This window comes from Corynebacterium sp. 22-2729 (genome assembly GCF_053479475.1).
In genome coordinates this window covers 56737-114407 of the sequence record NZ_JBRBCA010000008.1, presented here as the reverse complement: position 1 = coordinate 114407, position 57671 = coordinate 56737, and the positions used below count along the sequence as shown (strand labels likewise).

General features: G+C 60.0%; 49 protein-coding genes (2 of these 49 only partly in view). 36 read left to right on the top strand and 13 right to left on the bottom strand.

What is annotated here, in order from left to right; all coding sequences use genetic code 11:
* The 3 genes from ACUY2T_RS07455 to ACUY2T_RS07445 form a co-directional block, all read right to left on the bottom strand.
* A protein-coding gene (locus tag ACUY2T_RS07455; RefSeq protein WP_448308120.1) for an alpha-(1->6)-mannopyranosyltransferase A crosses the window boundary here: on the bottom strand, positions 1–83 show its 5' end (the start). 1480 nt of this gene lie to the left of the window's left edge; the window shows 83 of its 1563 coding nt (coding positions 1–83); it begins with the start codon at positions 81–83; the stop codon falls past the left edge of the window.
* 71 nt (positions 84–154) lie between these two features.
* Positions 155–1909: a phytoene desaturase family protein gene (gene crtI / locus ACUY2T_RS07450; RefSeq protein ID WP_448308119.1), complete on the bottom strand. Its 1755-nt coding sequence runs from the start codon at positions 1907–1909 to the stop codon at positions 155–157.
* Positions 1910–3079, bottom strand: a complete 1170-nt coding sequence (locus ACUY2T_RS07445; protein ID WP_448308118.1) for a polyprenyl synthetase family protein — start codon at positions 3077–3079, stop codon at positions 1910–1912.
* 139 nt (positions 3080–3218) lie between these two features.
* On the opposite strand from ACUY2T_RS07445, the gene metF reads away from it, so the two are divergent.
* The gene (gene metF / locus ACUY2T_RS07440; RefSeq protein WP_448308117.1) at positions 3219–4187 is read left to right on the top strand and encodes a methylenetetrahydrofolate reductase [NAD(P)H]; all 969 of its coding nucleotides are present in this window, start codon (positions 3219–3221) and stop codon (positions 4185–4187) included.
* A 64-nt stretch (positions 4188–4251) separates the two neighbouring features.
* Here the strand turns inward: metF and ACUY2T_RS07435 are convergent, their stop codons facing one another.
* On the bottom strand, positions 4252–4884 hold the full coding sequence (locus tag ACUY2T_RS07435; protein ID WP_448308116.1) for a GNAT family N-acetyltransferase: 633 nt from the start codon (positions 4882–4884) through the stop codon (positions 4252–4254).
* Positions 4885–5045: 161 nt separating this feature from the next.
* On the opposite strand from ACUY2T_RS07435, the gene ACUY2T_RS07430 reads away from it, so the two are divergent.
* The 23 genes from ACUY2T_RS07430 to ACUY2T_RS07320 all read left to right on the top strand — a co-directional run bounded on the left by ACUY2T_RS07430 (position 5046) and on the right by ACUY2T_RS07320 (position 33538).
* Positions 5046–5471 (top strand): SAV_6107 family HEPN domain-containing protein, encoded by a 426-nt coding sequence (locus tag ACUY2T_RS07430; protein ID WP_448308115.1) that lies wholly within the window; start codon positions 5046–5048, stop codon positions 5469–5471.
* Positions 5472–5620: 149 nt separating this feature from the next.
* A complete protein-coding gene (locus ACUY2T_RS07425) occupies positions 5621–6022 on the top strand; it encodes a DUF3040 domain-containing protein (RefSeq protein WP_448308114.1) in 402 nt (133 codons plus the stop codon).
* A gap of 776 nt (positions 6023–6798) precedes the next feature.
* Positions 6799–7230 (top strand): division/cell wall cluster transcriptional repressor MraZ, encoded by a 432-nt coding sequence (gene mraZ, locus ACUY2T_RS07420; protein ID WP_293791342.1) that lies wholly within the window; start codon positions 6799–6801, stop codon positions 7228–7230.
* A 257-nt stretch (positions 7231–7487) separates the two neighbouring features.
* Positions 7488–8546 (top strand): 16S rRNA (cytosine(1402)-N(4))-methyltransferase RsmH, encoded by a 1059-nt coding sequence (gene rsmH, locus ACUY2T_RS07415; RefSeq protein ID WP_293791341.1) that lies wholly within the window; start codon positions 7488–7490, stop codon positions 8544–8546.
* Positions 8547–8614: 68 nt separating this feature from the next.
* The gene (locus ACUY2T_RS07410) at positions 8615–9517 is read left to right on the top strand and encodes a hypothetical protein (protein WP_293791340.1); all 903 of its coding nucleotides are present in this window, start codon (positions 8615–8617) and stop codon (positions 9515–9517) included.
* A 146-nt stretch (positions 9518–9663) separates the two neighbouring features.
* The gene (locus ACUY2T_RS07405; RefSeq protein ID WP_448308113.1) at positions 9664–11556 is read left to right on the top strand and encodes a peptidoglycan D,D-transpeptidase FtsI family protein; all 1893 of its coding nucleotides are present in this window, start codon (positions 9664–9666) and stop codon (positions 11554–11556) included.
* Complete coding sequence (locus ACUY2T_RS07400; RefSeq protein ID WP_448308112.1) at positions 11553–13187, top strand: UDP-N-acetylmuramoyl-L-alanyl-D-glutamate--2,6-diaminopimelate ligase; 1635 nt, start codon at positions 11553–11555, stop codon at positions 13185–13187. The genes ACUY2T_RS07405 and ACUY2T_RS07400 overlap by 4 nt, the downstream gene beginning before the upstream one ends.
* Positions 13184–14698: a UDP-N-acetylmuramoyl-tripeptide--D-alanyl-D-alanine ligase gene (locus tag ACUY2T_RS07395; RefSeq protein ID WP_293791337.1), complete on the top strand. Its 1515-nt coding sequence runs from the start codon at positions 13184–13186 to the stop codon at positions 14696–14698. The genes ACUY2T_RS07400 and ACUY2T_RS07395 overlap by 4 nt, the downstream gene beginning before the upstream one ends.
* A gap of 7 nt (positions 14699–14705) precedes the next feature.
* Entirely contained in the window at positions 14706–15806 is a 1101-nt protein-coding gene (gene mraY, locus ACUY2T_RS07390) for a phospho-N-acetylmuramoyl-pentapeptide-transferase (RefSeq protein WP_293791336.1), read from the top strand.
* Between the two features lie 75 nt (positions 15807–15881).
* Positions 15882–17426: a UDP-N-acetylmuramoyl-L-alanine--D-glutamate ligase gene (gene murD, locus ACUY2T_RS07385; RefSeq protein ID WP_448308111.1), complete on the top strand. Its 1545-nt coding sequence runs from the start codon at positions 15882–15884 to the stop codon at positions 17424–17426.
* Positions 17427–17436: 10 nt separating this feature from the next.
* Complete coding sequence (ftsW, locus tag ACUY2T_RS07380; protein ID WP_448308110.1) at positions 17437–19116, top strand: putative lipid II flippase FtsW; 1680 nt, start codon at positions 17437–17439, stop codon at positions 19114–19116.
* A 4-nt stretch (positions 19117–19120) separates the two neighbouring features.
* On the top strand, positions 19121–20236 hold the full coding sequence (gene murG, locus ACUY2T_RS07375) for an undecaprenyldiphospho-muramoylpentapeptide beta-N-acetylglucosaminyltransferase (protein WP_448308109.1): 1116 nt from the start codon (positions 19121–19123) through the stop codon (positions 20234–20236).
* 57 nt (positions 20237–20293) lie between these two features.
* Positions 20294–21775, top strand: coding sequence for a UDP-N-acetylmuramate--L-alanine ligase (gene murC / locus ACUY2T_RS07370; RefSeq protein WP_448308108.1), 1482 nt, complete (start codon positions 20294–20296; stop codon positions 21773–21775).
* Positions 21772–22500, top strand: coding sequence for a cell division protein FtsQ/DivIB (locus tag ACUY2T_RS07365; RefSeq protein ID WP_293791332.1), 729 nt, complete (start codon positions 21772–21774; stop codon positions 22498–22500). Before murC ends, ACUY2T_RS07365 begins: the two co-directional genes overlap by 4 nt.
* A 160-nt stretch (positions 22501–22660) precedes the next feature.
* Complete coding sequence (gene ftsZ / locus ACUY2T_RS07360) at positions 22661–23980, top strand: cell division protein FtsZ (protein WP_448308107.1); 1320 nt, start codon at positions 22661–22663, stop codon at positions 23978–23980.
* A gap of 42 nt (positions 23981–24022) precedes the next feature.
* Positions 24023–24784, top strand: coding sequence for a peptidoglycan editing factor PgeF (pgeF, locus tag ACUY2T_RS07355; protein WP_293791330.1), 762 nt, complete (start codon positions 24023–24025; stop codon positions 24782–24784).
* Positions 24781–25527 (top strand): YggS family pyridoxal phosphate-dependent enzyme, encoded by a 747-nt coding sequence (locus ACUY2T_RS07350; protein WP_448308106.1) that lies wholly within the window; start codon positions 24781–24783, stop codon positions 25525–25527. The genes pgeF and ACUY2T_RS07350 overlap by 4 nt, the downstream gene beginning before the upstream one ends.
* 61 nt (positions 25528–25588) lie before the next feature.
* Positions 25589–26209 carry a cell division protein SepF gene (locus ACUY2T_RS07345; protein ID WP_448308105.1) on the top strand — a complete coding sequence of 207 codons (621 nt, stop codon included), beginning with the start codon at positions 25589–25591 and terminating at the stop codon, positions 26207–26209.
* A gap of 95 nt (positions 26210–26304) precedes the next feature.
* Positions 26305–26595, top strand: coding sequence for a YggT family protein (locus ACUY2T_RS07340; RefSeq protein ID WP_293791327.1), 291 nt, complete (start codon positions 26305–26307; stop codon positions 26593–26595).
* Between the two features lie 624 nt (positions 26596–27219).
* Positions 27220–28386 (top strand): DivIVA domain-containing protein, encoded by a 1167-nt coding sequence (locus tag ACUY2T_RS07335; protein ID WP_448308104.1) that lies wholly within the window; start codon positions 27220–27222, stop codon positions 28384–28386.
* Positions 28387–28455: 69 nt separating this feature from the next.
* Positions 28456–28614 (top strand): hypothetical protein, encoded by a 159-nt coding sequence (locus tag ACUY2T_RS07330; protein WP_293791325.1) that lies wholly within the window; start codon positions 28456–28458, stop codon positions 28612–28614.
* Positions 28615–28971: 357 nt separating this feature from the next.
* Complete coding sequence (gene ileS, locus ACUY2T_RS07325; RefSeq protein ID WP_448308103.1) at positions 28972–32166, top strand: isoleucine--tRNA ligase; 3195 nt, start codon at positions 28972–28974, stop codon at positions 32164–32166.
* Between the two features lie 25 nt (positions 32167–32191).
* On the top strand, positions 32192–33538 hold the full coding sequence (locus ACUY2T_RS07320; protein WP_448308102.1) for a DNA polymerase IV: 1347 nt from the start codon (positions 32192–32194) through the stop codon (positions 33536–33538).
* Here ACUY2T_RS07320 and ACUY2T_RS07315 read toward each other — a convergent pair.
* The gene (locus tag ACUY2T_RS07315; RefSeq protein ID WP_448308101.1) at positions 33516–34508 is read right to left on the bottom strand and encodes an asparaginase; all 993 of its coding nucleotides are present in this window, start codon (positions 34506–34508) and stop codon (positions 33516–33518) included. The two genes, ACUY2T_RS07320 and ACUY2T_RS07315, sit on opposite strands and share 23 nt — an antisense overlap.
* A gap of 133 nt (positions 34509–34641) precedes the next feature.
* Between ACUY2T_RS07315 and ACUY2T_RS07310 the strand changes: the two genes are divergently transcribed.
* The 3 genes from ACUY2T_RS07310 to ACUY2T_RS07300 all read left to right on the top strand — a co-directional run bounded on the left by ACUY2T_RS07310 (position 34642) and on the right by ACUY2T_RS07300 (position 36970).
* Entirely contained in the window at positions 34642–34968 is a 327-nt protein-coding gene (locus ACUY2T_RS07310; RefSeq protein ID WP_293791321.1) for an ArsR/SmtB family transcription factor, read from the top strand.
* Entirely contained in the window at positions 34965–36101 is a 1137-nt protein-coding gene (locus ACUY2T_RS07305; protein WP_293791320.1) for an MFS transporter, read from the top strand. Before ACUY2T_RS07310 ends, ACUY2T_RS07305 begins: the two co-directional genes overlap by 4 nt.
* 311 nt (positions 36102–36412) lie before the next feature.
* Positions 36413–36970, top strand: coding sequence for a hypothetical protein (locus ACUY2T_RS07300; protein ID WP_293791319.1), 558 nt, complete (start codon positions 36413–36415; stop codon positions 36968–36970).
* A gap of 31 nt (positions 36971–37001) precedes the next feature.
* Here the strand turns inward: ACUY2T_RS07300 and ACUY2T_RS07295 are convergent, their stop codons facing one another.
* Positions 37002–37973, bottom strand: a complete 972-nt coding sequence (locus ACUY2T_RS07295) for a DUF6263 family protein (RefSeq protein WP_293791318.1) — start codon at positions 37971–37973, stop codon at positions 37002–37004.
* Positions 37974–38013: 40 nt separating this feature from the next.
* Between ACUY2T_RS07295 and lspA the strand changes: the two genes are divergently transcribed.
* The 4 genes from lspA to rarD are packed head-to-tail and all read left to right on the top strand — an operon-like array spanning position 38014 to position 41077.
* Positions 38014–38568, top strand: coding sequence for a signal peptidase II (gene lspA, locus ACUY2T_RS07290; RefSeq protein WP_448308100.1), 555 nt, complete (start codon positions 38014–38016; stop codon positions 38566–38568).
* Positions 38565–39536 (top strand): RluA family pseudouridine synthase, encoded by a 972-nt coding sequence (locus tag ACUY2T_RS07285; RefSeq protein WP_448308099.1) that lies wholly within the window; start codon positions 38565–38567, stop codon positions 39534–39536. The genes lspA and ACUY2T_RS07285 overlap by 4 nt, the downstream gene beginning before the upstream one ends.
* Complete coding sequence (locus tag ACUY2T_RS07280) at positions 39533–40177, top strand: hypothetical protein (protein WP_448308098.1); 645 nt, start codon at positions 39533–39535, stop codon at positions 40175–40177. Before ACUY2T_RS07285 ends, ACUY2T_RS07280 begins: the two co-directional genes overlap by 4 nt.
* A complete protein-coding gene (gene rarD, locus ACUY2T_RS07275; protein ID WP_448308097.1) occupies positions 40178–41077 on the top strand; it encodes an EamA family transporter RarD in 900 nt (299 codons plus the stop codon).
* Between the two features lie 10 nt (positions 41078–41087).
* Here the strand turns inward: rarD and ACUY2T_RS07270 are convergent, their stop codons facing one another.
* Entirely contained in the window at positions 41088–42437 is a 1350-nt protein-coding gene (locus ACUY2T_RS07270) for a D-arabinono-1,4-lactone oxidase (RefSeq protein ID WP_448308096.1), read from the bottom strand.
* Positions 42437–43615, bottom strand: coding sequence for an amino acid deaminase/aldolase (locus ACUY2T_RS07265; protein WP_293791309.1), 1179 nt, complete (start codon positions 43613–43615; stop codon positions 42437–42439). Before ACUY2T_RS07265 ends, ACUY2T_RS07270 begins: the two co-directional genes overlap by 1 nt.
* 77 nt (positions 43616–43692) lie before the next feature.
* Between ACUY2T_RS07265 and dnaE the strand changes: the two genes are divergently transcribed.
* Positions 43693–47262 carry a DNA polymerase III subunit alpha gene (dnaE, locus tag ACUY2T_RS07260; protein WP_448308095.1) on the top strand — a complete coding sequence of 1190 codons (3570 nt, stop codon included), beginning with the start codon at positions 43693–43695 and terminating at the stop codon, positions 47260–47262.
* A gap of 121 nt (positions 47263–47383) precedes the next feature.
* On the top strand, positions 47384–49222 hold the full coding sequence (locus ACUY2T_RS07255; RefSeq protein WP_448308094.1) for a pyruvate kinase: 1839 nt from the start codon (positions 47384–47386) through the stop codon (positions 49220–49222).
* On the opposite strand, the gene treZ is transcribed toward ACUY2T_RS07255, so the two are convergent.
* Entirely contained in the window at positions 49223–50938 is a 1716-nt protein-coding gene (gene treZ, locus ACUY2T_RS07250) for a malto-oligosyltrehalose trehalohydrolase (protein WP_448308093.1), read from the bottom strand.
* 30 nt (positions 50939–50968) lie between these two features.
* On the opposite strand from treZ, the gene ACUY2T_RS07245 reads away from it, so the two are divergent.
* The 3 genes from ACUY2T_RS07245 to ACUY2T_RS07235 are packed head-to-tail and all read left to right on the top strand — an operon-like array spanning position 50969 to position 52336.
* Positions 50969–51640 carry an IMPACT family protein gene (locus ACUY2T_RS07245; RefSeq protein ID WP_448308092.1) on the top strand — a complete coding sequence of 224 codons (672 nt, stop codon included), beginning with the start codon at positions 50969–50971 and terminating at the stop codon, positions 51638–51640.
* Between the two features lie 60 nt (positions 51641–51700).
* Complete coding sequence (locus ACUY2T_RS07240) at positions 51701–51952, top strand: hypothetical protein (protein ID WP_293791304.1); 252 nt, start codon at positions 51701–51703, stop codon at positions 51950–51952.
* Positions 51953–51961: 9 nt separating this feature from the next.
* A complete protein-coding gene (locus ACUY2T_RS07235; RefSeq protein ID WP_448308091.1) occupies positions 51962–52336 on the top strand; it encodes an RNA-binding S4 domain-containing protein in 375 nt (124 codons plus the stop codon).
* Positions 52337–52352: 16 nt separating this feature from the next.
* Here the strand turns inward: ACUY2T_RS07235 and ACUY2T_RS07230 are convergent, their stop codons facing one another.
* The 4 genes in view from ACUY2T_RS07230 to glgX are tightly spaced (at most 18 nt apart) and all read right to left on the bottom strand, a layout consistent with a single transcriptional unit that may run on beyond the window.
* On the bottom strand, positions 52353–53345 hold the full coding sequence (locus ACUY2T_RS07230; protein WP_448308090.1) for a GTP pyrophosphokinase: 993 nt from the start codon (positions 53343–53345) through the stop codon (positions 52353–52355).
* Positions 53345–55699 carry a malto-oligosyltrehalose synthase gene (treY, locus tag ACUY2T_RS07225; RefSeq protein ID WP_448308089.1) on the bottom strand — a complete coding sequence of 785 codons (2355 nt, stop codon included), beginning with the start codon at positions 55697–55699 and terminating at the stop codon, positions 53345–53347. Before treY ends, ACUY2T_RS07230 begins: the two co-directional genes overlap by 1 nt.
* Positions 55700–55717: 18 nt before the next feature.
* A complete protein-coding gene (locus ACUY2T_RS07220) occupies positions 55718–56464 on the bottom strand; it encodes a BRCT domain-containing protein (protein WP_448308088.1) in 747 nt (248 codons plus the stop codon).
* A 2-nt stretch (positions 56465–56466) separates the two neighbouring features.
* On the bottom strand, positions 56467–57671 hold the 3' portion of the coding sequence (gene glgX / locus ACUY2T_RS07215; protein ID WP_448308087.1) for a glycogen debranching protein GlgX. Its footprint extends 1000 nt past the window's final position; only the last 1205 of its 2205 coding nucleotides appear in the window; the start codon falls outside the window, past its right edge — the gene reads right to left on this strand; its stop codon occupies positions 56467–56469.

The window sequence follows — 57671 nt, the reverse complement described above, 5'->3', positions numbered from 1 at the left end:
ACCTGCATAATGCCGCCTCGGGCACGCACGGCGCCGACGCTGTGGGAGGTGATCGTCAAGACGATGCTGCCAATGAGTCCCATCCATATCGCGCGACTGTAGCTAGTCGATTGCAGTCGGGTGCGAGCCTTTTTTAGAAACGCCTCACCGGCCGTCACAACACACCACCGCCGGTAATACGACGGGCGGCCAACGCTCCAGAGAGGATTACGGTCGGCACGCCCACTCCCGGGGTAGTAGAGGATCCAGCAAGCACTAGGTTGTCCACTCCGAATGCACGGGCATTACGGGGACGGAAGGGCCCGGTCTGGGTAAAGGAGTGCGCCAATGCGAAGGGGCTGCCAGCGCCGAAGCCGTGATCCGCCTGCCATGTTGCCGGCGTTTCCACCCGTGCGACACTGAAGTTCTCGGTGATGCCGGAGTATCCACGGGACTCCAAGGACCTTAAGAGCTCCTGGACATAGGGGTCGGTGATGTTGTGCCAGTCGATATCCGCGGAGCGCAGGTTCGGTGCCGGAGCGAGAATGCTCAAGGGTTCGAAAGTGTCCGTGCCTGGAGACGTGGCGTCGCCACCAAAGGCGCGTTCGGGCACCGTGCGTGCCGGACGAGTGAGTAGCAGTGAAGGATCGCTCATCAGCGACCCCCGACCGTGAGTGGCCGTAATCTCGCGGAAGGTTTCGTCCCATGCCTCGCCAAAACTAATGGTGTGATGGCTTTGGGAATCCCACGCGCCGGACACGGCCGTGGGGATGGTTCCGTGGATCACGACGGCCGAAGGGGACCAGCGCAGTGGCGCTGCCTTGCGCCACAACCGGCGGACAAAGGAACGAGACACCAGCCCACTCGTGCGCCCCGATTGTGTCAGCAGATTGCCAATCACCGGAAGGTCGGGGGTTGCCACGACAGCATCGCAGGGGATGTGTTCGCCGGTGCGGGTGCGTACACCGGTAATCAGATCCTCGGAGAAGTCCACGTGCTCGACGGGGTCTGCGGTGATGATTCGGCCACCCGCAGCGCGCACAGCGGCGGCCATGACCTCAGGGACCTCGCTCATGGAGAAGCTGGGGTAGAACACTCCCATGGAGGTATCCATGTGCGAGATCACGGTGTAGACGGCGCGCGCGTTCTTCGGTGCCACACCCGCGTACAGGGCTTGGAAAGTAAAGAGCCGCTGTAGCTCGGTATCGGGGAGGTGCCGTGCCGCGGTCTTGCCGAGGCTGCCGAAGGCGCCGAGGGAGCCCAAGTGGCTGAGGTCCGACGCCGCAGCGGGCGTGGAAAACAAATCCAGCGCACCGTCGAAGTCCGCGGCCAAGAAGTTTTCGAAGCTGGCGCTGAAGACATCCTGGGACCACTGGCGGTGGTGAAGGTAACCGGCTGCAAGCTTGTCCGCCGCCGCTTTATCCAGACCTTTGGATGCTGCGAAACGGCGTATCTCTGCCACCATCGCGTCGCGTCCGGCAAAAACTTCGGCGTGACGTCCACTGGCGAATTGTGCATGATAGGCCGGTGCGAGTCGCCGTGGCGCCCATGGATGCTCCAAACCCAGCTGCTTGGCAGCAGAATCAGAGCGTAGGTCGATGTCGACGGAAGCTACCGCGGATTCGATCAGGCTGGGCATTGTCAAAACGGTAGCGCCCGTATCGGCGATGTAGTCTCCGTGTGCACTGGTGAGTTGCTCGCTGCGGCAGCGTCCACCGACGGTATTGGAAGCCTCAATGACTGTGACATCCCGTCCTGCGGAGAGCAGGCGCAGTGCGGCGGAGAGTCCCGCTAGACCTGCGCCAATTACAACGACGCGCTCGCCATTGCCTGGCAGTCGTCGGCGCAATGTGGGGCGCGTCATTGGCACCAAAGGGCTCGGTAGGCTCAGGTGTCGCCGCCCATCGGCGGAGCGAGTGGATAGCTTCATTTAAAACCTCCGGTGCGTTAGTTTGTCCGCCAAGGCAGTCAGTTCTGTGGTGATGTCTGTACCCAACCCGCCGGATTTTAGAGATTCGATGGCTCTTTGAGTACGTGCTTCGATGAGAGCCTCTACCTCGGATTGTGCGCCAGTGTCGTGGATGATGTCTCGCAGACGCTCGATGTCGGCCTCCGACGATTCCTCGCCTTGTCCCAGCCCCTCCCGAAGGGCGGCGATCTGGGTTGCGCTACCTCGGCGCAATGCCTCGTTGATGAGTGTCGTACGTTTGCCCGTGCGTAGGTCGTCGCCAGATGGTTTGCCTGTGATTTCCGGGTCGCCGAAGACCCCCAATTGGTCATCTCGTAATTGGAAGGCCTCGCCGATGTCCTGACCCACCCCGCGGAGCATGGTTTGAGTTTGTTCATTGGCTCCCGCCAGCGCAGCTCCGATGTGTAGCGGTCGGGCCACGGTGTAGGAGGCGGTCTTGTACTTAATGACGGCGAAGGAGTCTGCAACATCCTCGCTACCGTTTGCCTCGACAGCGATGTCCAAAATCTGGCCGGCAATAACTTCAGTGCGCATCGCGCGCCACGCGGGGCGGGCTCGACGCAATGCGGTATCGCTGAGACCCGAATCGTTGTACAGATCGTCTGCCCAGGCAAAAGCGAGATCGCCGAGGAGGATAGCTTGGCTTATCCCATAGTGCTCAGAAGAGCCCAACCAACCGCGTTCGCGGTGCTTGCCCTCGAAGGTGCGATGGGCAGTGGGGAAGCCGCGCCGGGTATCAGAGCGGTCGATAATGTCATCGTGAATCAGCGCACAGGCCTGGATGAATTCGAACGCGGACAGCGCATTGAGTACGGAGTGGGGGGTGAAGTTGGTGGTGAGGGACGAGGTGGCGTTATTTTCCTTTTCGCAAAGAGCCTCCAACGACCCGCCGCCGCCTTCGAGCGCCGCGCGGATACCTGCCCAGGCGAAAGTCGGACGCACGCGCTTACCACCGTTGACGATAAAGTCACGAAGTACCGTGATGGCACCACTGACGAGGGGATTGATATGAGAAAACTCCTCGTGCGAGTGGTTCAAATGCTCAACTAGCTGGGCATCGACGGCGGCTTTGACCGCGGACAGTGGGGAATCGAGGCGCCAGGGGTGTGCTGCCTGCTCATCGGTACTCATGGTTTTCCATTCTAAGCGGTTGGGCGTCAAGTGCGAAGAACGCTTGTATGGCGGGGCGTGGGGGTGAGCGAGTATCGAATTTCGGCGAATTATTGCCAATGTCTTGAAATGGACAGCTCTGTCTATATGATCTTTGGGTATGGCTAGTATCCGCAGGCAGGTTGCCGTATCCCAGTCACTTTCCCTCCATACGCCGGGGCGTGTACCGTTCTCTGTCGAGTTCATGCCGCCGCGCGATGACGCTGCCGAGGAGCGGCTCTGGAATGCAGCGGAAGCTTTCCACGATCTCGGTGTGAGCTTCGTATCCGTGACCTACGGCGCCGGCGGAAGCACCCGCGAGCGCACTCTGCGCGTTGCCGAGCGACTGGGCACCAAGCCGCTGACCACTCTGGTGCATATGACGCTGGTGCAGCACACACAGGAAGAGCTGCGGGAGATGCTGCGCACCTATGCATCGCTGGGGCTGACCAATCTGCTAGCTCTGCGCGGCGACCCGCCGGGCGACCCTAACGCTGAATGGGTGGCTACACCGGGTGGTCTAAATTACGCCAGCGAGTTGATCGACATGATTCGTGAGATGCCCGAATGTGCGGACTTTGACATCGGCATCGCCAGCTTCCCGGAAGGTCACTACCGCACCGGATCGCTAGAGCAAGATACCGAATACACCTTGGCGAAACTTCGCGCCGGGGCACAGTATTCCATTACACAGATGTTCTTTGATGTGGACCATTACCTGCGTCTGCGTGACCGGTTAGCCAAGGCGGACCCGGAACATGGGCAGAAGCCGATCATCCCAGGGCTTATGCCGATTACGTCGCTGCGTAGCGTGCGGCGCCAAATGGAGCTGGCGGGTGCTGCCCTGCCACCGGAATTGGAGAAGCGTCTACTCGATGCCGCTGCAGGAGATGAGGTGGCTAACCGTGATGCCATTCGCGAGGTGGGCATTGAGGTGACCACCGAGATGGCGGAGCGCCTGATTGCCGAAGGCGTGCCAGATCTGCACTTCATGACGATGAATAACGTGCGGGCTACTCAGGAGGTTCTGCACAATTTGGGAATGGCGCCAGCATGGGGGCAGGGGCTTGGGCACGACATGGTTCGCTAGGCACCTCGGTAGTGGAGTCGCTAGATGCCCAGCAGTGGCCCTGTATTGGTGAGCTATTGGTGAGTTAGTTGCACGTTCGCTGCAGGATGCCGAATGGTCGCGGATCTGCAGGGAACTTGAAGTTTCGCAGCACATCGGTGAACCCGGCTCGGCGATAAAGCTGCCAGGCGGCATTTGCTTCACCTTCTACCTCCGGAGTGGAGAGCATCACTGTACTCTGCGGCGTTCGCTGGAGGAGGTCGTTGAGGATTTTGGTGCCGACGCCCTCACCCTGCGCTGGGGGCAGGACATGTATCTCGGAGAGCTCTGCGTAGGTATGCAGTATGCGGGACACCTCTGTGCGGGAGTATCCGTTAAGAACCAGGCCGCGTGCGACCTGCCGATACCACCATGTTTGCGGGGAACCGCGAAAGGTGAAGCCGATTCCGATGCAACGCTGGCGTGAATTGTCTGGGTCTGGAGCTTCGTCAGCGTGGTGTAGGAGCGCCATGGTGCAGGTGAAGTCCGGCTGGGAGGCGTTGTAGAACCACAGGGATTTGCGCTGTGGATGGGTCTCTTTGGGGTAGTTCATTGCGGCGAGGTGAATGTCGATGAGCTCGTCGAGCCGCGCAATGAACTGGCGGTTGTTGACAGGGGTGATGGATACGCGCAGGGAGGAATCGTCGGAAGTTGGTTGGGCGTACGTGTCCTGGGGCATGGAAACAATAGTGCCACCTTCTGGCGGAATGAACTCAAAAATAGACAATAAGACATGTGTTCGATTATTGTCGGCTTGGGGCTGGGTGGTGTCCAGGGAACTTTCTAATGTGAGACCCAAAACTTGCATAGAACAGCGACTGAGCAAACTAGGGGATGAGAATGATGGCCGTACAGGAAAAGCAGATTGGAGCCCGGGCTAGGTACAGTCGCTCCCTGGGCGCGAGGGGGTTCCTGGACGAGGCAGAGCGACAGCTGGCACTGTCGCGAGCGGAACTGCGCGAGCCAGAGGCGATCGTATATGCCTACCGCGCCGGGCTGAGGGCGGCAGGGGCGTTGATTGAATGGGAGATGGCCTCGCGGAAGCGTCGCCCTTCCGGGAGCGCGTGGGCAAAGCTGAGGGTGCTTCGCCCGGATCTTGAAGATTGGGCTGAAACCTTTGAAGCGCATGCCCGAGTGGCGAGCCGGGCTGGCTTGGGGCTTAGCCAGGGAATACCTGCGGATTCCCGGGGCGTGATTTACCGCGATGCTTGCGATCTAGTAGACCTAGCGCGAGCGGCGGTGGATTACCTACCAAAGGTGGCCTAGAGCTCCTCAAACAATGCACATCATTGTTTGAAAACCGCAGGTTGATGTAGGGTGGGTGGGGTAAACACGGGTGGAGCGCACCCGGGCTGGAAACTTTTTCTGCGGGTTGTCCGTTGGAAGAAGTAGCCGCAAAGAATTGGGAGGTCGCGATGGCTCTATCAGAGCAAGAGCAGAGGATGCTCGCGGAGATCGAACAGGCGCTGATTGCTGAGGATCCGCGCCTGGCGAAGCAGGCTTCCACCAATGGCAAGCGGACAATGAACTTCAACATCCGTTCTATCGCGCTCATTGTTCTCGGGCTCACGGTGATGGTTGGTGGGATTGCAGCCTCTCAACTGTCGCTGTGGTTCGTGGCTCTAAGTGTCCTCGGATTTTTGATCATGTTCGGTGGTGGCTTGCTGGCTTTCCAGCCGAATGAGGATCCGGAGGCTGCAGCTATCAAGCGCTCCAAGGCGGGAAAGCCCCGCAAGGCACGTGCCCTGAAGGGAACGTCCGGTGGCGGGCTCGGCGATCGGATGGAAGATAGTTTCCGCCGTCGCTTTGAGCGTTAAAGCGTTGCGGAACAAGAAAACCACCGCCTCCCAGCCGGGAGGACGGTGGTTTTTAGTTTGCGGCTGGGGCTAGTTTCACCCTTGAGTCAGGGGACTTCTACTTCTTCGGGGATTTACCGTGGCGCGATGTGGGAATTGTTGGGGCATCGAGTTTGAGTCAGTACAACCTATCCAGCACGCTGGCATTTTCGATCTCTAGGGGTGGGGTGCATGCCTCGTAGTTGCCGGTTGTGTAGCGCATGTCGTATCTCCTTGGTCGGTATCGAACTTGCTACATAATTCAGGCTAGCACTCAAAAGGTAAACCTTATTTTTCGGTGTGCGAGTTGGGTGTGGGCGCCCCACTTTCCCCCACTTTGAATATTCTATGCATAGTCATCCGGGGTGAAGGGTGGTCGTGTGTAAGGGGGAAACGCTGTCTACCTGTGCTAAAACGGTGCTTTTAGTAGGGGGCTCGGGGTGGGGGAGAGTGTGGCGTCGTAGTAAAGAAGAGGGGGGATGTAAAGATCGTGCGTTGGTTGTGAAGGTGTGCTTTGTGGCTAGAGTGCTGGTTGGGGACACTTTGAGAAAGAAGTGGGGAGAAAAAAGCGCACACAAAAGCTCGTGTTGTAGAGATTGTGGGGAGGAGTGGGGTAAAGTGGGGATCGTTGGGGCGAAGCTGTGCCAACAATTCCAAACTTCATAGAGAAACCAATGTTCAGGGTGATTTTTACCCTTGATTCACAACGGACACGGCATAGCAAGGCGCAAGATCATTCATAGAAAGGGGCCGATGACATGTTTTTCGGCACCTTTACGCCGAAGCTCGACGACAAGGGTCGATTGACTCTGCCGGCGAAGTTTCGCGAAGAACTTGCGGACGGCTTGATGGTTGTGAAAGGGCAGGATCGCAGCCTGGCTGTATATCCCAAGGCTGAATTCCTTGTGCGGGCAAAGAAGGCTGCTGAGGCTTCGCGCACCAACCCGAAGGCTCGCGCATTCGTGCGAAACCTTGCTGCCAGCGCCGATGAGCAGGCGCTGGATTCGCAGGGGAGGATTTCGGTTTCGGCGTTGCACCGTAACTACGCGGGGCTCTCGAAGGAGTGCGTAGTAATCGGCAATGTCGACTTCATTGAGATTTGGGATGCCGCGAGCTGGGAAGAATACAGCGCTGAGCACGAAGAGGATTTCTCGGACGGCGACGACGAAGTGCTGGCTTCCTTCCTCTAGAAGCGCGTGGAACGACAACGCAAGACGACAAATTAATAGTGGACAACAGAGTGTGCGCAGGCCCTTACCTGCGTGGACGACGCGGAACCTTGACGTACTTCCCCGATGTCAAGCCCGCACCCACGCAGGTGAGGCCCTGTTCGCACTCTTTTAACTTTTGAGTCACATAAGTATCTATGTGGCTCATGAAATACAAAGAGCCCCAGTTTGGGGATAGGAATCTAGAGATAACGCAGCTAGGGAAGGAGGGAAAGCTAATGACCGACGGGCAGGCACAGCCGGCCAAGCCGCACAACGAGCACGGCCATATTCCAGTCATGCGCGACCGCATGGTTGAGCTTGTCGGGTTGGGTGTGCACAGTGCCCAGGCGCCGGAACGCCCCCTAATCGTAGACGGCACCCTCGGTGCTGGTGGGCACAGCGAAGCTTTTCTCGACGCCTTTCCGCATGCCATCGTGGTGGGGCTAGACCGTGATCCCAATGCGCTCGCAGAGGCGAATGAACGTCTGGCAGGCTACGGCGATCGCTTCGTTTCCTATCAGACACGCTTTGACGGAGTGACCGACGCGCTTGAAGACCTCATGGATCAAGGGGCAATTCCTTCCAGCGTGCGTGAGAGTGGAATTTCTGGTTTCCTCTTCGACCTGGGCGTCTCCTCCATGCAGCTCGATCAACCGGAGCGCGGATTCGCCTATGCAGTCGATGCGCCGCTGGACATGCGCATGGATCCCAGCAGCCCTCTGACTGCTGCCGACATTCTGAATACCTACAGCCACGGCGAGATTGCTCGCATTCTCAAGACCTATGGCGATGAAAGGTTCGCAGGGAAGATCGCTTCCGCCGTTGTGCGTGAGCGGGAGAAGCAACCTTTCGACAGCTCCGCTCGGCTTGTTGAGTTGCTCTATGCCACGATCCCGGCGGCGTCTCGTCGAACGGGTGGACACCCGGCCAAGCGCACGTTCCAAGCACTCCGTGTTGAGGTTAACGCAGAACTCGAATCCCTGGAGAAGCTGATTCCCGAGATTTCCCGTTGGCTCCACGTCGGCGGCGTAGGCGTGTTTATGAGCTACCAATCGCTGGAAGACAAGATCGTCAAGAAGGAATTGGTGCAGCTCAGCAGCTCGAAGACGCCCCCTGGGCTGCCTATGGAACTGCCCGGGATGGAAGCCGAATTTGAGCTACGCACGCGGGGAGCCGAGAAAGCAAGCGAAGCAGAAATCGAGCAGAACTCTCGTGCAGCACCTGTGAGGGTAAGAGCCTTCAGCAGGGTCAACGACAGAGGAAAAACCACATTTCCGCTGGACACGCCCAGTTAGCTAAGCAAAACCCCCAAACATCACTGATAGAAACAAATCCGAACCTCCGAACCTTCGGAAGGAAACACATGACCGCACCAGGCACCATCCACACTCGCCGCCAGCGCACTGACCGCGACCACACCACCTCCGCCGGTCGCGTCGTTACCGACCGCTCCTACGCTGGAAACCGTCCAGAGCGCTCCGGCCAACGCGTCGCCGCCCCGGCCCATCGCCGTAGTGATTGGGGCGCTGCCCGCACGGATCGTGCTCAGCGCACGGGCACAGTAGGTCGCAGTGCGCGTCGCTTTGGTGGTAGCCGAGTTGGCTCGCGCCAGCAGGTATCCGTTCGTGGCCGCCGCATCATTGCCCTGGAACGCGGCAATCCGCAGCTGACTCGTCGTATCGCCCTAGCGGTCGCTGTGTTCATCATCGGTGTTGTCTCCGTCATGGCGCTGTCCGCTGCAACTACTAAGCAGTCTTTCCAGATCGCCGAGGCGCAAAAGCACAGCACAACTCTGGAAAACGAAATTGAGAGCCTGAACCGCGATGTAAATAACGCAAAATCCTCTGCGAGCATCGCTAAGGAGGCCAGCGAACTGGGCATGGTCACCCCGAAGCAGTCCGGCATCCTGGAAGATCGCAACGGCAAGATTAAGGAAACCCGTCCCGCTGATGCGGAGCGTGGCAAGGACGTTGTGGACGTCAACGGCAATGCCAAGCGCCGAGGTGCTACCAGTGACCCAGAGAAGACCAACCGGGTTGAAGGACTGCACCCGAACAACCCGATTGTGGCAGGCGATCGCGCTCCGGACGTGAATGCCAGTGCGCCGGGGAATGCGCAGGCAAATGGTGGTCTGCCTTATTCCGGTGGCACGGCAGGGCAAACACCAGGGCAAGCAGCTGCGCCTGCTCCGGCGGCTCCAGCTCCAGCCCCGGGGCCAGCTCCGGCAGCTGCCCCTGCCCCTGCGCCTGCCCAGGCGCAGCGATAAGCGTCAGGGGCCAGACCAGCTTTCCCGCGCGGTTCACAAGCGAGAAGGATCGGTGCGAAAACTTCAGACACGCCGGGAGCAACCCCGGCCTGTTTTCGTATTTGTGGGGACAATAGCCAAGAGTGATTAGAAAGGAGGACAACCACGTGTCGAAAAGTAACGACCGCCGCTCCCCGCGGACGGTTGAAGGTAACTCGTGGTTGATCTTGGATACCTCCTTCGGGCGCTTTAACAAACGCGTCCGTCTTGTGTTCCTTGTTATCTTCTTGACTGTTTTCGCACTTATCCTGCGTTTGGTCTGGGTGCAGCTGGTCGCTAGCCCGTCTTTGTCCACACAGGCACAGTTGCAGCGCACCTCAGTCGTCACCGAGCCGGCCCTGCGCGGCGGGATCACTGACCGCAACGGCCAGATATTGGCTTACACAATGGATGCCCGCAGCCTGTCAGTGCACCCGAAGAAGCTCGAGTCGTTCATGCAGGAGCGTCATGAACTAGACCCCGAGAACGTGCCGGAGCCAAAGCAGCGCATCGAGGATATCGCCAAGCGCCTGCCGGAGATGATCAACAAAGAAGGCGATGACATCCAAGAAGATGACATCCGTGACAAGCTGAAGAGCGATAAGGACTATGAGGTACTGGTTCGAAACGTCGATCCGGATGTCGCCGAGAAAGTCGCTGAGGAATTCCCCGAGATCACTGCCGAGCGTCAAGATCTGCGGCAGTACCCCAACGGTGCGGTCGCACAAAACATGATCGGCAAGATCAGCACTGATAACCAGGGGCAGTTCGGCCTCGAGCTTTCCCAGGACGCTCGATTGCAGGGGATCAACGGCTCCCGCACTGTAGACGTCGCAGGTGACGGCTACCTGATTCCAGGATCCACCCGTGACGTGCATCCCGCAGTCGATGGTGATTCCTACGAGCTGACCATCGACCTTGACGCGCAGACCTATATGCAGCAGGCATTGCAGCAGGCACGGGAAAAGTCCGGAGCCAAGTCTGCCTCCGCCGTCGTCTTGGACTCCAAGACCGGCGAGATTGTTGCCATGGGATCCAGCGATTCGATTGATCCCAACGGTGACATCGAAAAGCAACTGAAGCGTAAGAAGGTCTTTGGCGACCGCCCTACGGCAGATTCCTTTGAACCCGGCTCCGTCGCCAAGATCATGACTGCCGCCGCTGCGATCCAAGAGGGCAAAACGACCCCGGACGAGGTACTTAAGATTCCTGGCAGCATCGACATGGCCGGTGTAACGGTGAAGGACGCCTGGGAACACGGAGAGGTTCCGTACACCACCACCGGTGTTTTCGGTAAGTCGTCTAACGTTGGCACCCTCATGCTCGCGCAGCGGGTAGGCGAGGAGAAGATGTACGACTACTTCCGCAAGTTCGGCGTGGGCCAGGCAGCGGGAGTGGGGTTGCCCTATGAGGTGAGCGGCTACATGCCGGAGCTCAACCAGTGGTCTGGCGGCACCTTCGCCAATCTCCCGATCGGCCAGGGTATGTCGATGAACCTGCTGCAAATGACGAGCATCTACCAGGCGCTGGCAAACGACGGCGTGCGCGTGGAGCCACGATTGATCAAGAAGATCACATCCTCCAACGGCGCTGAGCTGCCCACCGACCCGGCAAAGGAAACTCGGGTAGTCTCCCCGGAGACTGCCCGGACGACCGTTGACATGTTCCGCGCAGTAACCCAAAAGGACGAGACGGGAGTCCAGCAGGGTAGCGGTGCTCCGGCAGCTATTGATGGCTACCAGGTTTCCGGCAAGACAGGTACCGCCCAGCAAATCGACCCAGATTCCGGAGCCTATTCAAATTCTTCCTATTGGATTAACTTTGCGGGTATAGCCCCTGCTGATAAACCTCGCTTCGTCGTGGGAATCATGCTGGACAATCCGCAGCGCGGAACCGACGGCGGCGCGGGCGGAACCGCGGCACCGCTGTTCCACGACATCATGGCGTGGATGCTGGATCACTACAACGTTTCCCCATCTGAAAAGCCCGGACCGAAGTTGATGCTGGAGGCAAATCAATGACATCTGTAAAACGTCTCGCCGAAATCTGCGGTGGTACCCTCACAGGACCCTGGCAAGGCGTGGAGGTTACATCGGCAGCAATCGGCTCGCGAGATGTACAACCGGGCGGGCTCTTCTGCGCAGTTCCAGGGCAGAAGGTACATGGAGCGACCTTCGCCGCGGATAGCAATGCCGTAGCCGTGCTTACTGACGCCGCGGGCCAGCGGATTATTGAAGACGCCCCCACTCCACTTCCGTGCATTGTTGTCGATGATGTACGCGAATGGATGGGTCCGGTTTCCGCAGAGATTTATGGCCACCCGGCGCGTCAGCTGAAGACCATTGGCATCACCGGCACTTCCGGCAAGACAACTACCAGCTACCTCGTCGAAAAGGCTTTGCTGGATTCAGGGCTGAAGGTAGGCCTGATTGGCACGACGGGCACCCGCATTAACGGCAAGTCAATTCCAACTTCGCTGACCACCCCGGAGGCGCCGACCCTCCAGGCGCTGCTGGCGCGCATGGTTGCAGAGGGAGCCACGCACCTGGTCATGGAGGTATCCAGCCACGCATTGCAGCTGGGGCGTGTACGTGGCCTGCATTTTGACGTGGCGGCGTTTACGAACCTCAGCCAAGACCACCTGGATTTCCACCCGACGATGGAGGACTACTTCCAGGCCAAGGCATTGCTTTTCGAGCGTGCGGAGGATGGCCAGCAGCCTGGTATCGCAGTGATTTGCTGTGAAGATGAGTGGGGCGAGCGTATGCGCGACATCGCCGCTCAGTTCTCGTCCACAGTGGCGCTATATCCGCAGACGAAGAACGACTCCGCTGAGCGTCCGGAAGCAAACACCAACCCTGCATGGGCCATCACTTCCGCAGAGGTGTCAGCCAGTGGCCGTCAGCACATTGGGGTGGAGATCACCGGGGCAGAAAGCCCCCGCAAACTGGACTACAGCATCGGCATGGCCGGAGCCTTTAACCAAGCCAATAGCCTAGTTGCTTTGGCCTGTATTGAGGCCGTAACCGGGGAGACGCTCACATCTGAAAGCCCTGCAGTACAGGCGCTGGCGGATGTGCAGGTGCCAGGTCGCATGCAACTTGTTGAAGCCGGCCAAGACTTCCTGGCCATGGTGGATTACGCACACAAGCCGGGGGCTGTACAGGCGGTGCTAAGTAGTCTCCACGACTACCTTCCTGACCCGTACGCTCGTATCGGGATTGTCCTCGGTGCCGGTGGCAATCGTGACCACGAGAAGCGCCCCATTATGGGACGCATTGCCGCTGAGCTGGCAGACGCGGTGTTCGTGACGGATGATAATCCTCGAGACGAGGAGCCGTCTACGATCCGGGAAGCGATCTATGCAGGGGCGCGTGAGGGCGTCCTCAAAAAGAAAAAGCAGCAACAAGACAAAGAGACAGTGTGCGAGATCGTGCCCGACCGGGCTGAGGCTATTGCTGCTGCCGTGAGCTGGGCACAGTCGGGCGATGCAGTGGTTATAGCAGGCAAGGGGCATGAGAAGGGCCAGCTCGTCGCGGGAGTTATGCACCCCTTCGACGATGTGGAGGAGCTGGCGAACGCCTTGACCCAGCGGGCACAGGCACATTCAGAGCGCGAGGGTAGACAGAGCGAAAGTAGTGAGCAGCGATGATTGAACTAACAACACAACAGATCGCCGACGTGACGGGCGGGTCTCTCATCAACGGCGCGGACCCGCAGGCCGTGGTAACCGGACCGGTGGAGTTCGACTCACGCAAGATCACCCCCGGGGCGATCTTTATGGCCCTGCCCGGTGCCAAAGCCGACGGCCACGACTTTGTGGACTCTGCGTTACGCAACGGCGCCGCCCTTCTAGTTGTAGGCCGGGGAGTGGAGCAGCCGGCGCTGTTGGCGGAACCTGTGCAGATGAATGAGCAGACCTCCAATGCGACCGCCTTCGAATTCGACGCAGAAGGCCACGGTGCCGCAGTGTTGGCAGCCGTCGACAAGCTGGCTCGATACAACACCGACGTTCTGGCCGCCGAAGAAGGAATGGTCGTTGTGGGAGTGACCGGCTCCGCAGGTAAGACGTCCACGAAGGACCTGATTGGTGCAGTACTGCGGGAGGCAGGGGAGACCGTAGCCCCGCCCGGCAGTTTTAACAATGAGATTGGCCTACCGTACACCGCGTTGCGCGCGGGACGCGAGACGCGCTTCCTGGTCAGCGAAATGTCCGCTCGCGGTGTGGGACACATTCAACATTTGACGACGGTCACGCCGCCACGCGTGGGCGTGGTGCTGAATGTCGGCAGTGCCCACCTGGGCGAGTTCGGATCCCGCCAGGCTATCGCCCAAGCCAAGGGTGAGCTGGTAGAAGCTCTGCCACAGGCCGCAGACGGTGGCCTGGCCGTGCTGAACGCCGACGACGACAAGGTAGCGGCAATGGACAAGCGCACCGCAGCGCGCGTAGTGCGATTCTCCACCGAAGGAACCACAGGTGCCGCCGGAGTGCCGGCAGACTACTATGCCACCGACATCGAGCTGGACGCGGTAGCTCGAGCCAGCTTCCTTTTGCACCACCCGAAGGGTGAACCGGTGCGTGTGGAGTTGTCCGTTTTCGGCGCTCACCAGGTGTCCAATGCTCTCGCCGCCGCAGCGGTGGGCATCGAAATGGGTATTGACGCCGCACAGGTTGCGACTTCCCTGAGCTCCCATGTCGCTGCCAGCGTGAACCGCATGGACGTGCGCACGCGCACCTCCGACGGGGTGACCATTATCAACGACTCTTATAATGCCAACCCCGAATCTATGCGCGCCGGCATCGACGCTTTGGCCTTCACAGCCAAGGGCCGCCCCGATGCGGAGAGCTGGGCTGTCTTGGGCCAGATGGGTGAGCTTGGTGATGATGCAAGTGACGAACACGCAGAGCTGGGCCGAGTGCTCGCTCAGCGGCGAATCGACCACGCCGTCATCGTGGGCAATGGTGTAAACCAGCACGCACTGGCCACTGCCGCCCGTGAAAGTGGAGTGGACACGCAGGTTGTCGAGAATATCGACGGCGCGGTGAACTACCTAGATACGAGTTTGAACTCGCAGGATGTGGTGCTGATTAAGGCATCGTATTCGGATGGACTGTGGGCCGTGGCAGAAGGACTGCTCATCGGCGAAGACCAAGGAGCTTAAAAGACCCATGTTGCAAATCTTTATCGCGGGTGCGGTTGCTTTCGTCGTGTCTGTTGCCCTGACACCCTTGTTGATCCGTTGGTTCTCCGCCGAAGGATTAGGCCAGGAGATCCGAGAAGAGGGTCCGAAATCCCACTTCAAGAAACGCGGCACCCCGACCATGGGCGGAATCGCCATCCTTGCTGGCATCCTGTTCGGCTACTTGGTGGGCGTACTGGTGGGATTGGCTACCACTGGCGCAGGTCCAGGAGTAAGTGGATGGCTCGTGCTTGGGTTGACCCTTGCACTGGGCGGATTGGGCTTCGCCGATGACTACATCAAGCTAGTCAAGGGACGCAATCTGGGACTAAACGCTAAGGCTAAGCTGGTTGGCCAGCTGGCTACCGCAATTATTTTCGGCGTGCTGATTCTGCAGTTCCCGAATTCCCGTGGCCTCACTCCGGGTTCCACCCACCTCTCGGCCATCCGCGACATCGCTACATTCGATATCGCTATTGGTCCGGCCATCGTGGGCACCATCTTGTTCCTGATTTTTATCTACCTGGTCATTTCCGCTTGGTCCAATGCCGTGAACCTGACCGATGGTTTGGACGGCCTCGCCGGTGGCGTGACCGCAATGGTGATGGGAACCTATGTACTGATTACCTTCTGGCAGTTCCGTAATTCTTGCTCTGTGAGCGCGCAGGCGGCCTGCTATGCGGTACGTGATCCGCTGGATCTGTCGATGTTGGCTTCTGCCGGACTGGGCGCTTGTCTGGGCTTCCTATGGTGGAACGCTGCACCGGCGAAGATTTTCATGGGCGACACTGGTTCTTTGGCACTGGGTGGTCTGGTGGCAGGTCTATCCATCACCACTCAGACGGAGTTGCTGATGATCCTGGTTGGCATCATCTTCGTTATTGAGGCCGCCTCCGTTGTTATTCAGGTGGTTTCCTTTAAGGCCACCGGTAAGCGCGTTTTCCGAATGGCACCGATTCACCACCACTTTGAGAACAAAGGCTGGGCCGAAACCACCGTGGTTATCCGCTTCTGGTTGCTCGCCGGGTTGGCTGCAATGTCCGGCTTCGCATTGTTCTACGCCGAGTGGTTGAACTCCGCCACTTGGTAGGACGCCCATCAACCAGTAGCTCACTATCAACAGCACATATTTAGCAATGTAAGAACCCGAAGGACAGGCAAAGCCGTGGAACCCACACACGCACTTCAACCCGCAGACGCCCTACACACCATGCGCACCGAGACAATCCTGGTCGCGGGGGCTGGCGTGGCCGGACGAGGCGTGATCTCCATGCTCTGTGCTCTCGGAGCCCGCCACGTCGTGGTCGCCGACGATAACGCACAGGTGCTTAGCCACATTGCCGAGGACGGCGATACCGAACTCCGTTTGCTGGGAGTAGCTGAAGCTACCGAATCGCTTGACCAGCTGGCTCCGCGAATGGTTGTGACCTCTCCGGGGTGGAAGCCCGAGTCCCCATTGCTGGTACGAGCCACAGACCTGGGCATTCCCGTGATAGGGGACATCGCCGCCGCTTGGCTCGCCGACCAGGCAGGGGCTTTCGGCGAGCCACGAACGTGGCTGGCCATTACCGGCACCAATGGCAAAACGACAACCACTGCCATGCTGACGTCCATGTTGGTTGCGGATGGGCGCGCAGCCCTTTCGGTCGGCAATATCGGAATCGCACCCGCGGCCGCGTTGGCTGCGCAGCACCGGGGTGCTCCGCGATCGGATGTCTTTGTCGCGGAAGTGTCCAGTTTCCAGCTGCACTGGGCTCCCATGTTTGTGCCCACGGTGGGTTGCATCCTCAACCTTGCCGAGGACCACCTGGATTGGCATGGAAGTTACGAAAACTATTGTGCAGACAAGGCACAGGTCTTGACTGCAACGGATTCCATCCTGGCATTGGATGACGCCGACGTACTGTCCACTGCACAAGCCCGCCAGGTAGCGGCGTGCGGTGCCTACACGATTCACGATCCGGAACAGGCGGCGTCACCAGTAACGAAGGACATAGAGCGCATCGTCGGTGTGCGCAATGGACGGCTAGTCGAGGCGAACCTCGGCGATCCCAGCCAAATCACTGACTTGGCGCCGGCTCAAGGCATCAGCCCGCCCGGCCCCGCGGGACTGGCCGATGCTGCGGCCAGTGCGGCGATGGCACGTGCTGTAGGCGTGACGCCGGAGGCCATCCAAAACGCACTAGCTGGCTTCCAGGTGCAGGCCCACCGCGGTCAGGTTGTTCTGGACCATCGCGGGGTGACGTGGATCGACAACTCGAAGGCCACGAACCCACACGCCGCCGAAGCAGCCCTCCGCGGTCAGCACAACGTGATTTGGATTGCCGGCGGCCAGTTAAAGGGCGCAGCTGTTGACGGATTAATCCGTGCGATCGGCGGTGCCCTTAAAGCTGTCGTGGCTCTCGGCGTGGACCGGAAGGAACTCGCCGCCGAGGTCTCACGGCAGCTGCCGGAACTGCCGATCACCCTTATTGACGCCACCGATCCAGAGGAAGCAATGCGTGCCGTCGCCCGTGCCGCCCACGAGCTGGCAGAACCGGGTGACAGCGTGGTTCTGGCACCGGCGGCTGCGTCACTGGACATGTTTAGCGGGATGAGCCAGCGTGGCGACCTGTTTGCCCAATATGCCTTGGCTTATGCTGAGGCTGATTCACCCGGTCACACACAGCCTGACGATCCGGCAGCACACACGAAGCAGGAAAAGGGGTAGGTGTTTTTCCATGTCCACGCCAACATCCAATTCCAAGCGACGGCAAATCCCCGGCGCGGGGAAGCGCGCACAACGTAGCGCACAGGATCCACAGGCGCGCGAGAGCGTACAGCAGAAGGCTGATCGAGCGAATAGCAATGAGCGTGGCTTCGCGTCTTTGCAGCGCAAAGTCTCCGCGCAGCTGGCCACTCCGCAGCTGAATTACAAGGTGCTAATGGTCGTTACCGCCTGTCTGACCGTTTTGGGTCTGATCATGGTGCTGTCGTCCTCGATGGTGACCTCTTATGCAAGCGGCGCGAGTGTGTTCGGCGAGTTCATCAAGCAGGCCATGGTTGTGGTGATCGGCCTGGTGGTGATGTGGTTTGCACTGCGCATGCGCCCGGAGACAGTGCGAAAGTACTCGCCGTCGTTGTTGGTGATCGCGATCTTGATGCTGATTGCCGTGCTTATCCCCGGCATCGGTGTTGGTGGTGACGAGGTCGGCTCGAATTCATGGATCCGCATTGGTCCCATCGGTGTGCAGCCTTCCGAGGTGGCCAAGCTGGCACTAGCAGTGTGGGGAGCGGCGACTGTGAGCTACCGGGCGCGCGCAACGCGGCGCTTGAACACCGGGCTGGGTGCCTTCATTGCCATTAGCGCGGTGATCATGCTGCTGGTGTTGTTCCAAAAGGACCTGGGAATGATGTTCTCCGCTGGCATCGTGGTCGCCGCCTTGATGTTCTTTGCAGGAGTTGATAAACGGGTCTTCTTCACCATGCTGGGTAGCGTTGCATTGCTCGGAGTATTCGCGATTTCCCGCAAGAGCTTCCGTGGTGCACGTATCACGACATGGAAGGATGCTCTGACCCTGAATTTCGGCGACACTACGACACAGGGTGCGGCCTACCAGTCTCACCAGGGAATCCTTTCCCTTTCCGACGGTGGGCTTTTCGGCGCCGGTTTGGGGCAGTCCCGCGCTAAGTGGTTTTATCTGCCTGAGGCGAAGAACGACTTCATTTTCGCCATCGTTGGTGAAGAATTGGGTCTGTTCGGCACGGTGATTGTAGTCATTCTGTTCGGAATGCTTGCGTTTTTCGGCACTCGTACGGCGTTGGCTCAGGCGGATCCTTTCCTCCGGCTATTGGCGGGCACGCTGACGATTGGTATTGCTGTGCAGGCGTTTTTCAACATGGGTTACGTCGTTGGCCTGCTGCCGGTGACCGGTATTCAATTGCCACTGATTTCCGCAGGTGGTTCCTCCGCGATCATCACTCTGCTTTCTATGGGGTTGCTGTGTAATTGTGCGCGCAATGAGCCGGAGACGATTTCTTCCATGCAGCACGAGGGACGCCCGCTGATCGACCGTATCCTTATGCTCCCGGAGCCCCGGGGGTATAAAGCCGGAGAACAGCGCCGTACAGAGCGCCGTGAGACGGCCTATAGCTATGGGGAACCAGTCACCCGTCAACGGGTTAGTGCAGGCCGCGGCAGCCAAGACGTGCGTCGGGAACGCGACCGAGTGGAGCGATCGATCCGCCGGGTCGGTGGGGAGTCCCGCTTGCGTGGCTACGATGGGGTACGAAGGCAGGATCTTCCCCCAACGGCCACTCCCAAGCCAATGCCACGCAGCCGCAATCGGGCTGATAGTTCAGGGCAAGAGAGAGCCCGCAAGACCCGCAGAAATCTAGATAACCGACACAGGAGGCGCTAGCCCAGTGAACCCGAAGCCAGAAGCCGACCGGAAGCTATCAGTCGTCGTTGCCGGCGGCGGAACGGCAGGGCACATTGAGCCCGCCATGGCCGTGGCAGAAGCGGTGCGCGCTCAGCGCCCTGATGCACGCATTACGGCGCTGGGAACCAGCCGCGGTTTGGAAACCACGCTGGTGCCCGCTCGCGGCTTTGATTTGAAGCTGATTCCGCCAGTGCCGGTGCCCCGCAAACTGAACAAGGATCTAGCTACCCTGCCGCTACGCCTGCGTAAAGCCCTCAAGGAAACCAAGCAGATCCTGCGGGAAGTGGAAGCTGATGTGGTGATCGGGTTCGGCGGTTATGTGTCCGCACCGGCATATCTGGCTGCACGCTCCCTCAAGATTCCCTTTTTCGTCCACGAGGCGAATGCCCGTGCAGGCGTAGCCAACAAATTGGGAGTAAAGCTAGGCGGTACGGGTCTGGCAGCAGTCGAAGACTCCGGTCTGGAGGCCGAGGTCGTAGGCATCCCGGTGCGCGACGCAGTTCTGAAAATGGATCGCAAGGCTTTACGGGCAGAGGCTCGGGAGTTCTTCGGCGTGGATGCAGAAGCACCGCTGCTGCTAGTCACCGGCGGATCCCAGGGCGCACGCAGCATCAACGAGGCCGTTGTGGGCGCAGCGAAGACTCTGCAGGACGCGGGCATTGGCGTGCTTCACGCTTATGGCAAGAAAAATACGGTGGAGCTGCCCAAGGAAGTCCAGGAAGGAAAGCCACCTTATGTAGCCGTTCCCTATATCGAACGAATGGACTTGGCGCTGGCCGCCGCCGATGCCATCCTGTGCCGTTCCGGTGCTATGACTGTCGCCGAAGTATCCGCAGTGGGCCTTCCAGGCATCTACGTGCCTTTGCCACATGGCAATGGCGAACAAGAACTCAACGTTCGTCCGATTACTCACGCTGGCGGTGGAGTAATCATCAAGGACGCCGAACTTACCGAACATCGCGTCGCCCAGGAAGTTATCCCATTGTTGCGCGATGAGACCCGTTGGCAGGCCGCCAGCCTTGCCACCCTCGCAGCAGGGCACCGCGACGCGGCACAGAAAATTGCACAGAAGATTATCGCTGCCGCCTACAAGCGTTAGCGTTCTGACGAAGCCACACTTCCCCCCTCCCTTCTTAGAAAGGCATCTTCTTCCACGATGAGCGAGCAGTCCCAAACCACGGATCTCACACGCGTACACATGGTGGGTATCGGCGGAGCCGGAATGTCCGGCATTGCCCGCATTCTGCTGGATCGCGGCTACCAGGTCAGCGGTTCTGACATGAAGGAGTCACGCAGCATTCTGGCGCTGCGTGCAGCCGGGGCACAGATCCAGGTGGAGCATTCAGCGGATAACCTGCGCCTCCTGGGCGACCTGCCGTCCGTTGTCGTCACTTCTTTCGCAGCAATCCCGCAGGACAATCCAGAGCTCGTTGCCGCCCGCGAGTCGGGTATCCCGGTGCTTCGTCGATCCGATGTACTGGCACTGTTGTTGCAGGATAGGCGTGCATTCCTACTAGCGGGCACGCATGGAAAGACCTCAACCACATCGATGGCCGTAGCCGCCTTGCAGTCCGCGGGACAGGATCCTTCTTTTGCCATTGGTGGGCAGCTGAACCGTGCGGGCACAAACGCCCACCACGGCACGGGCGATATCTTCGTCGCCGAGGCGGATGAATCCGATGGCTCCTTCCTGTCCTACTCGCCAGAGGTGGCGGTCGTGACGAACATCGAACCCGATCACCTGGATTACTTCAAGACCGAACAGGCCTATCGCGAAGTCTTTGAAAAGTTCGCCCACCGCATTATTGAAGGTGGTTACTTGGTGGCCTGCCTTGACGATCCGGGGTCGGCTGCGCTCGCGGAGGGTTTGGTAGCTGCTGCGGCCGATGGCATGGATCTGCCCTTTACCGTTGTGGGATATGGCACGGCCGAAGCTTGTGACGCCCACTCTTCCGTTACCCCAGCGGCCATTATCGAAGCCACGGAGGTGACCGCCGAAGGGACTGTCTCCACGCTGCGACTGACTGAGGCCACCCCGGCTGCCGGAGAATACTCCCTGCGCGTGGCCATCCCCGGTATTCACATGGTGCTCAATGCCACGGCGGCGGGGCTGGGCAGCGTGCTGTTGGGAGCGGATGTGGACAAGGTGTTTGCTGGTATTGCCGGTTTTGACGGTGTACGCCGTCGTTTCGAATACCACGGCACTCGTCGTGAGGTTGAGGTCTACGATGATTACGCCCACCACCCGACTGAGGTGGCGGCCGTTTTGTCGGCTGCGCGCCAGCGAGTGGAGGCTCGCGGCGGACGCATTGTGGCGGTTTTCCAGCCGCACTTGTTCTCCCGCACAATGAATTTCGCACAGGAGTTCGCCGACGCACTTTCTCTGGCTGATCAGGTGGTGCTGTTGGATATCTTCGGCGCTCGCGAGGAGCCCGTGGAGGGAGTCGATTCTCGCATCATCGGAGACAAGATCGACGCTTCCACCCAGTGGGTATTTGAACCTGATTTCTCCAGCGTGGCGGGCGTCGTTGCCGACCTAGCACAGCCTGGTGACATGGTTCTGACCATTGGTGCGGGAACCGTGACAATGCTGGCGGATGAGATTCTCCTGCAGCTGGACCGTGGTGATCGCGGGTGAGTAGGGCGTCCAGAATTACACGCGATAGCGCAGCGCGCGCCAAGGGCAAGAAGTTCCTGAAGAAGAATGGGGCGCCGAAGAAGCGCGTGCAGAAGATTATCGCGGGGCTGGTGGCGCTTATCGTGCTGCTGGGCGTGTTGATGTATGCGGTGCCGATCCTTAAAGTGGCGCAGATCGACGTGCAGGGTACGACTCATGCGGACGTGGAAGCGATTCGCGAGGCCAGCACCATTAATGCTGGCGATAACATGCTGCGCCTGGACATGGCCAGCGCCGCTAAGGGAGTTTCCAGTGTGGCGTGGGTGGAAAAGGTGACGGTGAAGCGTTCCTGGCCTACGACGGTCACGGTCGAGGTGACTGAGCACAATGCCGTGGGCTATGTGATGGACGGCGACACGCCGCATGTCGTGGACGAGAACGGGCAGGTGTTCCTAACGGGTGTGAAGCCCGAGGGTGCTTTGGAGTTTAAGAAAACCAAGCCGGACGATGCCCGCGCGATCGATTCAGCGTCCAAGGTTCTCCAGACTTTGTCCCCAGAACTGCGGGGCAAGTTGGAGGGGATCGAGGCTGGTTCAGCAGATAGCATCCGCCTGTTTTTCCCTAATCAGGTGGTGTATTGGGGTTCGTCCGACAGGGCAGATGAGAAGGCTGAAGCGACCCGTATCGTGCTGGGACGCAAGGGAAATTGGAACGTCTCCAACCCCGCGATGCCCACCGTGAAGTAGGGCTGAAACCCCAGCTTAAGCCTTAAGTTGAACTTTAAGGATACGACACGCCACCAAAAATGTGCGCCGCTAAATGCTTGACGGCTAGGAAGATGGACGCAACAGCAAACCGGCAAACCGCAAAGCACGAAAAATTCATTAGGAAGGCGGACAAGCACACATGACGAATCCTGGAAACCACCTCGCCGAGATCAAGGTGGTCGGCGTCGGCGGAGGCGGAGTAAACGCCGTCAACCGCATGATCGACGAGCAGCTGCAGGGCGTGGAGTTCATTGCGATCAACACCGACGCACAGGCACTGATGCTCACCGATGCGGACATCAAGCTGGATATCGGTCGTGAGGAGACCCGTGGCCTGGGCGCAGGTGCCAACCCGGAGGTGGGCCGCAAGTCTGCCGAGGATCACAAGGATCAGATCGAGGAGATCCTCGCCGGTGCCGACATGGTCTTCGTCACCGCAGGTGAGGGTGGCGGCACGGGTACGGGCGCTGCGCCGGTCGTAGCCAATATTGCTAAGAAGCAGAATGCCCTGACTGTCGGCGTGGTTACCCGCCCCTTCGGCTTTGAAGGCCGTCGTCGCAGCAAGCAGGCAATGGAAGGCATCGAGGCTCTGCGCGAGGTATGTGACACCCTCATCGTCATCCCCAACGACTCCCTGCTAAAGATGTCCGAAGAGCAGCTGTCCATGATGGAGGCCTTCCGCAAGGCCGACGAGGTGCTGCTGAGCGGTGTTGAGGGCATCACCAAGCTGATCACCACCCCGGGTGTGATCAACGTGGACTTCGCCGACGTGCGTTCCGTTATGACCGACGCAGGCTCCGCACTGATGGGCATCGGTACCGCCCGCGGCGAACAGCGCGCCGTGAAGGCTACCCAGGCCGCCATCAACTCTCCGCTGCTGGAAAGCACCATGGAAGGTGCCAAGGGCGTGCTGCTGTCCTTCGCCGGTGGTTCGGATCTGGGGCTCCTGGAGGTCTCCCAGGCCGCGGATCTGGTGGAAGAGAAGGCCGACGAGGACGTCAACCTGATCTTCGGTACCATCATCGACGATCAGCTGGGCGACGAGGTGCGTGTGACCGTCATTGCTACCGGCTTCGACGATTCTCCGTCTGCACCTTCTGCCAACCAGCGTGCCGGTGCACACCGTGCGCCCGAGAATGCTGACGCGGGCGCTGCCCAGCCGACGAATCTGTTCGGCGGTCAGGAAGCACCACAGGCAGGCCAGAACTCCCAGTATGCAGTGCAGGGACAGCAGATCCCGGCACAGCAGGAACAGCAGGTTGATCCGGCTCAGCAGGCAGGCGCGCAGTCTAGCTTCGCGCAGCGTCGTGGCACCATGCCGCAGCCGACGCAGCAGGCACAGCCGAACCAGGGCGGCGGCCTGTTCACTACTGCTTCCCAGCAGCCTCAGAATCCGACCAACGCTAATGTTGACCTGTCGGAGGAAGAGGACGACCTGGACCTGCCGGACTTCAACTAGAAGTTCGCACCCAGGAACCAGCGTGAGGAGCAGGAGCTTCCCATGAGCCCTAAGAAACACGACCAGCAGCAACCCCAGCCTAAGGTGCGGAAGGTCTTTACAGATCGCAATGGTGGCGTGTCCACCGGCGCCTATGGGTCCTTTAACCTCGGCGATCACGTAGGTGACGCCCCTGCGGCTGTCGCCCAGAATCGTCAGCGTCTCGCCGATGTCTTAGGGCTCGCTGTGGAACGACTGGTGTTCATGGAGCAAATCCATTCGCCGAACGTTACGGAGGTCACCGCCGACCACCTAACGCCCGGCACCTCCCCGATTATCGAAGCAACCGACGCTTTGATTACCACCCTGCGCGGGACTGCCCTGATCGTCCTTACAGCGGACTGCGTTCCGGTTTTGCTATCCGATGAGGACGCAGGCGTGGTCGCGGCGGTTCACGCTGGTCGCATGGGAGCTCGCAATGGGATCTTGAAGCGCGTGATCGCTCGCATGGAGGATCTCGGTGCTGTTCCCAGCAATATTCATGCGCTGCTCGGCGCTGCTGCAAGCGGCGAGAACTACGAGGTACCGAAGGCTATGGCAGCCGATGTGGAATCTAAACTTCCCGGTTCCGCCACAACTACCGCCAAAGGCACCAGCGGGCTGGACATTCGTGCTGGTCTAACCCGCCAACTGCTTTCCCTTGGGGTGCGTAGTATCGACGCCGACCCGCGCTGCACTATCGCTTCGGAAAACGCCGATCGTTTCTTCTCCTACCGCCGAGAGGGGACGACAGGCCGCCAAGCGGGCGTAGTCTGGATGCCATGACAGAGCAGCTGAGCGAAACTCACGAGCCGAGCGACCTGCCAGGTGGGGATGCAGAGCTCGGACCGCGCGCCCGAGAGCTCGCCGAAAACCTGGCGCAGGTGCGTCGCCGCATCGCGGTCGCTGGGGGAGCGGATTTGCTGCCCATCACCAAGTTCCACCCTGCGGAGGATGTCCGACTGCTGGTACGTTTGGGCGTCACTGCTGTCGGCGAGAACCGCGAACAGGAAGCGCGCGATAAACACGCGCAATTGGCGGAGACAGGACTTCAGTTCCACATGGTGGGGCAGGTTCAGACCAAAAAGGCGAACTCCGTGGCACGATGGGCCGCAGCGGTGCATACCGTCGATTCCTTGAAGCTGCTGCAGGCGCTCGACCGTGGCGCCGCGTTAGCCTTAGAACGAGGCGACCGCGAGTCTGCTCTGCCGGTTCTGTTGCAGTACAGTGCCGACGGAGATCCGCAGCGTGGCGGGGCAGTGGAAGCGGATATCGACGAGCTCGCCGACGCCGTCTCCGCGGCGGAGAATCTGGAGCTGCGCGGACTAATGACTGTGCCCCCGCTGGAGGCAGATCCGGCGACCGTGTTCGCCCGTGGACGGCAGCTCGTTGAGCGGATTTCCGACCGGGTGGTGGGTGCCCCAGTGTACTCCGCGGGGATGAGCGGTGACCTGGAGATCGCCATCGCGGAAGGCACCACGCTGGTGCGTGTCGGTACGGATATTATGGGCGCGCGACCAGTACTTTAAACCAAGAAGTTAATAATTAAACACCCTCGAAAAACTAGCAACGGAAGGTTCCTCAAGAGCAATGGCAGACAACTTTATGGACAAGACCAAGCGCTTCTTCGGTTTTGATCCCGTGGAATCCTACGATGCCGATTACTACAGCGACGGCTACGGTTCCCGTGATCGTTCCGACCGTGCAGACCGTGCCGATCGCGATGCACACGAGCCTTCCTACCGCTCCCGTTCGGACCGCGATCACCGTGATCACTTGGATCGTGCGGAGCGTGGTGAGCGCGGTGATCGTTATAGCCGTTCCGAGTTCTCGGATCGCGAGGATCGTTACTCTTCTCGTGGCTCAAGCTTCGCTGATTCTGACGCCACCTTTGACTCCGGCTACTCCTCCTCTTACTCCGGCGCAGCCGCCGAGGAGAAGGATCCTTCGGCATTCGTGTCTTTCACCTTGAGCTCTTACACCCAGGCGGGCGAACTAGTGGAGAACCTGAAGGCACGTGAAGTTGTTGTCTTTTCCCTGAGCGGTATGGAAAAGGGCGAAGCTAAGCGTGTTCTGGATTTCGCTGCAGGCCTGAGCCGTGGCCTGGATGCTCAGCTGAAGAAGCTAAAGGGTGTGCGTAACTTCATCTTGCTGCCGAAGGGCGTGACCCTGGCCCAGGATCAGCTGGACGCCATCGCGGAGACCATCTAAGTTTTTAAGATCCTTTGGACAATCGTCGTTAGCCAGTAATAGCCCGCGTCGGAATGCATCGGCCGGGCTTTCATTGGTAGAAAGAGCTGTTGTAAGTGAACGAAATCCTGCTTGTGCTGCTGTGGCTGATTCGCCTGTATGTGCTGATCCTGATTCTGCGCATCATCATTGAGATGATTCAATCGTTCTCGCGTAATTGGCGACCACAGCGTTGGTTCACCATCGTGGCGGAACCCTTGTTTGTTCTTACCGACCCTCCGGTCAAGGCGTTGCGCAAGCTGATTCCTCCGATCCAACTTGGGGGAGTGGGATTGGATGTCTCCGTATTAGTTCTCTTCTTCGGACTTCAGCTGTTGAGCATGTTGCTGGGAGCGTTTATTCGCTAAGCCCTCAGTAAGCCCTCAGTGCGAGTATAAACCCGCCAGATCTAACCCTGAATTGGGGGTGATGAGGGGAGTGAGCTAGCGGGTACAAAGCTCGCTAAAGTTCACTATTGAAGCTGCTTCCAGCAGTTTCTTTGGATCCTAAAATTAAGGGGGTGGCTAGTGGGGGAGGGATGGCGACAAATAATCACAAGACTGTTGTGAATAATCGTTCAAGACACTAATATTAGGGACATCTTCGCGGTACGTGAGTGAGGCTGCGGAGATGTCGTGTGTAGTGACGGAAACCGCTACTGGTTGGGAATGTGGGTCCTAGCCGGTGGCGGTTTTCCTTTTTCCGTCATCTGTTAGAACGCTGTCCACTGGCGAGTGTTACGTATTCTCCAAAAAAGGGCAGAAGATCTTCTATGGGGGTGCCTGTGGGGGTGGAGTGTAGCCTGTGATACAGATGTGGTGTTCGTAAATTAAAGTTATTCTAGGGCTAGGGGTCAATCTCTATCTGAAGTTGAGACTGTCCCGGTGGAAACTGGTATGCTTTGTAGCTGTTTCATAAACCATCAATAGTTCATTACTGTTGCGAACGCCTTCTAGCACTTTGAGGCAATCCGAAAGGGAAAGGTACAACCTATGCCACTCACTCCGGCTGATGTGCACAACGTAGCTTTTAGCAAGCCGCCGATCGGCAAGCGTGGTTACAACGAGGACGAGGTCGACCAGTTCCTGGATCTCGTGGAGGACACTCTTGCGGAACTGCAGGATGAGAACTCCGACCTCAAGCTGAAGGTCGAGCAGCTGGAGTCTGGCTCTGCCAAGGGTGCCGGTGCCGCAGGTGCCGCGAGCGCCGCCGGAGCCGCAGGTGTCTCTAAGGTTGACGAGGCAGCACTGCGTCGCCAGATCGAGACCGAGCTGCGTGGCAAGTTCGAGTCCGAGTACTCCACCAAGCTGGAGCAGGCTCGTAAGGACGCCCGCGCAGAAGCTGCTGAAGCACAGGCTAAGCTGAGCAGCTCTCAGCCTCAGGGCGCGGATGCAGCACAGCCGAACGCTGCTGAGATCGAGAAGAAGATCAAGGCTGACTACGAAGCAAAGCTTAAGGCTGCCGAGGAGCGCGCTGCGCAGGCTGAGAAGCGCGCAGAAGAGGCAAAGAAACAGGCTCCGGCTCAGGCCGCCGCTGCAGTACCGGCTGGTGCAGCCTCCGGCGATGGCAAGTCCGGCGTCGCAACTGCCGAAACCCACATGCAGGCAGCTCGCGTTCTGTCCCTGGCACAGGAGATGGCAGACCGCCTGACCGGCGATGCTAAGGCCGAGTCTTCTAGCATGCTGGAAGAGGCTCGCGCTACTGCGAAGAAGACCATCGACGATGCGGACTTTAGCTCCAAGAACACCCTGGCAGATGCCCAGAAGCGCTCCGAGGCTCAGCTGTCCGACGCGAAGACCCGTTCCGAGAAGATGCTGGCCGACGCGGAGGAGAAGTCGAGCGCACAGCTGGCCGACGCCAAGCAGAAGTCCGAGGTTATGATCTCCGACGCCACCGCTCAGTCCCAGGCGCAGATCCGCTCCGCACAGGAGAAGGCAAATGCCCTGCAGGAAGACGCAGAGCGCAAGCACACCGAGATCATGAACACGGTAAAGAAGCAGCAGGCTACCCTCGAGGCACGCATCGAGGAACTGCGTACCTACGAGCGCGAGTACCGTACCCGCCTGAAGACCTTCCTGGAGTCCCAGCTGGAAGAGCTCAACAGCCGCGGCACCGCTGCACCTGCCGGCTCCATCGAGGTAGAGGGTCAGAACAACTAGTAGCAACTAGTTTTCGTTGACCCCACTAGCCCTTTAAGTCCCAACGCAACCGCCAGGAGGATTTGGAACATGCTTTTCGCAGCCATCCTCCTGGCGGTTGTCGGGTTTATAGCGCTGGTGGTCAGCCTCGCGGTCGGGTCCACCACCTGGGCCTGGATTTGCGTGGCTGTAGCTGCGCTTGGCGTGGCTCTGTTCATTTACGACCTGATTCGCCACCACAAGCGCTAAAACAAGCAAGCTGAGACTTGAATCAAAGATCCCTACTTGCGCCGTGTAGGCTGGGATCCGTAACTGAATAGAAAGAAAACCACACGCAATGATCCGACCATCATCGGGGAGCGTTCCTGGAAGAACGGTGTTTTCACCTCACTTCGCTTAGGCGAGGAGGTAGGGATACTCATTAGAACCAGGCGGAGTCGCGGCACGTCACAGCTGTAAGAGAAGAAGTGGGCGGATTACGCCAATCAGGGTGGTACCGCGTTTTAGGCCTTTGTTGGCTCGAAGCGTCCCTGTTTCTATGACATGCTCGTCGGCAGCACCGCTGTGGGCGTCATTAAGAAAAACAGAACAGAAATAGGAACCACCATGAGCGAAGCAACCCCAGCTGGCGGCGCCTACCCGCGCGTCGATATGTCTAACGGCGGCTCGACTGCCTTTCCTGCTCTCGAGGAGAACGTTCTCGAGTACTGGGCTAAGGACGGCACGTTTAATGAATCCGTTTCCGCCCGCGAAGGCAATGAAGAATACGTTTTCTACGATGGCCCGCCCTTTGCCAATGGTCTACCGCACTACGGGCACCTGCTGACCGGCTACGTCAAGGACATCGTGCCGCGCTACCAGACCATGCAGGGCAAGAAGGTCGCTCGCGTTTTCGGCTGGGATTGCCACGGCCTGCCCGCCGAATTGGAGGCGGAAAAGCAGCTAGGCATCAAGGATCGCGCTGGCATCGAAGAGATGGGCATGCGCTCCTTCAACGAGTACTGTGCATCGTCCGTATTGCGTTACACGGATGAGTGGAAGGAATACGTCACTCGCCAGGCTCGCTGGGTGGACTTCGACAACGGCTACAAAACGATGGATCCGGGCTTTATGGAATCCGTCATGTGGGCCTTTAAGAACCTCTACGACAAAGGCTTGATCTACCAGGGCTTCCGCGTGCTGCCGTACTCCTGGGCTGAGCACACTCCGCTGTCCAATCAGGAAACCCGCCTGGATGATTCCTACAAGATGCGTCAGGATCCGACTCTGACCGTCACCATGCCGCTGACCGGTGCGAATGCCGGAACTGCTGCTGAAGCTACGCTGGCTGAGCACCCAGAGCTCTCCGACGCATCCGCCATCGCATGGACCACCACCCCGTGGACCCTTCCGTCGAACTCCGCGCTCGCTGTGAACCCTCAGGTTACCTATGCTCTGGTCAAGGTAGGAGAGAAGGGAACCGAGGGCTTCGCCGGCCAGAAACTGGTCCTGGCGGAGGCTCTGCTGGGTGCCTACGGCAAGGAGCTAGGCGAGGACCACGAGGTTCTGGCGACCTTCCCCGGCGAAAAGCTGGTTGGGTTTACCTACAGCCCAGTGTTCGACTACTTTAAGGATCTGCACAATGGCTTCCAGATCCTGAGCGCAGACTATGTCACCACTGAGGACGGAACCGGCGTGGTTCACCAGGCTCCTGCGTTCGGTGAAGACGATATGAACACCTGCCAGAAGGCAGATATCGAGCTGGTCATCCCGGTGGACATGGACGGCAAGTTCACCGCCCAAGTCCCTGACTATGAAGGCCAGCTGGTCTTTGACGCCAACAAGGACATCATTAAGGATCTGAAGGCCGCCGGCCGAGTGCTCCGCCACCAGACGATCGAGCACTCCTACCCGCACTCGTGGCGCTCCGGCGAGCCGCTGATCTACATGGCACTTCCATCCTGGTTCGTTGAGGTCACGAAGTTCCGCGACCGCATGGTGGAACTGAACCACGAGCAGATCGAGTGGATGCCCTCCCACATTCGCGACGGCCAGTTCGGCAAGTGGCTGGAGGGCGCACGCGATTGGAACATCTCCCGCAACCGTTACTGGGGTGCACCGATTCCGGTGTGGGTCTCCGACTCCGAGGAGTACCCGCGCATGGACGTTTACGGCTCTTTGGAGGAATTGGAGCGTGACTTCGGCCGTAAGCCAGCCTCCCTGCACCGCCCGGATATTGACGAGCTAACCCGCCCGAACCCGGATGATCCGACGGGCAAGTCCACCATGCGCCGTGTACCGGAGGTACTGGACTGCTGGTTCGAGTCCGGTTCGATGCCCTTCGCACAGAAGCACTACCCGTTCGAGAACAAGGAGTGGTTCGATAGCCATTCCCCGGCGGACTTTATCGTGGAGTATTCCGGACAGACCCGCGGCTGGTTCTACACCATGCACGTGCTGTCTACGGCACTGTTCGACCGGCCGGCGTTCAAGAAGGTCGTCGCACACGGCATCGTGCTGGGCGACGACGGGCTGAAGATGAGTAAGTCCAAGGGCAACTACCCGAACGTCAACGAGGTCTTTGATCGTGACGGTTCGGACGCTATGCGCTGGTTCCTGATGAGCTCGCCGATCCTGCGCGGCGGTAACCTGATCGTCACCGAGCAGGGCATCCGCGAGGGCGTGCGTCAGGCGATGCTGCCGATGTGGAACGCCTACTCCTTCCTGCGCCTCTATGCTTCCCAGCCGGCGCAGTACGATACCTCGTCCACCAACGTGTTGGATCGCTACATTCTGGCGAAGCTGCGTGACACGGTGCAGGGCGTGACCGACGCACTGAACAACACGGACATTGCCACCGCTTGCGACGAGATCCGCTGGTTCTGTGACGCATTGACTAACTGGTATGTTCGCCGCTCCCGCGACCGCTTCTGGGCGGGCGACACCGTCCACCCCGAGGCCTTCAACACCCTCTACACCGTCCTGGAGACGCTGTGCCGCACTGCTGCACCGCTGCTGCCGATGACTACCGAAGTTATTTGGCGCGGCCTGACTGGCGAGCGTTCCGTACACCTTGCGGATTTCCCACAGGCCGATGCGTTGCCAGCTGATGCCGAGCTGGTAGCTGCAATGGATGCTGTTCGCGCCGTTAGCTCCGCTACGAGCTCCCTGCGTAAGGCACACAAGCTGCGTAACCGCCTGCCATTGCCCAAGCTGACCGTAGCGCTGCCCAATGCCAACGCGTTGGAGGACTTCACGCAGATCATCGCCGACGAGGTGAACGTCAAGCAGGTGGAGCTCACCGAGGACGTAGCGAAGGTCGGCAGCTTCGATGTTGTCGTGAACGCCCGTGTGGCTGGCCCACGCCTGGGCAAGGATGTCCAGCGTGTGATCAAGGCAGTGAAGTCCGGCAACTACACCGTCGACGATGCTGGTGTTGTCACTGCGTATGGCATTGAGCTGCAGGATGGGGAGTTCACCCGCAAGCTCGTCGCCGCTGACCCGGAGCACACTGCTGAGGTTTCCGGCCACGACGGCTTGGTGGTTCTGGACACTCAGACCACCCCGGAGCTGGAAGCCGAAGGCTGGGCCGCTGACCGCGTGCGCGGCGTGCAGGAAGCCCGCAAGGCTGCCGATCTGCAGGTAAGCGACCGGATCCACCTGACCCTTTCCGTGCCTGCGGACAAGGAAGAGTGGGCCCACACCCACACGGACACCATCGGCAAGGAGGTGCTGGCCACGGACGTGAAGATCGTCGTCGGTGAGCAGCTTAACCACGACGTCGCCGACGGTTGCTCGGCTGACATCACGGTGGCGTCATAAAGAAATAGGCCCACAGGGTACGCACATGCGCTGGGTAGCTCACATCGACATGGACGCGTTCTTCGCCTCCGTCGAGCAGCTCACCCGGCCCACTCTGCGCGGTCGTCCGGTACTCGTCGGCGGGCTGGGCGGGCGCGGGGTCGTGGCAGGCGCATCCTATGAAGCGCGAGCCTACGGCGCCCGCTCTGCAATGCCGATGGGCCAGGCCGTGCGCCTATGCAACCATCGCGCGGTGGTGGTGCTTCCGCGAAAGGAGGTATATACCACCGCCTCGCGACGCATTTTCCAAGTTATCCGTGCCCACGCCGGGGTAGTGGAGCAGCTCTCCGTGGATGAGGGCTTTGCCGAACCCCAGGGGCTTGGCAGTGTAGCCGAGGCCCGCGCGTGGGCGGAAAAACTACAGGCCAGGGTGGAGGAAGAAACCGGCCTGCCTGCGTCCGTCGGCATGGCGGCCACGAAGCTGGATGCAAAAATGGCCAGTGACCTAGCGAAACCCCATGGAGTATTTGTGGTGCCGCCAGAGCAACGCATGGAGATCTTCGCGAACCGACCTGTAGGCGACATATGGGGCATCGGCAAAGTTGCGCAGGGGAAGCTGCACACCATGGGGATCGAAACGATCGGCCAATTTGTAGTCGCCGACGTAGAGGATATTCGGGGTGCCTTAGGATCCGTCGGGGCAGAGGTGCAACGCATGGCCGCCGGGGATGATCCGCGGCCCGTGGCACCCCGCGCACCCGCCAAGCAGGTCAGCGCTGAAAGAACATTGCAGACCGATGCGCGAACTACTGCCGAAGCCATGCGCGTCCTCCACGAGACCGCGCAAGCTATGCACCGCCGTTTGCTTAAAGACGGCCGTGCTGCCCGCACCGTGACGGTCAAGACCCGCACCACGGACTTCCAACTGCACACGAAGTCCGCCGGTTTGCCAGCGCCGACAGAGGATTTCGATAAAATCTTTGCCCTCGCCCAGCGTCTCATGCCGCGTCCGGAGGAAGCCGGTGCCTTTCGTCTCGTCGGAGTGAGCGTATCCGGGCTTGTCGCCGATCGTCAGGAGCTACTCTTCCCCGAACTCGACGGTCCACCCCTACCTATTGTCGCTGATCAGCCTACTGATTCTGGTGTTGCTGCTTTTACTGATGACGCCATCACGGTTCATCCGGCCTGGCATGCCACCCAGGATGTATCGCACGTGGAGTACGGCCACGGATGGGTGCAGGGAGCCGGCAACGGGGTGGTTAGCGTGCGCTTCGAAACCGCTGCGACCGGGCCGGGGAAGACCCGCACCTTCCGCATCGACGATCCAGACCTTAGCCCTGCTGATCCGCTGGATAGTCTGGGGTGGGATCTCAGCGGCCTGATGGAGGAGTAGCAGCAAGCTCGTATAGGAGCTCGATACGTGCCTGGCTGGGTCGCAATGCGCCTCCACTTCGGAGGCCATGTCGCGCCAGCTGCGCTCCGCCGCCGGTGCCGCCATAAACGAAGGAAACCCCTCCCGTGGGCACGCGACTGCATACCACCACAGGTAGGTCGGCGCGGTCCAGCTCCTGTCGACTGGCGCGCCAGGTCGTCAGCTCTTCGGCCACGGCGGTGGGGATATTGCCCGATCCCATTGCAGCCAATACCAGACCATCTACAGGGCTCTCTTTCGTGTCCCTTTCGCGCAAGGCACGGAGGAGCTGGCCGTCATCACCTGCGAAGGTAGTGATGATGGGCACGAATAGTCCGGCGATCCGCGGAGGATTCGGTGCGTCGGAGGACTTAAAAGGACGTGATGCTGAATCCTGCGCCACGTTGGAATCCGCCAGGGCATTGCGGAAGGCGGTATCCGCAGTGGTGTGGGCCTTATAGGCCCCACGAGCGGCTACGATGGAGTCTCCAAAGACTATATGAACACCCGGATCGAGTTCCCCAGTGGCCAGTGCAGCTAACGCGCGGGAAAGGTTGGCCGGGCCGTCCGGTGTGGCGTCATCACCTGGGCGCTGAGCGCCCGTAAACACGACGGGGCACGGCAGTTGTAGTGCGCATGCAGCGGCGACGGCGGATTCCTCCATTGTGTCCGTGCCGTGCAGCACCACAATGCCGATTGGGGCAGGGGAGCAGAAGCTTGCGATGTGGCCGATGAGCTCATCGATTTGGGGGAGGGTGATCGAGCTGGAATCGATGCTCATGATGTCGTGTGCGACGGGCTCGACCCCCTGGGGAATATGAGCTTGACCAACGATATCCGAGCAGGCCAGCGACGGTACAAGATCGCCGTCAGGGGAGTGGGTGCAGCTGATGGTGCCACCGGTGCCGAGGATGGGAATCTGTGGACGATTTCGCGAGGCGCTGGAAGTCATGTGCCTAATGTACGCGACGCCTAGGCGTGCCTCATCGGGGGCGTTGATCAAGGGCTGTTAAAGCGAATGGAGTTGTGCAGGAATACTTGCATGATTAACATGCAAGTATTCCTGCACGATCCAAGGAGGTTCCATGTCCCCTCGCAAGTATCACCACCCAGAGACTGATGAAATCACCCTGGCCAGGGTGCTGGCCGCCTTGAGTGACCCCACGCGTCTCGAAATGATTCGTCGTCTGGCTGACGGGCGCGAGCACGATAGTCTCGAGCTTGCGGACGACCTGCCACGGTCGACACTGACGTACCACACCCGAATGTTGCGGGAGGCAGGGGTTACATGGACCAGAGGTGAAGGTCGCGCATGTCTAATCCGAATGAGGAGCGAGGACCTCGATCGCTTATTCCCCGGTCTTCTTTCTGCTGTAGTGGCCAATGCTGTCCCTGAGGAGGGACAGGCATGATGGGGCGGCTCTGGCCGTTTGTAATGGGCAGTGTTGCGCTCGGGCTAGACGCCTATGTCGTCGCGGGACTCCTTCCCCCTATCGCCGCATCTTTGGATGCGCGCGAGGCCACTGTCGGCCTGGGAGTAGCGGCATTCACAGGGGCATATGCGATAGCAGGACCTTTACTGGCCGGACATGCGGGGAGGCGGTCACGCCAGAGCCTAATTGTGTGCTTGCTGATCTTCACCGTGGCAAACCTGACCACGGCGCTCTCACCGTCTATTGCGTTTTTCCTAGCCACCCGAGTGGTGGCTGGCGCAGCTGCGGGCGTGTATTCACCGCTGTCATCCGCAGTTGCGGCGGAGATCGCAGGGGAAGCGCATCGCGGACGTGCATTGGCGCTAGTTCTTGCAGGTTTGGCGGTCGGTACCGTATTTGGCGTCCCAACCGGTCTGGCGTTAGCACAGCACTGGGGGTGGCGAGCCGCCGTACTTTTGATCGCAGCTATTGGTGGTGCCGCACTAGCGGGAACTGCTCTGCGCGGAACTGAGCTGCCAGCGATCCCCGCTTCGGGTGCCCGCGAGCGCCTGCGATCAATTGCTCGACCCAAGAACCTACTCACGGTCACCGTTACTCTGCTGACTGGTGTCGCTTCTTTGGGGCTTTACACGTACATGACCGTGATCTTGTCAGCGGGAAGCCTCGCGTCCCACCAGACTCTTGCGATCTGGGTGTGGGGCGTTGGGGGAGCGGTGGGAGCATTAGGTATTGGCCGACTTATGGACCGACGCGATCCGCTGCGCCTGAGCGTGCTCATTCTCGTGCTCCTCACCTGTGCGCTGCTTGGCACGACGCAAGGTCAGACCGCCTGGATCATGATCGCGAGCTTGTTTGTCTGGGGAATGTGCGGATGGGCATCGCTCGCGCCCCAGCAGCATATCTTGCTGCAGACGAACCCGACCGACGGTGCCACGGCTGTGGCTGCAAATGCTTCCGCTAACTACTTGGGATCCGCACTGGGGGCTATCTTCGGGTCGCTACTCGTTGCTGTACACGCGACGCCGACCGTTCTCTGTGCTTCCGCGGCGGGCGTAGCTTTGATGGCGTTAGTTTGTCAGATTGCTCGGCAACGCATGAACGCCACAGAATAGTTGTGAAGGCGAAGGTACAGGGATACTCTTCCAGCAAAATACACAACTGAGACTCCGATTCGCCCATGGGATGGGCCAATCCGTTGGTGCGCGTATCAAAATCAGGCAGAGCGCCGCGGTGAACTCAACGACTGGCTACGCTAGCGCAAGTCACACGAATAACATCTGCAACAGCATGGCTTGTATAGTCGACAATTAGTTCCCCTTTTATTTGAGGGTTGTACCGCTGACTACACACTTTTATCAGCGTCACATAGTCCATCCATGTCCAAACATGTCTAACCATGTCTATCCATTGAAGGAGCATTTTCGTGCGTTCTACCCTGCGCAACTCTCGCGGTAAAAAAGTCTTTGCTCGCGCAACGGCCATCTCTGCCGTCTTGGCCGCCGGGCTGACCCTGTCGGCTTGCGGCAATGACGACGATTCCTCCGACAAGGCCTCCTCGGCATCCAGCTCTCAAGCTTCCAGTGGCGCTGAGTCCTCCGGTGCAGCGCAGGATGAAACCCCGACCGTTCAGGAGCTGGCGGGCGTGCTGAACCGCGCGGTTGACCCGAACGTACCGACTGACCAAAAGGTGGACACGGTCGTCAACGGCGACAAAGCACCGGAACTTTTTGACGCCCTGACGAAGTCCCGCACCGAGTCCAATGCGACCCTCGAGGTGGTAGAGCCCGTGCTGCCGAGCCTGAACCCCGGCAACGTGAACGCCACCGTAAACCTCACCGTGCCCGGCCAGGAACCGCACGTCGTGAGCGACGTTGAGTTTGTCAACGAAGACGGAAAGTGGAAGCTGGACCAGGGCTGGGCCTGCACCCTGGTGGAAAACGTCCTGCCGGATCAGGTGCCGCCGATGTGTAAAGAGGTCTAAGTTAGCTGCAACCAGCTATAGCTAGACGCTTTTACTTTTTCGCCGGCTTCCACTCTGACTTCGACGTGGTGGTTTGCACCACGCGAGCCGGAGAGTCGTCACGGCCATAGGTGATCTCGGTCGTGACGTTGATATGACCCCGAGTGGGCAGCACCTTATTTAAGTCCAATGCAATCTGACCGGTGGACTTGGTGTTTGATTTCAGAACCTTTAGATCGGTCTGCGCAAGCGTGGATACCGCCGGGCGACGCTGCACATCGACCTTCAAAGTAACCGACTGCCCTTGGCGTTCCAGCAGGGTATAGGTGATGGTCTGCGACATGGAAATGTCGCCATCCACACGGTTGGAGACCGTCCACTTTGCGCCCACGCCCACTGGCTCGGCGGGGAAGATTAGCGGGTAGTCGTTCATCTGACTCAACGCTGATTCCACGCTGGCTCGAGCCGTCTGGCTCGCACCGTCGGGAGCAGTGTAGCTGCGAGAGGTCGTGCGACCATCGACCTCCTGTGCCGCGTGCATCTTAAAGCCCTCGGCGGTGGCGATGTCCTCGTTCTTTTTGTCATTCGTGCCGCTAGGGGCGCCCACGGTAACGTCCGTTTCGCGACCCTTGCCATCCGTCGTCACCTCGGCCGACAAGGGCAGATCCATCGTTACCTCGTCGTATTCCAATTCGGCGACATCCGGCTGCTCGTCTTGGGGCACCGTGGCGCTAGTACTCGGCTCCTTTTCGGAGCGGTTCTCAGATTCCTTTTTCGCCCCCAGCGTGTGCTGTGCGAAACCTTGGGTGGCTCGGAAAGTGACCTCTTGGTTGCCCTCTTGTGAGAACCATGCAATTGGTTCCTGCGGTGTAGAACCACGGTTTTGCAGTTCTACCTTGACACCCGGCACGGCCACGTCAGCCGGTTTAGATTGCGGCTGCTCAGAGTCGGAGCATCCAACGGCCGCGAAGGCCAGGCCTATAGCGCTGCATATAGCCAGCGCGGACTTGCTAGAAATACCCACAAGTTCACAGCGTAACAGGCGGACATTAGACTGAATAAGCGTGACTTCGAAACGCGCATCTTTCGCAGCCTTGACCCTGATGTTCGGGATCATCGCCGTCGACCAGATCACCAAATGGGCGGTCGTCGAGAATCTCGAGCCACAGCGGGCATACCCCGTCCTTGGGGAGTTCTTTCGCCTCTACTTGGTGCGCAATCCTGGCGCTGCATTTTCCATGGGAACCAGCGCCACAATCGTCTTTTCATTCTTTCAACTGGCTGCCTTTATCGCTTGCATAATTTTGGCACTGCGCACCCGTTTCATGGCAGGAGCGCTACCCATTGGCCTGATCGGCGGCGGTGCGGCCGGCAACCTCATCGACCGTATCTTCCGGGAGCCTGGGGGAATGCACGGGCACGTGGTGGACTTTCTGTCTTTCGGCAGCTTTGCCATCTTTAATATTGCCGACGCCGCCATCACCGTCGGCGTGGCGTGCTATCTGATCTATGCATTTTTTATCGAACCGGCGAATCATGTGAAATCCGAGCGCGAAGCAAAAGAAGGTAATGGCGCCGCAGGTAACCAGGATCCGGAGAGCGAGGAGGTGAGCCGATGACGCGGGAGAACCGAGTAATGCCCGTGCCCGATGGGCTGGCCGGCATGCGCGTGGATTCCGGTCTATCCAAACTCCTTGGGCTGAGCCGTACCGTGGTAGCGGAGCTCGCAGCTGACGGAGATATTCTGCAGGATCAGCAACCGGTGGGGAAGTCGGACCGGTTGGTGGCCGGGGCCTGGTTGGATGTCACCTTGCCAGCCCCTCCAAGGGATTTAGCTGCAGAGCCTGCCCGCCACGTTGAAGGCATGGAAATCCTCTATTCCGATGAGGACGTCATCGTGGTCGATAAGCCGGTGGGGGTGGCAGCGCACCCCACCGTCGGTTGGGAAGGCCCAACGGTAACTTCCGGTTTGGCCGCGGCGGGTTTTCGCATTTCCACCTCTGGACCACCGGAGCGCAAAGGAATTGTTCAACGCCTGGACGTCGGTACTTCCGGGGTAATGGTTGTCGCCGCCAGCGAGCGCGCTTACACCGTGTTGAAGAATGCCTTTCGCGATCGAGAAGTGTCCAAGACCTATCACGCTCTGGTACAGGGACACCCGGATCCAACGTCCGGCACCATTGATGCGCCGATCGGCCGTCACCCATCAGCCGGGTGGCGTTTCAGCGTGCGCGAGGATGGCAAGCATGCCATTACGCACTACGACACCCTGGAGGCGCACCGTCAGGCGAGCTTGCTGGAAGTAAAGCTGCAGACTGGGCGCACTCACCAGATCCGTGTTCACTTTTCCGCTTTGCACCATCCTCTGTGCGGCGACCCGATGTATGGCAGCGATCCGAAACTGTCCGAAAGACTGGGGCTTACTCGCCAGTGGCTCCACGCCGTGGAACTGGGATTTCCCCACCCGGATGGAACGTGGAAGACTGTGCGCTCGCCTTACCCACAGGATTTGCAGCAGGCCCTCGACCGGCTCCGCGATGCCAACGGCATCGCCTCGCCCACCAGCAGGGAGGGACAGCATTCGTGAGTGACCCGCAGCGGTATCGGGGGCGCAACCCCCAACAGCTGAAGGCGAATAAAAAGCGGCAGCGTCAGTTGGATTGGGAGGACACCCGCCGACCCGCCTGGGTGGCGTGGCTGTCCGGGGTATGTCTTATTGCGATGGGATGTGGCGTCATCGCCATGAGCACCTCCGACCTGACCTCCGCACCGCCGAATATCAACGGCGATCAGCTCGGCCCCTTTGAAGGAACACCGGCGCAGTATCGGGACTTTGCGCACGGTCAGCTAGACCAGATGGCTGGCGACGAACCGCGTTGGGCGCTAGTTTCCCCCGACCCGCAGCACCCGTGGGATGTTCGGGAAGTAATCGAACTAGTGAAAGGCATCGACGCGCGGGTGAGTACTCTTTACTTCGGTGCAACTGCGCAGGCAGTTCTACCGGAACCTGCGGTGGGGCGTACCCGTGCCGATGTGATCAATCAAGCAATGTCACATATTGCCCGCGGTGCACAGACTCAGCCCGAGAAACTGCGTATCGATGGAGTGCTGGTACATGCCACGCCTGACCAGCTGCGCGAGCTGGCCACGCGTGCGTATGCCGTGGAACCCGCCGCGCCGGACGCGGCGTATGGGCGCATTGGAATCCGACCTATGGGAGTGAGATAGATGATTTGGGGCTTGGCGGCCTACCTGATGTGGGGGTTGTTCCCCGCGTTCTTCCCTCTGCTACAACCGGCAAGCCCCACGGAGATTCTGGCGCACCGCTTTGTGTGGACGCTGGTGTTCATGCTTCTGCTGCTCGCCGCTGTGCGCGGACTGAAGCAAATGCGGACTATTACGGGTCGCCAGTGGGCGATCGTGACTGCGGCAGCACTGCTTATCAGCGTGAACTGGGGGCTGTATATCTATGCAGTGAACAATGACCACGTTGCCGATGCCGCCCTCGGGTACTTCATCAACCCGCTGGTCAGCGTGTTGCTGGGGGTGATCGTTCTGCGAGAGAGGCTACGCCGCCTGCAGCTGGTGTCCGTCGGCATCGCGGCTCTCGCCGTCATCGTTCTTACCGTGGCGCTGGGTTCGCCGCCAATCATTTCTTTGGGATTGGCGTTTAGCTTCGGCTTCTATGGGCTTGTTAAAAAGCAGGTGAGGTTGACGCCCACACAGTCCCTTACCGCCGAGACCCTTGTCCTGGCGCCGGTAGGACTGATCTATTTGTGGTTCCTACAGTCCCAGGGCAGCAATACTTTCGTCCAATTCGGAGTCGGCCATGCACTGCTGCTAGTAACGGCCGGTGTAGTGACAGCCCTGCCTCTACTGTGCTTTGCTCGAGCCGCCCAGGAGCTATCGCTGACCAGCTTGGGAATGATCCAATACATCACTCCCGTGCTGCAGATGCTCTGGGCAGTGTTCGTCACCCACGAACACATCGCACCTGCCCGGTGGGTGGGTTTCATATTGATCTGGATAGCGGTGATTGTGTTCATCGTCGACCTGCTGCGCAACCGCCCGCCACGGGTACGGCGGGTAAAGAAACTCGGCGGGCAGTCGGCAGAGGCAGCGGACTAGCGCGGGAAAACTAAGCCAGTCCGAATACTCGATCCACCATGGCATTTCTGAACATGCCCTGAGGATCCACCTTGGCGCGAACCTCGCACGCGCGTGCCAGGTCTTCATGCCTTTCGAGAAGATCCTCGTGGGTAAGAGTATGCAGTTTGCCCCAGTGCGGACGCCCACCATTCACAGCCTTGAAAATCGGCTCGATATGGCGGAACAGCGCCTGGTGGCTGTCCTTGTTATAGCGGTGGATGGCGATGTAGCAGGATTCGCGGCCTTTAGCGGTGGACAGTGGCACCTCGTCGGCGGCAGTCGCCCGCACCTCGATGGGGAAGAGCACCTGCTCGCCACAGGTGTTCATGGTGTGCTGGACCTCTTTAAGCACCTCCGTGGCGTCGGAAAGCGGCACCGAGTACTCCATCTCGTTGAAACGCACCCGTCGAGAACTGACGAAAACATCGTGAGCTACGTTCGAGTACTCGCGCTGCGCGAGAGTCTTCGCGCTCAGCTTTGCAAAAGGCCTGCTGAGGGAAGGGAAGTAGTGCGCCAGGTCGTTCATCACTCGGTAGGCACCGTTGTTGAGCATCTCGTCGTCCAGTACCTCCTTCCAACGCGGAACAGGCTGGGTGGGAGCGTGGCCAGGCAGGCGGGTATTCGTCTTGACGTGGGCAACATCGGTGCCGGGGAACCAATAGAACTCCAGGTGATCCTTTTCACGAACCCGATCTGCGAAATTCTCCACGATCTGTGCATTGGGCTCGGCGCGCTCTACTGCGTGGAGGACGAAGGTATCCACCACATCCAGTTCAACCTCCGTGATGATGCCATACGCGCCCAAGGAAACGCGCGCAATATCGTAGAGTTCGCCCGCAATACCTTCGGCTCCGGGGTAGCACTCGTGAGCCTGGCCATCTGGGGTGATGATGCGGAAAGCCCGCAGCATTCCGGCGAAGCCGGTGAAGCCCAGACCCGTGCCATGGGTGCTGGTGCCGATCGCACCCGCCAGGGACTGCGGATCCACGTCGCCCTGGTTAGCCAACGCCACTCCCAGCGGGGCCAGGATGCCGGGCACATCCCGTAGGCGCGTGCCGGCGCGCAGGCGTGCCGTCATTTTCTCAGGGTCGAAGCGGATCAATCCGGCCAGGTGGTCCAGGCTCACTTGGATGCCCTCTGTGGCCGCGACGGAGGTGAAAGAGTGCCCAGCGCCAATGGGCTTCACCCTTTCGCCGGAGGCTGCGGCGCGTTGAATAAGCTCGATCAACTCCGCCTCGTCACGCGGGGCTACCTGCTTGCGCGGCTGAGCCGTGGTGACCTTGGACCAGTTGATCCACCGGGTGTTGTAGACGGGCTTACGGGTTTTAACGGTGCTCATTAGACAAAACTCTTTCCTTCGCCGCGGTAAGTGGGCCACTCCGCGATGATTTCGCCAGCCGAGACGACCAGCACGCTATCGATGTATTCAGTTGCTTCGCCAGCCTTTGCATGACGCATCCAAACGTGGTCGCCTAGGCGCAGGTTGCGGGCGGCGGGGCCAGTCAGCGGGGTTTGCACCTCGCCCGGCCCTTCGAGTGGAGCCATCTTCAGATCACGCGGCCAGTCGACGACGGGGAGGCGATCCTTTCCGGGAGGGCCAGAGGCGATACGGCCACCACCGGCCACCGTCACCGTTTCCTCCGCTGGGCGGCGCACCACCGGCACCACGAACCACTCGGCCGGGGTGGGCTGGAACTGGCGGTAGTGGTCGAACAAAGCTGGGCCGATAATGCCGGACCCCGCGCCGATCTCAGTGATCGCGGCTTCCGCACTGGTGGTTTCGATCGAGCCGGTACCGCCACCGTTGACGAACTCCAGGGCTGGCAGGCCAGCAACACGCAATTCCTCTTCGACCGCTGCCACGATGTTCGCGCGGCGACGCGCCAATTCGCGAACAGACAGTGCCTTCATTGCAGCGATGGCTGGGGAAGTGTCAGTAGTTCCGGCAATCTGTCCCTCATAGGCCATCAGCCCCACCAGTCGAAAGCCTTCCCGTTGACGCAGATGCCGTACCACGGCGCGCACCTCGTCCACCGTGTGCAAGGGGGAACGCAGAGCTCCAATGTGAACGGGGCCGGCGCGCAATGCGGCGTCAATATCAATACAGATCCGAACTACCCCGCGCTCGTTGGGTGGCATCACGGCGTCAATAAGATCCAGGTGAGCGACAGAATCAACCATGAGGGTCACGTTTTCAAGAGCGCGTGCATTGTGAATCAGGCGATGCAGCGCCTCGCGGTGAGCAGAGGGGTAGGCGACCAAAATATCGTCGCTGACCTGCTCGTCACTTAGCCACAGAGCTTCGTTGAGGTTATAGGCCAGCACACCGCGGTATCCGGGAAGGGTGAGGACTTCCGAGATCAGCGAGCGGATACGTAGAGACTTGCTGGCCACCCGAATCGGGGTGCCGCGAGAACGGTGCGCCATGTCTAGCGCATTGGCCCTAGCAGCATCCAGATCCAGCACTGCAAAGGGAGCGTCCAGGTGCGCCACTGCGAGGCGGGTATCTTTGTTCATGGAAAGTAACTGTAACGGGCAAGCGAACCCGATGTGCCGAAAAATGCGATTTTTAGGACACGCTATGATGGCGAACCATGAGCGGTTCCTCCTTCGTCCACCTGCATAACCACACCGAATATTCCATGCTCGACGGCATGGCCAAGGTTGATCTTCTGGCTCAAGAGGCGGTGCGGCAGGGGATGCCTGCGGTGGGGATGACCGACCACGGAAACATGTATGGAGCAGACGCTTTTTACCGCGCCATGACCGCCGCGGGGATAAAGCCCATCATCGGCATCGAGGCGTATATCGCACCGGAATCTCGCTTTGATCAGCAGCGCGTGCGATGGGGTAAGCCAGAGCAGAAGTCGGACGATGTTTCGGCTTCCGGCGCCTATCTGCACCAAACGATGATTGCGGAGAACGCTACGGGGTTGCGCAATCTTTTCTACCTGTCGTCGATGGCCAGCTACGAGGGGCAGCTGGGTAAGTGGCCGCGCATGGACGCCGAACTGATTTCCCAACACTCCGAGGGCATCATCGCCACCACCGGCTGCCCGTCTGGCGATGTGCAAACGCGCCTGCGCCTGGGGCAGTTCGACAAGGCCCTGGAAGCTGCGGCGATGTGGCAGGACATCTACGGTAAGGAAAACTTCTTCCTGGAGCTGATGGATCACGGGCTCGAGATCGAAAAGCGAGTACGTGACGACCTGCTGGAGATCGGCCGCAAGCTTGAGCTGCCGCCGCTGGTGACCAACGACTGCCACTATGTGCTAGAGCAGCAGGCTCCTGCCCACGAAGTGATGCTGTGTGTGCAGACCGGTTCGACCCTGGACGAGCCGACCTTGGATCAGGGCGGCAAGCGCTTTGCCTTTTCCGGCACCGGCTATTACTTGCGCACCGCCGAGGATATTCGTGCGCAGTGGGATAAAGAGGTACCCAAGGGCTGCGACAATACCCTCTGGGTTGCCGAGCGCGTGCAGGACTACTCCGAAATTTGGGAGGAACACCCGCACGACCGTATGCCTATCGCCGACGTGCCTGAGGGACACACTCCGACGACATGGTTGACCCACGAAGTGATGAAGGGCCTGGAGGAGCGTTTCCCCGGCCGCGAAGTACCCGCCGAGTACATCGACCGCGCCAAGTACGAAATTGGCGTGATCGATATGAAGGGCTACCCCTCATACTTCCTTATTGTTGCCGAGCTGATTAAGCATGCCCGGTCCGTGGGTATCCGCGTCGGTCCGGGACGTGGTTCCGCAGCCGGTGCACTGGTGGCCTACGCGCTGACGATCACGAACATCGATCCGATGGAACACGGTCTGCTGTTCGAGCGCTTCTTGAACCCCGAGCGTCCGTCCGCACCCGATATCGATATCGACTTCGACGATCGCCGACGTGGCGAGATGATTCGCTATGCCTCCGATCGCTGGGGCGAGGACAAAATTGCCCAGGTGATCACGTTCGGCACAGTGAAGACGAAACAGGCTATTAAGGATTCCGCCCGCGCCCATTATGGTCAGGCGGGTTTCCAAATGGCAGATCGGATCACCAAGGCTCTGCCGCCGGCGATTATGGCTAAGGACATTCCTCTCCACGGCATTACCGATCCGGAGCACGAGCGTTATCCCGAGGCCGCGGAAGTCCGCCAGTTGATCGAGACCGATCCGGATGTAGCGAAGATTTACAAGGATGCGCTCGGCCTAGAAGGCGTGATTCGCCAGGCTGGTGTGCACGCCTGTGCGGTGATTATGTCCAGCGTGCCACTGCTGGATTGCATTCCCATGTGGAAACGCAAGCAGGACGGCGCATTGATCACGGGCTGGCCGTACCCCGCCTGTGAGGCCATCGGGTTGCTGAAGATGGACTTCCTGGGCTTGCGTAACCTCACCGTTATTGGTGACGCCCTCGATAACATTAAGGCCAACCGCGACTTCGAGCTGGACCTGGAAAACCTCGACACGGTGGATGACCCCACCTACGAACTGCTGGCTCGAGGCGAGACACTGGGTGTGTTCCAGCTGGACTCGGCGGGTATGCAGAAGCTACTGAAGCGCATGCGACCCACCGGCTTTAATGACATCGTCGCCGCATTGGCACTGTACCGACCTGGCCCTATGGGTGTGGACGCACACTGGGAGTACGCCGACCGCAAGAATGGCCGCAAACCCATCGTGCCGATTCACCCTGAGCTGGAAGATGCGCTAAAGGAAATTCTGGAAGAAACCTATGGCCTGATCGTGTACCAGGAGCAGATCATGAAGATCTCCCAAAAGGTCGCGAACTACACCGCGGGTCAGGCCGATGGCTTCCGTAAGGCCATGGGTAAGAAGAAGCCAGAGGTGCTCGAAAAGGAATTCGTCACCTTCGAATCCGGAATGAAGGAAAACGGCTATTCCTCCGATGCGATCAAGACGCTGTGGGATACGATCCTGCCCTTCGCCGGCTATGCGTTTAACAAGTCCCACGCCGCGGGCTATGGTCTCGTTTCCTTCTGGACCGCCTACCTGAAGGCCAACTATGCGCCGGAGTACATGGCCGCACTCTTGACCTCCGTGGCCGACAAGAAAGACAAGTCAGCTATCTACCTGGCCGACTGTCGCCACCTGGGCATTCGAGTGTTGTCCCCCGATGTCAATGACTCGCGTTACACTTTCCAATCCGTCGGCGAGGATATTCGCTTCGGACTGGGTGCCGTGCGCAACGTGGGCGAAGACGTGGTGAACTCCATCATTGCCTCCCGTGAGGAAAAGGGCGCCTTCAAGGACTTCTCTGACTACCTGGACAAGATCGACCTCCCCGCAGCAAATAAGCGCGTGACCGAGTCCCTGATCAAAGCCGGTGCTTTCGATTCCCTGGGGCATCCGCGCAAGGGATTAGTACTGGTGCACGAAGATGCGGTGGACGCCGTAACCGCCACCAAGAAGGCCGCAGCCAAGGGACAATTCGACCTCTTTGCCGGACTTGGCGGCGATGACGATGCAGGTGATGTCTTCCGCGTCGAGGTGCCCGACCAGAAGTGGGAGCGAAAGCACGAACTGGCATTGGAACGCGACATGCTGGGGCTCTACGTCTCTGGCCACCCACTCGATGGCTTCGAGGAAGCCCTGGACGCCCAGATTGATACGCCCCTGACCACCGTCTTGTCCGGGGAAGTTCCGAACAACAAGGATCTCAAGATCGGCGGCATTATTTCGTCCGTGGAACGTCGCATCGACCGCAACGGCAATCCGTGGGCAATCGCCACCGTGGAAGATCAACACGGCGCGCAGGTGGAACTGTTGGTCTTCCCGAAGACCTATCAGATGGTGGCCCCGCAGATCGTCGAGGACAACATCGTCCTCGTGAAGGCGAAGATCAATTATCGAGAAGACGACATGCGGCTGTTCTGTCAGGATCTTAAGTCCGCTGAGCTCACCGTCGGCGCCGGCTCCGGAGTGCCCCTGCGCCTCAACATTCGCGTGGATCAGGCAACCCCCGACAACATGGCCAACCTGCGCCGGGTTCTAAGCCAGAACAAGGGCGATTCAGATGTCTACCTCACCCTTATCGACGGCGAACAGGAGGTGCAGTTCCTGCTGGGGCCGGAAATGCGCGTCAATAAATCCCCATCCTTGATGGGGGCACTCAAAGCGTCGACGTGGGAGGGAATTTTCTCGTAGCTCCTCGCGCCGAGTACGTTGCCGAGCATAAACCCCGCAGAGCTGTCACGATAGAGAAGACACACCTACATGCGCGTCCTCTGGCTAGGCTGCGCATCTTTCCAGGAGATGCCTTTTCATCATGCAGGTCAACAAGCAAGCGGTTCTAGAAACCATCGAGGAACTCCTCGACGACCTCGATAACCAGACATTGCACTGGTACTCAGAGATCCGAGCTACCGCACCCACCCACTTTGTCGGCGCCCGCGACCTCGTGCACTATATGACGCTGCGTGCCCACGACCGCCGAGGGGTGCAAGGCAACTTGGAAAGCCTGGGTGCTACGCGCCTGTCCACCGCGGAGCCTGCGGTGAAGGCACGTCTGCAGGCAGCGCACAACGTGGTCTCTGCCCTGGATGGTTGCTCGCCGCAGTTCGACGAGGAAGATGTAGCCGACGCCATCGTGGGGGCAGATGAACTTCTTGAGCAACACACGGAAGCTCTCTTCGGCCCGCGGGTTTTGCCGGGGGATTCCTCGCGCATCATGGTCACCCTGCCCGCCGAGGCTGCCTTTGACGAAGATCTAGTGGCTCGCCTTGTGAGATCCGGTATGGAGCTCGCGCGCATCAACTGTGCTCACGATGGGCCGGACGTGTGGAAGCGAATGATCGATAACGTCCGCACCGCCGCCAAGGCCGCAGGGCGGGAAATCCCTATCAGCATGGATCTAGCCGGACCGAAAATCCGGACTGGGCGTATCGCGCCGGGGCCTGCGGTGGTGCGTGTGCGCGTGCAGCGCGACGACGCGGGCACGGTAATCCACCCTTGCCGGTTGTGGATGATCCCAGAGGATCAGGAGCTGGAACCGGCACCCATGGCGGCCACCACTGAAGGGCGGCCGATCGTGAGCGTGCACGTTTCTCGGGAGTTCTTTGATTCCCTTGCCGAGGACGACGTGATCCATGTCGTTGACGCACGCGGCAAGCGGCGGAAACTCGGCGTCACAAAGAAAGACAGGGCATCCGGCGGCAGCGAAGGGGCGCTGGCAGAGGGACAGCAGAATATCTACCTGCAGCTTGGGGCGGAGCTGCGGACGGACACGGCGACAACCACGGTGCGTTCGGTGCCGCCAACGATTCAGAAGCTTCGCCCGTTGACCGGGGATCGATTGATCCTGACCAGCGCCGATGTGGTCTGTAACCCGCAAGACGGGCGAGTTCCCACTATCAGCTGTACCTTGCCGGAAGCGGTACAGGCCCTCGAAGTGGGCCAGCAGGTGCTCTTCGACGATGGGGCAATTGCGGCGCAGGTCGTGGAGACCCGAGAGTTGGCTGGCACAGCAGAAGCTGAGCTGGAGATCACCCGTGGCGGAGCAAAACTAGCCGAGTACAAAGGCATCAATCTGCCCGATACGGAATTGCCTTTGCCGAGCCTGACCGAGGAGGACGAGGCCGCGCTGGCCTTCGTCGCAGAGCATGCGGATATCGCGGCAGTGAGCTTCATCCGTACCCGCGAAGACGTCGCATACGTGTTGGAAAAGTTCCGCGATCTGGGGGCCGACGACCTGGGGCTGGTGCTGAAGATTGAAACGATCCCGGCGTTTGAAAACCTAGCGCCCATCTTGCTGGAGGGCATGCGACACGCGAAGTTCGGTGTGATGCTCGCGCGTGGCGACCTAGCCGTGGAATTGGGATTTTCCCGCATGGCGGAGGTTCCGGGGCAGGTGCTGGCGATGGTGGAGGCAGCGCATGTGCCGCTGATTATCGGCACTCAAGTGCTGGAATCCATGGCGAAGTCGGGCCTACCGACGCGCGCGGAGATCACCGACGTCGCTTTCGCCCTGCGCGCCGAATGCATCATGCTGAACAAGGGGCCACACATTCCGGATGCAATTGGAATCCTGCGGGAAATCGGTGCGAAGATGGACCGCTCGCAGCGCAAGAACCGCATGCTGCTGCACCGGGTGCGCAGCTGGCGTTAGCTATTCTGCGGTATAGCGGGACTCCCATGGCCCCAGCCCCAGTGCCTCCTGTGGCTCGTCGCTCAAGTTCACGGTGACCTTTACTAGAGACTCCGGTGCTTGGTAAGTCAGCTGGATCCAGCGGCCCTGTGCTTCGGCCGTATCCGCGCTGATCGGTGACACTGTCGGGTTCGTTCCCGCCAGCTTCTCTGTCACCGGCTCTTCGGCATCCGCCCACCAGCTCACGTCCAGCAACTCGGCCTCGGCTAAGCGGTGAGTACGGCGGAACTCCAAGAGCTCGGTGTAGCCCCGCAAAACTTCTGCGTGCTGGGCATCGTTGCGCTCGGCCCAGTTCAGTACGCTAGAGCGGAAGGTCTCTTCGGCGGCTGGGTTTGGCACGTCCTTTGGGTTCCAACCGGCACGGGCAAACTCGCGCATACGGCCTTCCCGAGTCGCCTGGTTCAGTTCCTCATTCTCGTGATCAACGAAGAACGCGAACGGGGTAGAGGCGCCCCACTCTTCGCCCATAAACAGCATTGGGGTGAAAGGACTCGTCAGTACGAGGGTGGCCTTGGCCAGTTGTTGAGAGACGGTGAGGTTCATGCTTGGCCTATCACCCGCGGCGCGGTTACCCGTCTGGTCATGGGTAGTCGTGTATGTCACAAAGCGCCATGTTTGTGGATCCGTCACCGGCCTGCCATGAGTGCGCCCGCGGAAAGAACTAAAGCGGCCATCGTGCCAAAACACCCGCTGGAACGTAGTAGCCAGTACCTCGAGCGTCCCGAAGTCCGAGTAGTAGGCATGATCCTCGCCGGAGACGACGGTGTGGATCGCATGGTGAATATCATCGTTCCACTGCGCCACCTTGTATCCCTCGGTGTACACGGGATCATTCTGGTCGGTTTCGGCAATGATCCAACTCGGCTCCGCAGCGTCGCGGATCTGCTCGATGATGCTCACCGCGCCCGTATCATCCAAAGCGTGCACCGCATCCAGGCGCAGGCCGTCGATGCCGAATTCCTGGGTCCACAGTCGTACGGCCTCTAGGATGTATGCGCGCACCTCGTCGGAATCTCTGCCTTGCAGATTCACCACATCACCCCAGCCGGTGGAACCGCCGGCGGTGTAGGGGCCGAATACTCCGGTGTAGTTCCCGTCCGGGCCGAAGTGGTTGTACACCACGTCCAAAACCACGGCCAGGTCGCGGTCGTGGGCGGCGTCTATAAGCCTTAACAGTCCGTCCGGCCCGCCGTAGACATCCGTGACCGCATGCCACATCACGCCGTCGTAGCCCCAGTTACGCTTGCCACCGAAAGGCTGCACGGGCATGAGCTCGATAGCGGTGACGCCCACAGCTTTGAGTTCATCGAGTTTGTCAATGGCAGCGTCGAACGTACCTGCCTCGGTGAATGTGCCGACGTGCAGTTCGTAGAGAACCTCACCCTGAAGCGGGCGCCCCAGCGGGCGGCGTGGACTATCGATCTGCCACACCTCTGATAAACCGTGGATGCCATCGGGTTGGCGCCTGGAACGCGGGTCGGGGAAGACTGGCGAACCGTCGACGGAAAAGCCATAGCGATCGCCAGCAGCGGCAGGCACATCGGCATGGAACCAGTTATCGGCTCCGCGCGTCATCGGCAATCGCTGTTCGGAATCGTGCTCGGATTCGGTACCTGATTGTGCTGGTCGGCGGACTAGATCTACGTTTTCGGCCAGGGGAGCCCACACGGAATACATGCGTCCTACCCTAGCTGCGATAATGGGAGCATGCTCGCTGATAATGCCTCCCGACCCGAACCCTCGTACGTCCGCCCCCAGGCGGGTAGGTACACCGCAGAAGTGGAGATCAAACGTTCCCGCTTTATCGCGCTTGCCGAGCGATGCACCAGCGAGGACGAAGCCCGCGAGTTTATCGGCGCAATTCGCCGCGAATATCCCGATGCGCGCCACCACTGCAGTGCCTTTGTCGTGCATGTCGACGCGGCACAGCCGATTGAACGTTCCAGCGATGACGGTGAGCCAGCCGGCACCGCAGGCCAGCCGATGCTGGAGGTACTGAAAGGGTGGAGCGCCTCCAAGCCGCTTCAGGATGTAGCCGTAGTAGTGGTGCGATACTTCGGGGGGATAAAGCTAGGCACCGGCGGGCTCGTGCGCGCCTACCAAGATGCCACCCGCGAGGCCTTGCAGCAGGTGCCGTTGACGCTGCGCCGTCAGCTGGACCTATACACCTGCGAGGTGCCACATGCGGATGCCGGGCGAGTGGAGGCCGAGGTGCGCGCCGCCGGATATACCGTGGTGGGCGTGGAATACAAGGCTGCGGCGGAACTGGCTATTGCCTGCGAGCCCGGCGCGCCACTGCCGGACTTCCTCGCCAGCATCACCAGCGGGGCGGTAGATCCCCACCTGGAAGGTCAGCGCTGGATTGAAGACGCGCTATAGGAACCGCGCGAATGCACCAACTCCTAATAACTACACGGCGCTTAACTACACTGTAGAAGCATGAGTAACTACGGCAACCTGCCCGCCCGCCGCCCGGGCACCGACCCGATCGCCCAGCGCAAGGCTGAGGTTCGCAAGCACTCCCGGAACATCCAAATCGCCGGTGGCGTGGGTGCGGTAAGCCTCGTCGGTGGCTTGACGATCCTGCCCACCACCTTCTTCGCAGTTATCGTGCCAATTCTGGCTGTGGCTTTCATCGTCTACAGTGGCTTCAAGATCAAAGGCATCGTCGAGCACAAAGATCAGTGGTGACGCACTCCGTTGGCCAACAATCCTTCTAGCAAGGTTCGCATCGACGCATGGGTGTGGGCCGTCCGCCTCTGTAAGACTCGCGCCCAAGCAGCGGAGGCCTGCCGCGCGGGACACGTGAAGATCAACGATGTATCGGTAAAGCCCGCCCAGCCCGTGGTGGTGGGGGATACAGTGCGCGTGTGGATACATCACCGCGAGCACATTGTGGAAGTCACCCAGCTGCTGTCTAAGCGCGTGGGTGCGGAGCTCGCACGCAAAGCCTATATCGACCATTCTCCACCGCCACCCGTAATCCCCGCGATGCCGCGCCGGGATCGGGGAGCAGGCCGTCCGACGAAGCGGGAGCGGCGCCAATTGGAACGCTTCAAACGCGGCGAGCTCTAGGTAGCTCTTGCCAGCTCTAGCCAGTCTTTTGCCCCAGCTGCTGCCACCTATTGCCCAGCCTTCCGGGGCGCGATTGCGCATTGTCGCCGATGTGCACCGTCTTGCGGATGTGCTCGCGCCCGTAGGCGAAAAGCAGCATATCGTCGATCAGTCGGACTTGGCCGGGGTAATAGGGATAGTTCATGGCCTTGCGCAGCGCCTTAAGCCGCTTCGGTGCCAACAACTCGCGCAGCTGGGGAATCGTCGTAATGTCGTGGGCCGCCAGCATCTCGATCGCATAGTCGTAGTAATCCACACGAGAGGTGGGGTATTTCTCGCCGACGATGCGAGTGAGCACTCGTGGCAATGAAGCAGCGTCCAGCGCTCCGTCCACATCTGCGTCGGAGCGAGCCGTATCCAGCACAGCGGCAATCTTGTCGAACTGCTCATCCGCCAGCTCGATCAGCCCTGCAGCCAGGGTAAAAGCACGCTGAATCTCCGGTGCGCTCGTTTCCGGATGCTCCTGGTTTTTGTAGCGCACGTCATGCTCGAACTCCGCCCATGCGTGCTGCAGAACGGTACGTAGTTGGATCTCTATGTACTTTGGTGACGCCCCATCCTCCGCTGCCCAAGGTTCATTCTTAGCGGAGACGATGAGGTGCTGGCTGGCGTAACCAAAGCGTCCTTCGCGCGCAGTCTCGGCGGCCTTGTCGATAACTCGCACCACCTCGAAAAGGTCGGAGAGTGCTTCTTTAAGCTGCGGTATCTCCGAGGAATGGAAGGTAATCACGCGCACGCCGATGACGTCGTGGGCGTCGACAAATGAGTTGTACTCGGGGTAGGCCTCGTTGGACAGTTTGCGAGCGAAGCTCATTCGATCCTTGATTCGCACGCTGACCCGATCAAACGTCAGGCCGGCGTCATCAAGAACATCAATAATGCGCGCCTCCAGGGCGCCGGCGACGTTGGGGTGGGACTGGATCCAGGCGTCGTAATCCGCCAAAGCGGGGTGCGCGGACTTTTTCGGCATTAGGCTCCCATGCGCGTGAGGATCGCCTGACCGCGCTCGCTAAACAGGCTGTTGAGCGGCACTTCGCCTTCCCACATGCTGCCGGAGAGACGATCCTCCCACACGCCCTCGGGCAGGGCCACAGTCGTGTCACCCCAGCCATCGCGCAGCACGTCCAGCGGGCGGCGGGTGACCAGCGTGATCACGTCCTCGCCCCGCATAGTTCCCAACAGGTGGCGCTCCATGGTGCCGGTAGCCATGACGGGCAGGTAGCTGGCTGCATCGAGCTCGAATTGGTTGCGGATCTGCAAAGCGGTCGCGATGACGTAGAGGCGCTCGTCGTCGGCGTTGCGGATATCTCCGCGGGAAATGCGATCCAGGGCTTCCAGCCGCTCGGCAAAGTCCACCTTGCGGCGGTTATCCGGATCCACGAGGGAATCCGTAAAGAACTCTGTGCCCTGGTAGATATCCGGAATTCCGGGGCCCATGATCTGCAGCAACTTCTTGGAAATGGAGACCGTGTTGGCCGCCGGGGCGATGTGGTTGACGTAGGAGGTGATGTCCTCGCCGAAGTTGTCGATAGTGGAATCTATCCATGCGCGAATAGAGTTCTCGAAATCCTCATTGACCTCGAACCACGTGGTGTGCACTCCGGCTTCGCGCATGGCCTTTTCGGCGTAGGCATGCAGGCGCTCCCGCAGTTCGTCGGAAACAGCACCGTCGACGGGCCACACGCCAATCATGTTCTGTAGCAGGAAGTGGCAGGTAGCGCCGTCGACGTATTCGATGCTGTCGCAGAGCTCAGCGAAACGCTCGGCGGATTCCGTGATGCAGCCAATACGGCTGCGCACGTCCTCGCCACGCTTTGTGTCATGCGTTGTCAACGCAGTCATGGCCTTGGGCCACAGGCGAGCACGCTCTGCCTGCAGCAGGTGGAACTCGGCGGGAGAGACCCCGAAGCGGCCTGGAGCACCGCCGACTTCCTGCAAGCTCACTAGGCGCGAGCCACGGTAGAAAGCGGTATCTTCCACGCCCTTGGCCATCACAGCACCACAAACCTGGGCGAAGCGGATATTCGCCTCGCCACGGGAAATCAAAGCAGTGGCGATCAAATCCAGCGCATCGGCGCGCTCCGGGTAGCGAATAATCATCTGGGCGATAACGGTGCTGGTTACGCGGGACAGCGACTCATAGTCCGCACGGTATACCGGCATGGCGGCAATAAGGTCGATGAGGGTTTCACGCAGTTCCTCATCCGATACAGCCTCGCCAGAGGTAGACCAGTTGTCGTTGCGTACCGCGCGAGCCAGGCGACGCACCTCGGCGGCGAGCTCCTGGCCAGCTACCTCGCTCTTGAGCTCGTACTCGGCTTGTTCGAAGGCTGCGGCATCCCACATGGATCCCGTCATGTCCAGTGCGAGCTCAGCCATGGTGTCGACGGCAGGGCGGTGGACGAACACGCCATCGAGCTCGCGCAATGCGTCGTAGCCCGTAGTGCCATCGACAGCCAGACGCGGATCGAGTGGCTCGGTGACCCCCAGGATCTTCTCCACGAGCAACCAACGCTCGTCGCCGATCAGCTTGCGCAGCTGCTTTAGGTAGTTAAATGGATCTGCCAGGCCATCCGGGTGATCTACGCGCACGCCATCGATGATGTCAGCCGCGATCAGCTGGTTCAGAATGCGGTGGGAGTGTTCAAACACCACTGGGTCTTCCTGCCGCAGGCCGGCCAGACCGTTGATACTAAAGAATCGGCGGTAGTTAATCACTCCGTCGCGCCAGAACATCAGGCGGTAGTGCTGGCGGTCGTGTACCTCCTGCGGGGTGCCGCCCAAGGTGCCCTCGGCAATGGGGAAGCAGTTGTCGTAGTAGCACAGCATAGGCTCGGAGCCCTCGGCGTCATCGCCAGGCTCAATGCGCAGCTCCGCAACGTCATCCTCGCTGCCCAACACTGGCAGCCCCAGCCGCCCGTTTGCGCCATTGTCCTCCGACCAGTCCACGTCGAAGTAGGCGGCGTACTCGGATTCCTTGCCCTTTTTCAGCAGATCCCACCACCACGGGTTGAGCTGTGGATCGTCCACGCCCACATGGTTCGGCACGATGTCCAGCAGCAGTTTGATGCCCACCTCGTGCGCCTTGTCGGCCAGGGAACGTAGCCCCTCAATCCCGCCTAGCTCGGGGTTAATGGTCGCCGGGTCGGTCACGTCGTATCCATGCGTCGATTCCGCCGGAGCCTGCATTACAGGGGAGAGATAAAGGTGCGAAACCCCCAGGCGGGAGAAGTACGGGAGGTGCTTCTCCGCGTCGGCGAAGGTGAATGCTTGGGTGGGGTCGGATCCAGGTCCACGGAGCTGAAGGCGATAGGTCGCTGACATGACTCCTAGGCTACTTGGCTACTTAATAAGCTGCAGAAACTCCTGGAACCCAATGATCTGCAGCTCCTGCCCCTTATCCTGCAACTCCCGTGCCCGCTTCTCTTTGGACGTCATGGAGTGCCATTCGCCGACAATCAACATCGTCGTCTTCTTCGTCACGTTCTTCGCCACCACGCCGCCCCGCGAGGCAATCATGTCCCATACCTCGCCCTTGTCGTAGGGCTCCACGTCGCCGGTCACGCACACAGTCTGCCCGTAGATCGGGCCGTCGATATCCGCTTCCTCGTTCGCTTCGGGCACGACGTCCGGTGTGGCCACCTTCGCCCATGGTGCGGGCGAGCGGCGCTGTTTGTTGTCTGATGACGCCCCCTCGTCCCCGTCGCTTGAGGCCTCTGCAGAACTAACCCATTCCTCCGCGGAGATGTCCTCGTGGCCTTCTGTGCTGGCAGGGGAGCTGACCTTAGTGCCTTCCTCCAATGGGTATCCCGCCTGCAGGTTGGTGAGCTGGCTATCCAGCGCGGCGAACTCCTCGGTCTGCGAGGGGGAAAAGTTCACCCGCGGGCGCTCGGCGTCAAAAAGTAATTGGATAAACCCCGGTGAACAGCCCTCGGGAGCCTGCTTGTACCAGCCAATAAGTTCGGAGGCAGGGCGCGTGACGTCCGGGTACAGCGAGGAGCCAAGTGGCGAACGAGTCACTCGAATCTCCTGCTCAGTGAGCGTGACCTCCGCCCCGCGGGCGGGGAAGGTGGAGGAACCAGTCGGCATGTTTAGAGCTTGACCTCCGTGGTGATCGGGCGCTGCAGAATGACGGTGCTGCGGCCAGCGATCTCCAGAGTGTCCCCGCCGGAGAAGCTGCGGGTTTCCTCCGGCACGCCGGTCGGCTCGGCGGTATCGACGACGACGGTCCAGTTTTCCTCATCACTGGGCTCGACGTGCATCACCTTGTGGCGCCGCGGCAGAGTGAACGTGATCGGCTCGTGGTGGGCGTTGAAGCAGAAGATAAAGGAATCGTCCTCGACAGGGCGCCCCTGCGGATCCGGCTCGTCGATTGCCATGCCATTGAGGTGCACCATCAGGGACTTGCCGAAGTCCGCATTCCAATCGGATTCAGACATCAGATCGCCATTTGGAGTGAGCCAGGCGATATCGCGCTTGGCCACATCCTGACCCAGCGGACCGCCGGCCAGGAAACGGCGGCGACGGAAAACCGGGTGCGCCTGGCGCAGGTGAATGAGGTAGCGCGTGAATGCGTGCAGCCCCTCATCCATGTTCTCCCAATCCATCCAGGAAATCTCGTTGTCCTGGCAGTAAACGTTGTTATTTCCGCCCTGGGTGCGGCCGATCTCATCGCCGTGCGAGAGCATCGGGGTGCCCTGGGAGAGCATCAGGGTGGTGAGGAAGTTACGACGCTGCTTGTTGCGCAGCTGCAGGATCTCCTCATCATCCGTCGGGCCTTCCACGCCACAGTTCCAAGAACGGTTGTGGCTCTCACCGTCGCGATTTTCCTCACCGTTGGCATCGTTGTGCTTTTCGTTGAAGCTGACCAGGTCGTTCAGGGTGAAGCCGTCGTGGGCGGTGATGAAGTTGATCGACGCGGTCGGGCGACGGCCTGTGTAGAGATCCGAGGAGCCCGTCAGGCGGGAAGCGAACTCGCCCAGCGTGGAAGGCTCGCCACGCCAGAAGTCCCGCACCGTATCGCGGTATTTACCGTTCCACTCGTTCCACAGTGCGGGGAAGTTACCCACCTGGTAGCCACCCTCGCCGACATCCCAAGGCTCAGCGATGAGCTTGACCTGGCTGACGATCGGATCCTGCTGTACCAGGTCGAAGAAAGCGGAAAGGCGATCGACATCGTGGAACTCGCGAGCCAGAGTGGAAGCCAGGTCGAAACGGAAGCCGTCGATGTGCATCTCCGTGACCCAGTAGCGCAGCGAATCCATAATGAGCTGCAGCGTGTGCGGGTGGCGCACAT

Excerpts from the sequence above, each read along its gene's own strand:
- crtI (WP_448308119.1), bottom strand. The coding sequence starts at position 1,909 with ATGAAGCTATCCACTCGCTCCGCCGATGGGCGGCGACACCTGAGCCTA.
- ACUY2T_RS07445 (WP_448308118.1), bottom strand. The coding sequence starts at position 3,079 with ATGAGTACCGATGAGCAGGCAGCACACCCCTGGCGCCTCGATTCCCCA.
- metF (WP_448308117.1), top strand. The coding sequence starts at position 3,219 with ATGGCTAGTATCCGCAGGCAGGTTGCCGTATCCCAGTCACTTTCCCTC.
- ACUY2T_RS07435 (WP_448308116.1), bottom strand. The coding sequence starts at position 4,884 with ATGCCCCAGGACACGTACGCCCAACCAACTTCCGACGATTCCTCCCTG.
- ACUY2T_RS07430 (WP_448308115.1), top strand. The coding sequence starts at position 5,046 with ATGATGGCCGTACAGGAAAAGCAGATTGGAGCCCGGGCTAGGTACAGT.
- ACUY2T_RS07425 (WP_448308114.1), top strand. The coding sequence starts at position 5,621 with ATGGCTCTATCAGAGCAAGAGCAGAGGATGCTCGCGGAGATCGAACAG.
- mraZ (WP_293791342.1), top strand. The coding sequence starts at position 6,799 with ATGTTTTTCGGCACCTTTACGCCGAAGCTCGACGACAAGGGTCGATTG.
- rsmH (WP_293791341.1), top strand. The coding sequence starts at position 7,488 with ATGACCGACGGGCAGGCACAGCCGGCCAAGCCGCACAACGAGCACGGC.
- ACUY2T_RS07410 (WP_293791340.1), top strand. The coding sequence starts at position 8,615 with ATGACCGCACCAGGCACCATCCACACTCGCCGCCAGCGCACTGACCGC.
- ACUY2T_RS07400 (WP_448308112.1), top strand. The coding sequence starts at position 11,553 with ATGACATCTGTAAAACGTCTCGCCGAAATCTGCGGTGGTACCCTCACA.
- ACUY2T_RS07395 (WP_293791337.1), top strand. The coding sequence starts at position 13,184 with ATGATTGAACTAACAACACAACAGATCGCCGACGTGACGGGCGGGTCT.
- mraY (WP_293791336.1), top strand. The coding sequence starts at position 14,706 with ATGTTGCAAATCTTTATCGCGGGTGCGGTTGCTTTCGTCGTGTCTGTT.
- ftsW (WP_448308110.1), top strand. The coding sequence starts at position 17,437 with ATGTCCACGCCAACATCCAATTCCAAGCGACGGCAAATCCCCGGCGCG.
- murC (WP_448308108.1), top strand. The coding sequence starts at position 20,294 with ATGAGCGAGCAGTCCCAAACCACGGATCTCACACGCGTACACATGGTG.
- ftsZ (WP_448308107.1), top strand. The coding sequence starts at position 22,661 with ATGACGAATCCTGGAAACCACCTCGCCGAGATCAAGGTGGTCGGCGTC.
- pgeF (WP_293791330.1), top strand. The coding sequence starts at position 24,023 with ATGAGCCCTAAGAAACACGACCAGCAGCAACCCCAGCCTAAGGTGCGG.
- ACUY2T_RS07350 (WP_448308106.1), top strand. The coding sequence starts at position 24,781 with ATGACAGAGCAGCTGAGCGAAACTCACGAGCCGAGCGACCTGCCAGGT.
- ACUY2T_RS07345 (WP_448308105.1), top strand. The coding sequence starts at position 25,589 with ATGGCAGACAACTTTATGGACAAGACCAAGCGCTTCTTCGGTTTTGAT.
- ACUY2T_RS07335 (WP_448308104.1), top strand. The coding sequence starts at position 27,220 with ATGCCACTCACTCCGGCTGATGTGCACAACGTAGCTTTTAGCAAGCCG.
- ACUY2T_RS07330 (WP_293791325.1), top strand. The coding sequence starts at position 28,456 with ATGCTTTTCGCAGCCATCCTCCTGGCGGTTGTCGGGTTTATAGCGCTG.
- ileS (WP_448308103.1), top strand. The coding sequence starts at position 28,972 with ATGAGCGAAGCAACCCCAGCTGGCGGCGCCTACCCGCGCGTCGATATG.
- ACUY2T_RS07320 (WP_448308102.1), top strand. The coding sequence starts at position 32,192 with ATGCGCTGGGTAGCTCACATCGACATGGACGCGTTCTTCGCCTCCGTC.
- ACUY2T_RS07315 (WP_448308101.1), bottom strand. The coding sequence starts at position 34,508 with ATGACTTCCAGCGCCTCGCGAAATCGTCCACAGATTCCCATCCTCGGC.
- ACUY2T_RS07310 (WP_293791321.1), top strand. The coding sequence starts at position 34,642 with ATGTCCCCTCGCAAGTATCACCACCCAGAGACTGATGAAATCACCCTG.
- ACUY2T_RS07305 (WP_293791320.1), top strand. The coding sequence starts at position 34,965 with ATGATGGGGCGGCTCTGGCCGTTTGTAATGGGCAGTGTTGCGCTCGGG.
- ACUY2T_RS07285 (WP_448308099.1), top strand. The coding sequence starts at position 38,565 with ATGACGCGGGAGAACCGAGTAATGCCCGTGCCCGATGGGCTGGCCGGC.
- rarD (WP_448308097.1), top strand. The coding sequence starts at position 40,178 with ATGATTTGGGGCTTGGCGGCCTACCTGATGTGGGGGTTGTTCCCCGCG.
- ACUY2T_RS07270 (WP_448308096.1), bottom strand. The coding sequence starts at position 42,437 with ATGAGCACCGTTAAAACCCGTAAGCCCGTCTACAACACCCGGTGGATC.
- ACUY2T_RS07265 (WP_293791309.1), bottom strand. The coding sequence starts at position 43,615 with ATGAACAAAGATACCCGCCTCGCAGTGGCGCACCTGGACGCTCCCTTT.
- dnaE (WP_448308095.1), top strand. The coding sequence starts at position 43,693 with ATGAGCGGTTCCTCCTTCGTCCACCTGCATAACCACACCGAATATTCC.
- ACUY2T_RS07255 (WP_448308094.1), top strand. The coding sequence starts at position 47,384 with ATGCAGGTCAACAAGCAAGCGGTTCTAGAAACCATCGAGGAACTCCTC.
- treZ (WP_448308093.1), bottom strand. The coding sequence starts at position 50,938 with ATGTATTCCGTGTGGGCTCCCCTGGCCGAAAACGTAGATCTAGTCCGC.
- ACUY2T_RS07245 (WP_448308092.1), top strand. The coding sequence starts at position 50,969 with ATGCTCGCTGATAATGCCTCCCGACCCGAACCCTCGTACGTCCGCCCC.
- ACUY2T_RS07240 (WP_293791304.1), top strand. The coding sequence starts at position 51,701 with ATGAGTAACTACGGCAACCTGCCCGCCCGCCGCCCGGGCACCGACCCG.
- ACUY2T_RS07230 (WP_448308090.1), bottom strand. The coding sequence starts at position 53,345 with ATGCCGAAAAAGTCCGCGCACCCCGCTTTGGCGGATTACGACGCCTGG.
- treY (WP_448308089.1), bottom strand. The coding sequence starts at position 55,699 with ATGTCAGCGACCTATCGCCTTCAGCTCCGTGGACCTGGATCCGACCCC.
- ACUY2T_RS07220 (WP_448308088.1), bottom strand. The coding sequence starts at position 56,464 with ATGCCGACTGGTTCCTCCACCTTCCCCGCCCGCGGGGCGGAGGTCACG.